Origin of the sequence: Asanoa sp. WMMD1127 (assembly GCF_029626225.1) — a bacterium.
GTDB lineage: Bacteria > Actinomycetota > Actinomycetes > Mycobacteriales > Micromonosporaceae > Asanoa.
In genome coordinates, this window is sequence record NZ_JARUBP010000001.1 from 1475012 (window position 1) to 1531347 (window position 56336).

At 71.4% G+C, this 56336-nt stretch carries 53 protein-coding genes and 2 pseudogenes (2 of these 55 running past the window's edge); 25 read left to right on the top strand and 30 right to left on the bottom strand.

Annotation, left to right across the window (positions count from 1 at the left end; translation table 11 throughout):
• The 3 genes in view from O7635_RS07215 to O7635_RS07225 are tightly spaced (at most 55 nt apart) and all read left to right on the top strand, a layout consistent with a single transcriptional unit that may run on beyond the window.
• A protein-coding gene (locus O7635_RS07215) for a hypothetical protein (protein ID WP_278079627.1) crosses the window boundary here: on the top strand, nt 1–23 show its 3' portion. 286 nt of this gene lie to the left of the window's left edge; 23 of the gene's 309 nt are visible here — the last part of the coding sequence; its start codon lies beyond the left edge, outside the window; the stop codon is at nt 21–23.
• Nucleotides 20–163 carry a hypothetical protein gene (locus O7635_RS07220; RefSeq protein WP_278079628.1) on the top strand — a complete coding sequence of 48 codons (144 nt, stop codon included), beginning with the start codon at nt 20–22 and terminating at the stop codon, nt 161–163. Before O7635_RS07215 ends, O7635_RS07220 begins: the two co-directional genes overlap by 4 nt.
• 55 nt (nt 164–218) lie before the next feature.
• Entirely contained in the window at nt 219–1571 is a 1353-nt protein-coding gene (locus O7635_RS07225; RefSeq protein WP_278079629.1) for a C39 family peptidase, read from the top strand.
• Here O7635_RS07225 and O7635_RS07230 read toward each other — a convergent pair whose 3' ends face one another.
• Nucleotides 1572–1841 carry a DUF4229 domain-containing protein gene (locus O7635_RS07230; RefSeq protein WP_278079630.1) on the bottom strand — a complete coding sequence of 90 codons (270 nt, stop codon included), beginning with the start codon at nt 1839–1841 and terminating at the stop codon, nt 1572–1574.
• Nucleotides 1838–3007 (bottom strand): aminofutalosine synthase MqnE, encoded by a 1170-nt coding sequence (gene mqnE, locus O7635_RS07235; protein ID WP_278079631.1) that lies wholly within the window; start codon nt 3005–3007, stop codon nt 1838–1840. Before mqnE ends, O7635_RS07230 begins: the two co-directional genes overlap by 4 nt.
• 219 nt (nt 3008–3226) lie before the next feature.
• On the opposite strand from mqnE, the gene O7635_RS07240 reads away from it, so the two are divergent.
• The 4 genes and pseudogenes from O7635_RS07240 (at nt 3227) to O7635_RS07255 (ending at nt 9341) form a co-directional block, all read left to right on the top strand.
• Nucleotides 3227–4786 carry a C40 family peptidase gene (locus tag O7635_RS07240; RefSeq protein WP_278079632.1) on the top strand — a complete coding sequence of 520 codons (1560 nt, stop codon included), beginning with the start codon at nt 3227–3229 and terminating at the stop codon, nt 4784–4786.
• A gap of 1932 nt (nt 4787–6718) precedes the next feature.
• Nucleotides 6719–7162, top strand: a complete 444-nt coding sequence (locus O7635_RS07245) for a hypothetical protein (RefSeq protein ID WP_278079633.1) — start codon at nt 6719–6721, stop codon at nt 7160–7162.
• Between the two features lie 225 nt (nt 7163–7387).
• Nucleotides 7388–8635: pseudogene (locus O7635_RS07250) on the top strand (DEAD/DEAH box helicase); the annotation flags it as partial.
• Nucleotides 8636–8720: 85 nt separating this feature from the next.
• On the top strand, nt 8721–9341 hold the full coding sequence (locus O7635_RS07255; protein ID WP_278079634.1) for a putative glycolipid-binding domain-containing protein: 621 nt from the start codon (nt 8721–8723) through the stop codon (nt 9339–9341).
• Here the strand turns inward: O7635_RS07255 and O7635_RS07260 are convergent.
• Both O7635_RS07260 and O7635_RS07265 read right to left on the bottom strand, forming a co-directional pair.
• Nucleotides 9338–10429 carry a PLP-dependent cysteine synthase family protein gene (locus tag O7635_RS07260; protein WP_278079635.1) on the bottom strand — a complete coding sequence of 364 codons (1092 nt, stop codon included), beginning with the start codon at nt 10427–10429 and terminating at the stop codon, nt 9338–9340. The genes O7635_RS07255 and O7635_RS07260 overlap by 4 nt on opposite strands.
• A 10-nt stretch (nt 10430–10439) precedes the next feature.
• Complete coding sequence (locus O7635_RS07265) at nt 10440–10898, bottom strand: Lrp/AsnC family transcriptional regulator (protein WP_278079636.1); 459 nt, start codon at nt 10896–10898, stop codon at nt 10440–10442.
• Nucleotides 10899–11142: 244 nt separating this feature from the next.
• Between O7635_RS07265 and O7635_RS07270 the strand changes: the two genes are divergently transcribed.
• Nucleotides 11143–11415, top strand: a complete 273-nt coding sequence (locus O7635_RS07270; protein WP_278079637.1) for a BldC family transcriptional regulator — start codon at nt 11143–11145, stop codon at nt 11413–11415.
• A 16-nt stretch (nt 11416–11431) separates the two neighbouring features.
• Here O7635_RS07270 and O7635_RS07275 read toward each other — a convergent pair whose 3' ends face one another.
• On the bottom strand, nt 11432–12082 hold the full coding sequence (locus tag O7635_RS07275; RefSeq protein ID WP_278079638.1) for a UbiX family flavin prenyltransferase: 651 nt from the start codon (nt 12080–12082) through the stop codon (nt 11432–11434).
• 12 nt (nt 12083–12094) lie between these two features.
• Between O7635_RS07275 and O7635_RS07280 the strand changes: the two genes are divergently transcribed.
• Nucleotides 12095–13114, top strand: coding sequence for a terpene synthase (locus O7635_RS07280; RefSeq protein ID WP_278079639.1), 1020 nt, complete (start codon nt 12095–12097; stop codon nt 13112–13114).
• A 150-nt stretch (nt 13115–13264) separates the two neighbouring features.
• Here O7635_RS07280 and O7635_RS07285 read toward each other — a convergent pair.
• Nucleotides 13265–14246: pseudogene (locus O7635_RS07285) on the bottom strand (IS481 family transposase).
• 166 nt (nt 14247–14412) lie between these two features.
• Here O7635_RS07285 and O7635_RS07290 point away from each other — a divergent pair.
• A protein-coding gene (locus O7635_RS07290) for an IS3 family transposase (RefSeq protein ID WP_278079640.1) occupies nt 14413–15581 on the top strand; the annotation gives its coding sequence in 2 pieces (ribosomal slippage) (nt 14413–14662 and nt 14662–15581; 1170 coding nt in all).
• A 374-nt stretch (nt 15582–15955) separates the two neighbouring features.
• On the opposite strand, the gene mqnP is transcribed toward O7635_RS07290, so the two are convergent.
• The 11 genes from mqnP to hemL form a co-directional block, all read right to left on the bottom strand.
• Nucleotides 15956–16855 (bottom strand): menaquinone biosynthesis prenyltransferase MqnP, encoded by a 900-nt coding sequence (gene mqnP, locus O7635_RS07295; RefSeq protein WP_278079641.1) that lies wholly within the window; start codon nt 16853–16855, stop codon nt 15956–15958.
• The gene (locus tag O7635_RS07300; RefSeq protein ID WP_278079642.1) at nt 16855–18312 is read right to left on the bottom strand and encodes a menaquinone biosynthesis decarboxylase; all 1458 of its coding nucleotides are present in this window, start codon (nt 18310–18312) and stop codon (nt 16855–16857) included. Before O7635_RS07300 ends, mqnP begins: the two co-directional genes overlap by 1 nt.
• Nucleotides 18313–18361: 49 nt before the next feature.
• Entirely contained in the window at nt 18362–19480 is a 1119-nt protein-coding gene (locus tag O7635_RS07305; RefSeq protein ID WP_278079643.1) for a hypothetical protein, read from the bottom strand.
• Complete coding sequence (locus tag O7635_RS07310) at nt 19477–19998, bottom strand: SigE family RNA polymerase sigma factor (protein ID WP_278079644.1); 522 nt, start codon at nt 19996–19998, stop codon at nt 19477–19479. Before O7635_RS07310 ends, O7635_RS07305 begins: the two co-directional genes overlap by 4 nt.
• A 54-nt stretch (nt 19999–20052) precedes the next feature.
• On the bottom strand, nt 20053–22620 hold the full coding sequence (locus tag O7635_RS07315; RefSeq protein WP_278079645.1) for a hypothetical protein: 2568 nt from the start codon (nt 22618–22620) through the stop codon (nt 20053–20055).
• 78 nt (nt 22621–22698) lie between these two features.
• Entirely contained in the window at nt 22699–23655 is a 957-nt protein-coding gene (ccsB, locus tag O7635_RS07320) for a c-type cytochrome biogenesis protein CcsB (RefSeq protein ID WP_278079646.1), read from the bottom strand.
• Nucleotides 23655–25226, bottom strand: a complete 1572-nt coding sequence (locus O7635_RS07325; protein WP_278079647.1) for a cytochrome c biogenesis protein ResB — start codon at nt 25224–25226, stop codon at nt 23655–23657. The genes ccsB and O7635_RS07325 overlap by 1 nt, the downstream gene beginning before the upstream one ends.
• Nucleotides 25227–26048 carry a cytochrome c biogenesis protein CcdA gene (locus tag O7635_RS07330; protein ID WP_278079648.1) on the bottom strand — a complete coding sequence of 274 codons (822 nt, stop codon included), beginning with the start codon at nt 26046–26048 and terminating at the stop codon, nt 25227–25229.
• Nucleotides 26048–26563, bottom strand: coding sequence for a TlpA disulfide reductase family protein (locus O7635_RS07335; protein ID WP_278085399.1), 516 nt, complete (start codon nt 26561–26563; stop codon nt 26048–26050). Before O7635_RS07335 ends, O7635_RS07330 begins: the two co-directional genes overlap by 1 nt.
• 58 nt (nt 26564–26621) lie before the next feature.
• Complete coding sequence (locus O7635_RS07340; protein ID WP_278079649.1) at nt 26622–27269, bottom strand: histidine phosphatase family protein; 648 nt, start codon at nt 27267–27269, stop codon at nt 26622–26624.
• Nucleotides 27266–28603 carry a glutamate-1-semialdehyde 2,1-aminomutase gene (gene hemL / locus O7635_RS07345; protein WP_278079650.1) on the bottom strand — a complete coding sequence of 446 codons (1338 nt, stop codon included), beginning with the start codon at nt 28601–28603 and terminating at the stop codon, nt 27266–27268. Before hemL ends, O7635_RS07340 begins: the two co-directional genes overlap by 4 nt.
• Nucleotides 28604–28702: 99 nt before the next feature.
• Between hemL and O7635_RS07350 the strand changes: the two genes are divergently transcribed.
• On the top strand, nt 28703–29038 hold the full coding sequence (locus O7635_RS07350; RefSeq protein ID WP_278079651.1) for an STAS domain-containing protein: 336 nt from the start codon (nt 28703–28705) through the stop codon (nt 29036–29038).
• Between the two features lie 12 nt (nt 29039–29050).
• Here O7635_RS07350 and O7635_RS07355 read toward each other — a convergent pair whose 3' ends face one another.
• Nucleotides 29051–29596 (bottom strand): response regulator, encoded by a 546-nt coding sequence (locus tag O7635_RS07355; RefSeq protein WP_278079652.1) that lies wholly within the window; start codon nt 29594–29596, stop codon nt 29051–29053.
• Nucleotides 29597–29612: 16 nt separating this feature from the next.
• The gene (locus O7635_RS07360; RefSeq protein WP_278079653.1) at nt 29613–34028 is read right to left on the bottom strand and encodes a HAMP domain-containing protein; all 4416 of its coding nucleotides are present in this window, start codon (nt 34026–34028) and stop codon (nt 29613–29615) included.
• A 228-nt stretch (nt 34029–34256) separates the two neighbouring features.
• Here O7635_RS07360 and O7635_RS07365 point away from each other — a divergent pair, with 228 nt between their 5' ends.
• From O7635_RS07365 to O7635_RS07390, 6 genes are all read left to right on the top strand, one after another.
• Entirely contained in the window at nt 34257–36356 is a 2100-nt protein-coding gene (locus tag O7635_RS07365; protein ID WP_278079654.1) for a SpoIIE family protein phosphatase, read from the top strand.
• Between the two features lie 19 nt (nt 36357–36375).
• Nucleotides 36376–36870 carry a class I SAM-dependent methyltransferase gene (locus tag O7635_RS07370; RefSeq protein WP_278079655.1) on the top strand — a complete coding sequence of 165 codons (495 nt, stop codon included), beginning with the start codon at nt 36376–36378 and terminating at the stop codon, nt 36868–36870.
• A gap of 243 nt (nt 36871–37113) precedes the next feature.
• Nucleotides 37114–37458 carry a hypothetical protein gene (locus O7635_RS07375; RefSeq protein ID WP_278079656.1) on the top strand — a complete coding sequence of 115 codons (345 nt, stop codon included), beginning with the start codon at nt 37114–37116 and terminating at the stop codon, nt 37456–37458.
• A complete protein-coding gene (locus O7635_RS07380; RefSeq protein ID WP_278079657.1) occupies nt 37458–39071 on the top strand; it encodes an MFS transporter in 1614 nt (537 codons plus the stop codon). Before O7635_RS07375 ends, O7635_RS07380 begins: the two co-directional genes overlap by 1 nt.
• A gap of 145 nt (nt 39072–39216) precedes the next feature.
• Nucleotides 39217–39846: an ATP-dependent Clp protease proteolytic subunit gene (locus O7635_RS07385; protein WP_278079658.1), complete on the top strand. Its 630-nt coding sequence runs from the start codon at nt 39217–39219 to the stop codon at nt 39844–39846.
• 64 nt (nt 39847–39910) lie between these two features.
• Nucleotides 39911–40540 (top strand): HAD-IA family hydrolase, encoded by a 630-nt coding sequence (locus tag O7635_RS07390; protein ID WP_278079659.1) that lies wholly within the window; start codon nt 39911–39913, stop codon nt 40538–40540.
• Here O7635_RS07390 and O7635_RS07395 read toward each other — a convergent pair.
• A complete protein-coding gene (locus O7635_RS07395) occupies nt 40537–41826 on the bottom strand; it encodes an FAD-binding oxidoreductase (RefSeq protein ID WP_278079660.1) in 1290 nt (429 codons plus the stop codon). The genes O7635_RS07390 and O7635_RS07395 overlap by 4 nt on opposite strands.
• An 80-nt stretch (nt 41827–41906) precedes the next feature.
• On the opposite strand from O7635_RS07395, the gene O7635_RS07400 reads away from it, so the two are divergent.
• Nucleotides 41907–44009: a S9 family peptidase gene (locus tag O7635_RS07400; protein ID WP_278079661.1), complete on the top strand. Its 2103-nt coding sequence runs from the start codon at nt 41907–41909 to the stop codon at nt 44007–44009.
• Nucleotides 44010–44112: 103 nt separating this feature from the next.
• Here the strand turns inward: O7635_RS07400 and O7635_RS07405 are convergent, their stop codons facing one another.
• Genes O7635_RS07405 through O7635_RS07415 form a run of 3 tightly spaced genes read right to left on the bottom strand, consistent with a single transcriptional unit; the run spans nt 44113 to nt 45597 of the window.
• Nucleotides 44113–44358, bottom strand: coding sequence for a hypothetical protein (locus tag O7635_RS07405; protein ID WP_278079662.1), 246 nt, complete (start codon nt 44356–44358; stop codon nt 44113–44115).
• A gap of 58 nt (nt 44359–44416) precedes the next feature.
• Nucleotides 44417–45367, bottom strand: coding sequence for a threonine/serine dehydratase (locus O7635_RS07410; RefSeq protein WP_278079663.1), 951 nt, complete (start codon nt 45365–45367; stop codon nt 44417–44419).
• Nucleotides 45364–45597, bottom strand: a complete 234-nt coding sequence (locus O7635_RS07415; protein WP_089252336.1) for a winged helix-turn-helix domain-containing protein — start codon at nt 45595–45597, stop codon at nt 45364–45366. Before O7635_RS07415 ends, O7635_RS07410 begins: the two co-directional genes overlap by 4 nt.
• A gap of 342 nt (nt 45598–45939) precedes the next feature.
• On the opposite strand from O7635_RS07415, the gene O7635_RS07420 reads away from it, so the two are divergent.
• On the top strand, nt 45940–46236 hold the full coding sequence (locus O7635_RS07420) for a hypothetical protein (RefSeq protein ID WP_278079664.1): 297 nt from the start codon (nt 45940–45942) through the stop codon (nt 46234–46236).
• An 11-nt stretch (nt 46237–46247) separates the two neighbouring features.
• On the opposite strand, the gene O7635_RS07425 is transcribed toward O7635_RS07420, so the two are convergent.
• Nucleotides 46248–47096, bottom strand: a complete 849-nt coding sequence (locus O7635_RS07425; protein WP_278079665.1) for a sigma-70 family RNA polymerase sigma factor — start codon at nt 47094–47096, stop codon at nt 46248–46250.
• A 78-nt stretch (nt 47097–47174) separates the two neighbouring features.
• On the opposite strand from O7635_RS07425, the gene O7635_RS07430 reads away from it, so the two are divergent.
• Genes O7635_RS07430 through O7635_RS07440 form a run of 3 tightly spaced genes read left to right on the top strand, consistent with a single transcriptional unit; the run spans nt 47175 to nt 49502 of the window.
• A complete protein-coding gene (locus O7635_RS07430) occupies nt 47175–47642 on the top strand; it encodes an SRPBCC family protein (RefSeq protein WP_278079666.1) in 468 nt (155 codons plus the stop codon).
• Between the two features lie 31 nt (nt 47643–47673).
• Entirely contained in the window at nt 47674–48336 is a 663-nt protein-coding gene (locus tag O7635_RS07435; protein ID WP_278079667.1) for a response regulator transcription factor, read from the top strand.
• Nucleotides 48333–49502: a sensor histidine kinase gene (locus tag O7635_RS07440; protein WP_278079668.1), complete on the top strand. Its 1170-nt coding sequence runs from the start codon at nt 48333–48335 to the stop codon at nt 49500–49502. The genes O7635_RS07435 and O7635_RS07440 overlap by 4 nt, the downstream gene beginning before the upstream one ends.
• Here O7635_RS07440 and O7635_RS07445 read toward each other — a convergent pair.
• Nucleotides 49480–51039, bottom strand: coding sequence for an OmpA family protein (locus tag O7635_RS07445; RefSeq protein ID WP_347405264.1), 1560 nt, complete (start codon nt 51037–51039; stop codon nt 49480–49482). The genes O7635_RS07440 and O7635_RS07445 overlap by 23 nt on opposite strands.
• A 64-nt stretch (nt 51040–51103) precedes the next feature.
• Between O7635_RS07445 and O7635_RS07450 the strand changes: the two genes are divergently transcribed.
• Nucleotides 51104–51547, top strand: coding sequence for a MarR family transcriptional regulator (locus O7635_RS07450; RefSeq protein WP_278079669.1), 444 nt, complete (start codon nt 51104–51106; stop codon nt 51545–51547).
• Here O7635_RS07450 and O7635_RS07455 read toward each other — a convergent pair.
• The 3 genes from O7635_RS07455 to O7635_RS07465 form a co-directional block, all read right to left on the bottom strand.
• Nucleotides 51544–51993: a DUF6069 family protein gene (locus tag O7635_RS07455; RefSeq protein ID WP_278079670.1), complete on the bottom strand. Its 450-nt coding sequence runs from the start codon at nt 51991–51993 to the stop codon at nt 51544–51546. The two genes, O7635_RS07450 and O7635_RS07455, sit on opposite strands and share 4 nt — an antisense overlap.
• An 80-nt stretch (nt 51994–52073) precedes the next feature.
• Nucleotides 52074–52874 (bottom strand): alpha/beta hydrolase, encoded by an 801-nt coding sequence (locus tag O7635_RS07460; protein WP_278079671.1) that lies wholly within the window; start codon nt 52872–52874, stop codon nt 52074–52076.
• Between the two features lie 375 nt (nt 52875–53249).
• Nucleotides 53250–53579, bottom strand: a complete 330-nt coding sequence (locus O7635_RS07465; protein ID WP_278079672.1) for an HPF/RaiA family ribosome-associated protein — start codon at nt 53577–53579, stop codon at nt 53250–53252.
• A gap of 116 nt (nt 53580–53695) precedes the next feature.
• On the opposite strand from O7635_RS07465, the gene O7635_RS07470 reads away from it, so the two are divergent.
• The gene (locus tag O7635_RS07470) at nt 53696–54178 is read left to right on the top strand and encodes an SRPBCC family protein (protein WP_278079673.1); all 483 of its coding nucleotides are present in this window, start codon (nt 53696–53698) and stop codon (nt 54176–54178) included.
• On the opposite strand, the gene O7635_RS07475 is transcribed toward O7635_RS07470, so the two are convergent.
• Nucleotides 54110–55282, bottom strand: coding sequence for an alkane 1-monooxygenase (locus O7635_RS07475; RefSeq protein WP_278079674.1), 1173 nt, complete (start codon nt 55280–55282; stop codon nt 54110–54112). The two genes, O7635_RS07470 and O7635_RS07475, sit on opposite strands and share 69 nt — an antisense overlap.
• Nucleotides 55283–55369: 87 nt before the next feature.
• Here O7635_RS07475 and O7635_RS07480 point away from each other — a divergent pair, with 87 nt between their 5' ends.
• Nucleotides 55370–55969, top strand: a complete 600-nt coding sequence (locus tag O7635_RS07480; protein ID WP_278079675.1) for a TetR family transcriptional regulator — start codon at nt 55370–55372, stop codon at nt 55967–55969.
• Between the two features lie 46 nt (nt 55970–56015).
• Here O7635_RS07480 and O7635_RS07485 read toward each other — a convergent pair whose 3' ends face one another.
• Nucleotides 56016–56336: the 3' portion of a fasciclin domain-containing protein gene (locus O7635_RS07485; protein ID WP_278079676.1), read on the bottom strand. 333 nt of this gene lie beyond the right edge of the window; only the last 321 of its 654 coding nucleotides appear in the window; its start codon lies off the right edge, out of view; it ends in the stop codon at nt 56016–56018.

Consider the following 56336-nt stretch of genomic DNA (forward strand, 5'->3'; position numbering starts at 1 on the left):
GTGACGACGCCGCCTTTCGGTGAGCGAGACCTTCCTGACCTGGTCTGTCCCGATCCATCCGGCGGATGCCGACCCGCTGCAGGTGCCCTACGTCTTCGACTCCGGCTCCGAGGACCAGCTCGTCGTGCACGCCGACACCGTCCGGGCAGCATGTCGGCAATGAACTTCAGCGAAATGAACGCTGGTGAAACTTCCTTTCAGCAGCGATAGTGACAGCCATGAACGCTTCAGCGCGGGCGGCCGTCGCGATCTGCGGGGCGGTTGCCTTAATTGCCGGGTTCGCGGCGCCAGCCAGCGCCGCGGTGACCCCGACGCCCGTCCATGACGAGCAGATCACTTATCAGGGCTGGTCGACCTACCGCGACTGGCGCACCGGCACACACCAGGGCACGGTGGCGTTGCCGGGCATTCCGGGCGTTCCCGGCCTGCAGGGCGGAGTGACCATTCTCCGTCCACAGGGGACGACCGACTACACGGACCCGCATACCGGCACGACGCGCAGTTGGAACTACGCCACCTGGACCTCGCCGAAGCGCGACGTCGGGTTCGACGCGAGCGAGCTGATCGCCTCCTGGAACGCCGAGACCCCGCGCGGCACCTGGATCCAGGTCGAGATGCAGGGCACCTACAACACCGGGAACCTGACCCCGTGGTACGTGATGGGCCGCTGGGCCTCCGGCGACGAGGACATCAAGCGCACCTCGGTGAACCGCCAGGGTGACCCGTACTCGACGATCTGGACCGACACGTTCTCGATCGACGACGTGGCCAACGGCGTGATGCTGCGGTCCTACCAGCTCCGGCTCACCCTCTATCGCGCGCCGGGCCAGCTCGCCGCGCCGCGGGTCTGGGCGCTGGGCGCGATGTCGTCCTACGTGCCCGACCGCTTCACCGTCGAGCCGAGCGCCGGGCACATCGCCTGGGGCAAGGAGCTCGCGGTGCCGCGTTATTCGCAGAACATCCACGAGGGCCACTACCCGGAGTACGACGGCGGTGGCGAAGCCTGGTGCTCGCCGACCTCGACCGAGATGGTGATCGAGTACTGGGGTCGCAAGCCGTCGGCCGAGGACACCGCGTGGGTCGACCCGACCTACCCGGACCCGTCGGTCAACCACGCGGCCCGGATGACCTACGACTACACCTACGACGGCGCCGGCAACTGGCCGTTCAACACGGCGTACGCGGCCTCGTACCCCGGGCTCGAAGCCAAGGTCACCCGCCTGCACTCGCTGGACGAGGCCGAGCGGTTCATCGCGGCCGGCATCCCGATCGTCACGTCGCAGTCGTTCCTGGCCAGCGAGCTGGATGGGGCCAACTACGGCACCTCCGGGCACCTGTTCGTGATCGTCGGCTTCACCAAGGACGGCGACGTCATCGTCAACGACCCGGCCAGCTCGTCCAACGACGTGGTCCGCAACGTCTACAAGCGCAGCCAGTTCGAGCAGATCTGGCTCCGCACCAAACGGATCAACGCGTCCGGCGGCACCTCGGGCGGCACGGGCGGCATCGCGTACCTGATCAAGCCGTGGTGGAAGCCCTGGCCGAAGGTGCCGGGCTCGACCAACTGGTAGTCAGCTCACGCTGGCCGGCGGCTGCTCCTCGTCGCCGGCCAGCGCGGAGCGCAGCTTGGCCTTGTCCTCACGGCGTCGGTCGACGCGGTCGGCCAGCTGCTGCGCCATCTGGTCGCGCCAGGTGCGCAGGAAGAAGAAGGACACCGCGGCCGAGAAGGCCAGGGCCAGGATCAGCTTGAGGAACAGGCCGATCGGCACCGGGAGCAGCGCGGCGAAGACGAGCGCGAACAGGCCGAACCGGGCCAGCGTGTATTTGACGGCGGGGCTCACGACATCACGTCCTGCGGGTCGGCGCGGCGCTCGGCCAGCGACGGCGGGCCGTCGTACTCGTGGACGACGTTGTAGCGGGTGTCGCGCTCCACCGGGCGGAAGCCCGCGTCCCAGATGAGGTGGAGCAGGTCCTCGCGGTGCATCGTGTTGGGCGTGCCGTAGGAGTCGGCGTCGTGCGTGATCTTGTATTCGACCACCGAGCCGTCGAGGTCGTCGACGCCGAAGTTGAGCGAGAGCTGGGCGACCGACAGGCCGTGCATGACCCAGAAGCACTTCACGTGCGGCACGTTGTCGAACATCAGCCGGGACACCGCGAACGTCTTGAGCGACTCGGCCGGCGACGCCATCGTCGTGCGCGCCTGCAGCTTGTTGCGGACCTTGCCGTCCTTGGAGTCGACGAAGTCGTGCTGGTAGCGCAGCGGGATGAAGACCGCGAAACCACCGGTCTCGTCCTGCAGCTCACGCAGGCGCATGACGTGGTCCACGCGGTGGCGGGGCTCCTCGATGTGCCCGTACAGCATGGTGGCCGGGGTCTTCATGCCCTTGGTGTGGGCCAGCTTGTGGATGCGCGACCAGTCCTCCCAGTGGGTGTCGTGGTCGACGATGTGCTGGCGGACCTCCCAGTCGAAGATCTCGGCGCCGCCGCCGGTCAGGGACTCGAGGCCGGCGTCCATCAGCTCGTCGAGGATCGCGTCGGCCGGCAGCCCGCTGATCTTCTCGAACCACTGCACCTCGGTCGCGGTGAAGCACTTGAGGTTGACGTTGGGCAGCGCCGCCTTGAGCTCGCGCAGCACCTTGGGGTAGTAGCGCCACGGCAGCGTCGGGTGCAGCCCGTTGACGATGTGCAGCTCCGTGAGCTGCTCGCTCTCCATCTCCTTGGCCTTGCGGACGGCCTCGTCGATGCGCATCGTGTAGGCGTCTTTTTCGCCCGGCTTGCGCTGGAACGAGCAGTAGGCGCAGCTGGCCGAGCAGACGTTGGTCAGGTTGAGGTGCCGGTTGATGTTGAACATCACCCGGTCGCCGTTGAGCTCCGTGCGCTTGTGATGGGCCAGCCGGCCGAGCCAGGCCAGATCGTCGCACTCGTAGAGGTCGACACCGTCCTGCCGGGAAAGTCGGATACCGGCGTAGACCTTTTCCTCGAGCTCGTGCTTACGTGCCTCGTCCATGCAGGCGAGCGTACGTCCCACCGGGTGATGATCACTCCTCGGCCACTGCCGTTCATCCGTTCTCAGCATCTCGTTACCGCTGCTGCCATCGACAGTCGCCACAGTTTTGCGGTAGTAACGAGTGTGACGCGATACACCAGAGGGTCGCTCACATCGCAGGGGATGCGTAATGTGCGCCGTCGGTGATCGGTCGTCACAACGCGACAACCGGGGAGGATCATGACGAGCCGGCAGCCCAAGCGTCCGGACGGCCCGCACTCGATGCGGGTGCTGAGACCGGTGGCCTGGGCCGCGTTGCTCACGGCGACCGCAGCCGCGGCGGCCGGCTTCGGCACGCCCGCGTTCGCCCTGCCCCGGGCCGATCCGCCACTGCCCAACACGGTGCCCGACTCCGGGTCGCGGCCCACGCCGATCGGCGGCATCCAGCTGCCCGGCCAGGCGCCCGTCACGAGCGTGCCGCAGGCCCCGCTGCCGTCGGCGAGCGGTCCGCTGGCCGCCCGGATCAACTCCAGCGCGATCGAGGTCGCCGCGCTCGGCGAGCAGGTGCTCCAGCTCCAGCAGCAACGCGACCAGGCCGAGAACGACCTGACGCTGGCCGACGCCAACCTGCGCCAGATGCGCGACCAGCTGCTCGCCGCGCAGCGCAACGCCGACAGCGCGGCCGGCGACGCGCTCAAGGCCGCCGCCGCACTCCCGCCGGGCGCCTACGACCGCGAGATGCAGGATCTCGACGCCCTGCAGCGGCTGCTGACCGGGCAGTCCGCCGGCCCCCACCCGGAGATCGCCGGTGACGAGGTCGAGCGGGCCCGGCAGGCCGAGCAGAACGCGGCCGCCTACTACGCGGCGATGCAGACCAAGCACAAGGCGTTGATCGACCAGGTCGGCGCGCTCGAGAAGAGCCGCAAGACCAAGGAAGACGCGCTGCGTACGCTCCGCGCCGACAACATCGAGGCGGTCGAGGCCTACGAGCGCGACCAGGAGCGCCGCGAGCAGAGCCTGGGCGCCCGTTATGTCTCGAGCGAGAGCGTCGCCGGGATGCGCGCCAACGACAAGGCGATGGTCGCGGTGCGCTACGCGCTCGCCCAGCTCGGCGACCCCTACGTGTGGGCGGCCGAGGGTCCCAACTCGTTCGACTGCTCCGGGCTGATGTGGGCGGCCTACCGGTCGGCCGGCTACCGCCAGCTGCCGCGGGTGGCCCGTGACCAGTACTACTACACCCGCGGCCAGAGCGTTTCCCAGTCCGCGTTGCTCCCCGGCGACCTGATCTTCTTCGCGTCCGGGTCGAGCTGGCAGTCCGTCCACCACGTCGGCATGTACATCGGCGGCGGCAAGATGGTGCACGCCCCGACCACCGGCGACGTGGTCAAGGTGTCCACGGTCTGGTGGTCCCGCTTCTACGCCGCGACCCGGGTGTTCCCGGCCCAGGGCGCCCCGGCGACGCCGTCCGCCCCGCCGACCACCAAGCCCCCGAAGCCGCCGGCGACGACCAAGCCGCCGAAGCCGGGTGGTGGCACGAAGCCGCCGGCCACGCCGCCGACGCCGCCCACGGAGCCCACCAAGCCGCCGACGGGAGAGCCGACCACGCCACCGCCGACCGAGCAGCCGACGGCGACGCCGAACGAGCCGGAGGAGCCGACCGACCCGCCGGCCCAGGAAGAGCCGACCGACCCGCCGGCCGAGGAGGAGGAGCCGACGACGCCACCGGCCGCGCCGGCGACCACCAACGAGGCGACGCCGACGGATTCGGCCGCCACGCCAACGGGCACGTCAGGCAGCTGACGCCGCTTCCCGACATACCGGGGTGTGGGGTTGTGCCACGATGTGACATTGGCACGCCGCGCCGGGCGAGCACGCGCGCGCCCGGCGGTGGGCAGGGAGGCAGCGATGGACGACAAGCCGCAGCGGTCCGACGACGCGCGACCCGACCCTGTGGTCGGCGAGTCGCCGCCGCCCGGAAACCTGGCCGCCGAGCTACCGCCGATGCCGCCACCGCCACCGGTGGGCACGGCGTTGCCCGAGCCAGCGGCTGAGGACCTGCCCGAGGCGTACGAGCCGCCCCCGCCACCCGCGGGTGACGGTGCCCTGTGGCCGGGTTCGCCGGGTTGGTCGCAGCCGACGCCGGCAGCCGAGATCTCGCACCTGCCGGCGGCGCCGGCGCCCATGACGCCGACGTCGGCGGTGGGCCGGGCCACGGTGCGGACCAGCGCCGTGCCCGACGCCGACCACGTCGCGGCGCCGGCGGTGCCTGAGACCTACCGGGCCGGGGAGAGCGCGGCGCCGCCTGCCCCGACACCGCCTGCCGCGGATGCGGGCTCGCCGGTGCCGATCGTTCCCGCGAAGGGGCCGGTGCCGCCGCTCGACCGGCGGGTGCCCAAGGTGCCGGTCGCCGAGGAGTCGCCGTGGTCCGGTTTCGCGGTGCCGTTCCACAAGCAGCAGCAGGACGCCGGATACGTGCGGCCCGAGCCGGCTGAGGCTTCGGGCGCTGATGCTCCGGCGTCGCCGCCCGCGGGCTATTCGCTGCCGGGTGTCGGCCCGGTAGCGGGCGAAGGCGAGGCGCCGGTGGCGTCCGCGATCCCGGCGCAGCGGTCCGGGTGGACGGCCAGCACGCCCGCGTCGGGGGCGCCGCTGGCTCAATCTTCCGAGGTCGAGCCGGCCGCGGGCGAGGGTCTTCCGCGGCGGGCCTCGGCGGCCGCCGAGCCCGAGCCGGCCGGCGAGGCCGGTGCGGTCGGGGTCGCGAAGGCGCGGGCGACCGTGCCGGGCGCCCGGCGGCCCTCGGCCGCCGAGATCGCCGTCGGGGTACCGGGGGTGAGCAGCGGAAGCGCCCGGGTCTACCGAGCAGGTGCGAATGACCTGGTCTCCGGACGCCGGGCGAGCGGGCCACGGCCGGCGACCGGCGGGTCCGGCGGCCCAGGCGGGACCGGCACCGACGACCGCGCATCGGAGCCCGATCCCGAGCCTGACCGACCAGCCACCGACGAACAGCGGTCCGACCGCCCCGGCCCGGTGGAGGCCGGTGTGGGCGAGGCCGAGCTGGGTCAACCTCGCCCTGGGCTGGGTGAACCCTCGCCCGGACCAGGACCCGGCGAGCCGACGCCAGGACCTGGCGAGCCCACGCCCGGACCCGGCGAGCCTCGACCTGGGCCGGGTGAGCCTGGACCGGGTGAGCCCCGGCCGGGCGAGCCCAAGCCGGGTGAGCCTCGACCGGGCGAGCCCGAGCCGGACCAGCCTGAGCCGAGCGAGCCGAAACCCAGTGAGCCGGAGCCCGAGCCCGGCGAGCCCGATCCCGGCCGACCGACGCCGGGCCGCCGGCCGACTCCGCCCGCGGAGCCGAAGCCTGAGCCGCCGCTGCGCCCGGAGCCGCCGTTCCCGGGCCCCGAGCCCACGCCGAGTCCGGGGCCCACACCGTTCCCGGCTCCGGAGCCGACGCCGTCGCCGTTCCCGCCGCCGAGCCCGGTGCCGGGTCGGCCGCCGACGCCTGGTCCCACGCCGCCGGGTCCGCCGCCGGTGCCGCCGTCGCCCGTGCCGCAGCCACCGCCGTCGCCGGTGCCGCCCGTGCCCGGACCGCAGCCGCCGGTCCCGCCGGGTCCGCCGGTGCCTCCGCCCGGACCACCGCCGGGGCCATCACCGGCCCCACCTTTCCCACCGCCACCGGCGGTCGCGACGGCACGCCCGACAGGAACGGCCAGCCCGCTCCCACCGCCCGGGGCGGCCATGGTCCCGCCGGCCGCCACGGCCGGCGCCTCGCCCGGGGCGGCCACGGTCCCGCCGCCCGCGGCACCAGCCGCGGAGCGGCCCGCGGTGCCGCCGGCGGCCGCCCTGCCGAGCTGGCCCGAGTCGATCAACCCGACGGCGCCGGGCTCGTCGCCGGCGGCGGCTGACTACCACCGGTGGGCGCAGGGCCAGCGGACCGGCCGGCTCTACGGCCAGGGCGAGGAGCCCGCGCAGATGACCACCGCCTACCCGGCCGCCACCCTGGAGAACTCGGGGTCGCTGACCGGCCACATCCTGGCCCAGGGGCACACCGACTCGATGCCGGTGAAGCGGGGCTACGCCAAGGTCGGGCTGTTCCTGGCCGTCGGGCTCGGGGTGCTCGTCGGCATCGGCGTGCTCGTGGTGCTCTTCGTCAGCAACTCGATCACCGGCTTCCTGGACTGAGCCGAACGAGCTAACCCCGGCGCGTGATGCCGCACACGGAAAACCTCCTCGATGCGACGCGAGGCGGCCACGCACCGTACACTCGTCAAGTTCATCGACCGGCGCGCTTCCGCGCCCCATGGGCGATCTTGCTGAGCGTGCTACCCCGATTGAAGACGCGCGAGATGGCCCGTTTACGAGAGGCCCTACTTGTCCGCGTTTGCTGATCCCAGCACGTTTCCGTCCATTTTCGACAGCGCCACCGAGGCCGACGAGCAAGGTTTCGCCGCGCTCGGGCTGCCGCGCAAGCTCGTCCGGGCGCTCGCCCGCGAGGGCATCGTCACCCCGTTCGAGATCCAGAAGGCCACCGTCCCGGACGCGCTGGCCGGCCGTGACGTGCTCGGCCGCGGCCAGACCGGCTCCGGCAAGACGCTCGCCTTCGGCCTGCCCGTGCTCGCCCGCGTCGCCCGCGGTGAGCGGGCCCGGTCGCGCCACCCGAAGGCGCTGGTCCTGGTGCCCACCCGTGAGCTGGCCATGCAGGTCAACGACGCGCTGCTGCCGCTCGGCAAGGCGCTCGGCGTGTTCCTCAAGACCGCCGTCGGCGGCGTCCCGTACGACCGGCAGATCGACGCCCTCGACCGCGGTGTCGAGATCATCGTGGCGACGCCGGGCCGGCTCGGCGACCTGATCGAGCGCGGTGTCTGCGTGCTCGACGACATCGAGGTCACGGTGCTCGACGAGGCCGACCAGATGGCCGACATGGGCTTCCTGCCCGAGGTCACCGAGCTGCTGGCCAAGACCCCGGCCGGCGCCCAGCGGCTGCTCTTCTCGGCGACGCTGGACAACGACGTCGACTCGCTGGTCAACAAGTTCATGACCGACCCGGTCACGCACTCCACCGAGCCCGCCGTCGCCACCGTCACGACGATGGACCACCACCTGCTGCTGATCCCGCCGCACGACAAGTTCCGCGTCGCCGCGTCGATCGCCGCCCGCGAGGGTCGCACGATGATGTTCGCGCGTACGCAGATGGGCGTCGACCGGCTCGTCGAGCAGCTCGCGGCGGTCGGCGTCCGCGCCGGCGGCCTGCACGGCGGCAAGACCCAGCGGGCCCGCACCCGTACGCTCGCGGAGTTCAAGGAAGGCCGGACCACCGTGCTGGTGGCCACCGACGTGGCGGCCCGCGGCATCCACGTCGACAACGTCTCGCTGGTCGTGCACATCGACCCGCCGCGCGACGCCAAGGACTACCTGCACCGCGCGGGGCGCACGGCCCGGGCCGGCGAGTCCGGCTCGGTGGCCACGCTGGTGCTGCCCAAGCAGCGCCGCAGCACGCTGGCGATGCTCGGCAAGGCGGGCGTCGAGCCGGCCGAGACCCGGGTCCGCGCCGGCGACGCCGCCCTGGCCGAGCTGACCGGAGCGCGCGAGCCCAGCGGTGTGCCCGTCAAGCCCGACGAGCCGCGCCCGCCGCGCCGCCCGCACCGGCCCGGCGGTGGCTCTGGGGAGCATCGGCCCCGCGGCCCCCGCAGCGGCCCGCGCCGTACCCACTAATGGACAGACCTTCGGTAACGTTGATCGCATGGCGACGTTGCCGAAGGTTCTGTTGTGGACCCGCACCGACGTGCCCGGCGCCGAGACCGTCGTCTTCGACGATCGGCGCGGGCTGGTCGCCCGGGGCACCCAGCTGGCGGTCGACCCGATCCCCTACCAGGCCCGCTACGAGCTGGTCGTCGACGAGAACTGGCAGACCTCGCGCCTCGACGTGAGCGTCGAGGGCGCCGGCTTCATGCGCACCGTCCGGATGCAGCGGGCCACCGGGCGCTGGCGGGCGACCACCGGCGAGCAGGGCGACCTCGACGCCGCGCTGGTCGCCGCGGGCCAGCGCCGGGTCGGCTTCCCCGGCATCGAAGACGCGTCCCGGCTCGAGCGGGCGCTCGACGTCGACCTCGGCGGCTCGCCGCTGACCAACACGCTCCCGATCCGCCGGCTCGGGCTGCTCAACGCCGCGGCGGACCGGCAGTTCACCGTGCTGACGGCGTGGGTGCTGCTGCCCAGCCTGGAGATCATCGCGGGCGAGCACGTCTACACGCGGGTGGGCGGCAACAAGATCCGCTACGAGAGCGACAACTTCCGCGCCGACATGACGGTCGACGACGCGGGCTTCGTGGTCGACTACCCGGGCCTCGCCAAGCGCGGCTAACCGCCCCAGCGACCGGTCGTCATGAAGCGGTCCAGCACCGCTAGGTGGGGCGCCAGGTCGAGGCCGGCGGCGGTCACCCAGGCGTCGCTGTAGTAGGTGTCGACGTAGCGTTCGCCGCCGTCGCAGAGCAGGGTCACCACCGAGCCGCCGACGCCGGCCGCGCGCATGTCCGCGATCAGGGCGAAAGCGCCCCACAGGTTCGTACCCGTGGAGCCTCCGACGCGGCGGCCGAGGACCGCGGAGGCCGCGCGCATCGCGGCGAGCGACGCGGCGTCCGGCACGGCGATCATGCGGTCCACCACCTGCGGCTGGAACGAGGCCTCGACCAGCGGCCGGCCGATCCCCTCGATGCGGGAGCCGAGGCCGGTGGCGAGCGTCCAGTCGCCGGCGGCGTACGCGGGATAGAAGGCGCTGTTCTCCGGGTCGACCACGCAGATCTTGGTGGCGTGCCGCTGGTAGCGGACGTAGCGCCCGATCGTCGCGCTGGTGCCGCCGGTGCCCGCGCCGACCACCACCCAGGCCGGCACCGGATGCCGCTCGCGGCCCATCTGCAGGAAGATCGACTCGGCGATGTTGTTGTTGCCACGCCAGTCGGTGGCCCGCTCGGCGTAGGTGAACTGGTCCATGAAGTGCCCGCCCAGGTCGGCGGCGAGCTGGCGGGCGGTGTCGACGGCGGTGGCCGGGTCGTCGACGAGGTGGCACTTGCCGCCCTGGAACTCGATCAGGGCGATCTTCTCGGCCGAGGTCGACGCGGGCATGACGGCGATGAACGGCAGGTCGAGCATCCGGGCGAAGTAGGCCTCGGAGACCGCCGTGGAGCCGGACGACGCTTCGACCACGGTCGTACGCGGGCCGATCCAGCCGTTGCAGAGCCCGTAGAGGAACAGCGAGCGGGCCAGCCGGTGCTTGAGCGAGCCGGTCGGGTGCACCGACTCGTCCTTGAGATAGAGGTCGACACCCCAGTCCCGGGGCAGCGGGAACGACAGCAGGTGGGTGTCGGCGGAGCGGTTCGCGTCGGCTTCGACCGCGGCGACCGCTTCGGTCACCCACGCCCGGTCGGCATCGCTACATCGGTCGAGCTGGTCCATGGGATGCAGGCTATGCCGCGGGCGGCGACAGTGGGCTCGGGCGGTTCTCCCACTTGGCGGACAGGGCGATCGCCGTACGCGTCGAAGCGACCCCGGGTGTCCGGTTCAGCCGCACGATGAGGCGCTCGAGCTCGGCGATCGTGCCGACCCGGACGGTCAGCAGGAACGACTCGACGCCGGCCATGAAGTAGCAGGACTCGATCTCGGGCATCTCGCGGAGCAGCGCCTGGAGGTCGTCGGCGTCGGTGGTCGACTCCTCGACGACGCCGATCATCGCGGTCACGCCGAGCCCGACGGCGGCCGGATCGACCTCGGCCCGGTAGCCACGGACCACACCGGACGATTCCAGCTTTCCGACCCGCTCGTGCACCGCCGGCGCCGACAACCCGACCTGTCGGGCGAGCTCGGCGAAGGACAGGCGGGCGTTGGTACGCAACAACTCCACGAGGCGCAGGTCGATGGCATCCACGTCCTGAGACCCTAACCGGGGCCGGGAGTGGACGATTCGCCGGTCCGCGTGAAACATGGGCAAAGGAGAGTACGGCTCGCAATTTTACCGGGGATCTGCCCACACAGTGCGTTTTCCCCGATTCCAGGACAGTGCACTCTCACGGTGCTCTAATGGCCGTACGTCCCTATGAAAGCCTCTCGCGCACTGCCGGGGCGCACATCTGACCAGTTCGAGAGGCTTTCGCTGACGCGAGGAGGGGACCGTGGACACTGGAGATCGTCTGCTGACGCCGGGCGAGGTGGCTGCGCTCTTCCGGGTGGACCCCAAGACCGTGACGCGATGGGCCGCGGCGGGCCGGATCGGGAGCATCCGGACACCTGGTGGGCACCGACGCTTCCGGGAGTCCGAGGTCCGGGCCCTGCTCGAGGGCGAAGGCGTGCTCGACGACCTGGACGACGGCGCCGACGGCCGTCCTCGCAACGCTGGGCCGACCCAGAGCGGCAACCACGGACCGACCAACGCCGGCCTGCACTGAGGCCTGAGGCGGCCCGTCAGGCGGGCTCGCCGGGCGGGCTCGCGGAGGCACCGCCGATCACTCCGGTCCAACGCCGGGAAAGGTCATGATCGACGCCGATCGCGTCGAGGATCTTGCCGGCCACGAAGTCGACCAACTGCGCGGCGGTCGCCGCGGCGCCGGCGCCGTAGAAGCCCGGACTGGCCGGCAGCACGACGGCACCGGCGGCGTCGAGTTCCAGCAGATGCAGCAGGTGACTGCGGGTCACCGGGGTTTCCCGTGGCACGAGCACCGTCGGCCGGCGCTCCTTGAGACTCACCTCGGCCGCGCGCTGCAGCAGATCCTTTGAGAGCCCCAGGGCGATGCCCGCACAGGCCGCCGTGCTGGCCGGCACCACGACCATCCCGCGGGCCGGGTAGGACCCGCTGCTCGGCCCCGCAGCCAGGTCGCCGGCGGGCCAGAAGTGCAGGTCGGCGCCGGCCAGGTCGCGGCCGAGCCAGCGGGCCAGGTCGTCCTTCCAGTGCCCGTCACGCAGCGGCGCCCCGGTCTCGTCGAGGATCGTCAGCCGCGCCGCGCGGGAGACGACGAGATCGACAGACTCCCCCGCATCGAGCAACCCCCGCAGCACCGAAGCCGCATATGGCGTACCAGATGCTCCCGAGACCCCTACCACCCACGGCGTTCGCATACGGTCAAGCCTATGAGCCGGGGTCGCCCCACCCGGCCCGCACACGGGAGGCCGCTGCCCATGGTGACGCCCGGTCTGTTCTGCCCCATCCCGCCGCGGATCTCTCCGCACGCCGATGACGTCCAGGACTGGTTGACCGGGTGGCTCGTCGATCGCGGCGTGCCCGTCGACACGGCGGAGCGACTGCGCGGGGCTGGGTTCGCCCGCTACGCCGGCCGGCTCTATCCCGACGCCAACGCCCCCGACCTGCGCCTGGTGACCGCGCTGTTCACGTGGTTCTTCCTGCTCGACGACACGGTCGACAGCAGCGCCGCGCCACCGCTGGAGCGGGTGCGGGCCACGGTCGACGGCGTCTACACCACGATCGACAGCGACGGCCGCACGCCGGCGCCCGGCCTGCCCGAACCCATGCGCGCGATGCTCCTCGACTCGTGGCGCGAGATCACCGCCGGCCTGTCCGAGATGTCCGTCGACCGGATCACCGACGCGCTGCGCCACCACCTCGACGGCATCCTCGTCGAGGCCAGCAACAAGTGGGTCGGCCGCCGCCCCGGCATCGTCGAATACATCCAGCTGCGCCGGGCCACGTCGGCGGCGTACGTGTCGTACGCGTTGATCGAGTTCGCCGCCGGGCTGCGGACCCGGATCCCGGAGGCCGTCTACCACCACCCGGTGCTGCGCGAGATCAGCGCGGCCGGCAACGACCTGCTCTCCTGGTTCAACGACCTGCTCTCGCTCGAGCGCGACGAGAACACGGCGGTCGGGCACAACCTGGTGCTGGCCACGGCCCGCGAGCGGGGCCTGTCCCGCGACGCCGCCATCACCGAGGTGATCGGCCGCTGGCAGGAACGGATGACCCGGTTCGTCGAACTCCGCGCGGCCGTGCCGGCGTTCGGCGCCCGCATCGACGTCGCGGTCCGCCGCTACGTCGAGGGCGTCGCCGACTCGGTCCGCGGCACGATCGACTGGTCGCTCGAGTCACCCCGGTATCCCCTGCCGACGATCGTCGAGGACTGGGTCAGCCCCATGTAGTGGTGTCTTGAGAATCGAGACACCTGCGGCATGCGATGTCTGGGTGACGGGGACAACACGACAGCTCCGTCCGTCGACTCGTCCGCCGACAACATCGCAAACCTAGCGGCGTTCATGGAGATCACGACATGCTTCGTGATTCGGCGATGTCTAGGTGTAGCTTCCAGGACCGTTGTTGACGCGGCTGATGGGTGGCTTGCCTGCGAGCGCGGTGTGTGCGGTGGTGATTGTAGGTGTGTAGCCATGTGGGAAGGGCGTCGGCGCGGTCCTGGTTGCTGGTGAAGGGCCGGGAGTAGATCCATTCGTCGGCCATGGTGCGGTTGAAGCGCTCGGCCTTGCCGTTGGTTTGGGGTCGGTAGGGCTTGGTGAAACGTGCGGTGGCGCCGAGGTCGGTCAGGGCGTCGCGCCAGGCGTGGCCGCGGCGGTAGACGGGCGCGTTGTCGGTCATCACGCGTTGGATGCCGGTGATGCCCAGGGCGGCGAAGTGGGCGGCGGCGTTTCGTAGGAACGCGGCGCAGGTGGTGCTTTTCTCGTCGGGGTGGATCTCGGCGTAGGCCAGGCGGGTGTGGTCGTCGATCGCGGCGTGGACGTATTCGTAGCCGACCCGGCCGCCGGCGTTGCGGTCGGCTTTGGCGCGTCGCTCCTGGCTGCTGCCGCGGCCGTGGACGCGCCAGCCGCCGCTGTCGCGGAGCCGGCCGATCTTCTTGACGTCGACGTGGATCAGCTCGCCCGGGTGGGCGCGTTCGTAGCGGCGGATCAGCTGGCCGGTCGGGCGGTCGAGCCAGGCCAGACGGTGCAGGCCGTGGCGGGTCAGGACCGCGTGCACGGTCGAGGTGGGCATGTTCAGCAGCGCGGCCAGCCGGTGTGGCCCGCGTTTGAGGGTGGTCCGCAGTTGGCAGACCCGTGCCTCCACTTCGGGAGGGGTCTTGGCGGGTATCCGATGGGCCACGCTGGGCCGGTCGAAGAGCCCGGCGTCGCCTTCCGCGCGCCATCGGGCCAGCCATTTGTAGCCGGTAGCGCGGGAGCACCCCAGTTCCTTGACCACGTGAGCGACGGGACGGCCCTCGACCACCACGCGATGAATCAGTGTCCGCCTGCCGTGCACGGTCAGCCGGGCATTACGGTGGGCCACGAAGACCTCCGGTTTCAGGTATGAGCGTCAGCACCTCACACCTCGCCGGAGGTCTTCTCACATCTCAAGCCACCACGCCGTCAACAACGCTCATGGTCACTTGAGCTTGACCCGCTTTCCCGGACACCTGATCTGAGGCGAGACTGTCGCCGAGGGAGGAGTTCGGATGCCTGCACCACACCCGCCGGAGTTCCGTGAGCGTGCGGTCGAGTTGGCCCGGTTGAGGGAGCAGCCGATCGCGCAGGTCGCGAAAGGCTTGGGGATCTCCGAGTCGTGCCTGCGTAACTGGTTGGCCCAGGCTGACCGGGACGCCGGCAGGCGTGAGGGGTTGACCAGCGAGGAACGCAAGGAGCTGGCCGCGCTGCGTAAGGAGAAGCGGCGTCTGGAGGTGGAGAACGAGATCCTGCGCCGGGCCGCGGCCTATTTCGCGCGGGAGAACGTCCTCCCAAAATGATCTACCCGGTCGTCGTAGAGCTCACCGCCGACGGCATACCGGTGGCGGTGTGCTGCCGGGTGCTGGGCGTGTCGAGGGCCGGGTTCCACCACTGGCGCCGGCGTGGGCCCAGCCGGCGGGCGATGGCCGATGAGGCGCTCACCCGCACGATCCGCGAGATCCATCAGATGTCCCGCGGTAGCTACGGCGCGCCGCGGGTCCATGCCGAGCTGCGCCTGGCGGCCGGGGTCCGATGCGGCCGTAAACGGGTCGCTCGGCTGATGCGCGCCGACGGCCTCGAAGGGGTGTATCGGCGGCGGCGAAGGGGTTGCACCGTCAGGGATCCGGCCGCCACACCCTCAGCGGATCTGGTCAACCGCCGGTTCGTCGCCAACCGTCCAGACGCGCTGTGGGTCACCGACATCACCCAACACCGCACCGGGCAGGGCTGGGTCTACTGCGCGGTCGTCCTGGACGTGTTCGCCCGCCGGGTCGTGGGCTGGTCGATCGCCGACCACCTACGCACGGAGCTGGTCGTCGACGCCCTGGACATGGCCCGCTGGCGCCGCCGACCGGTGGCCGGACAGACCGTGGTCCACTCCGACCACGGCACCCAATACACCAGTTGGGCGTTCGGGCACCGGCTACGCACGGCCGGGCTGCTCGGCTCGATGGGCTCGATCGGTGACTGCTACGACAACAGCCTGGTCGAATCGTTCTTCGGCTCCATGCAGCTCGAGCTCCTCGACCGCCAACCTTGGGGCAACCGTCAGGAGCTGGCCAACGCCATCTTCGAGTGGATCGAGGCCTGGTACAACCCACGCCGACGGCACTCGGCCCTTGGCAACCTGTCCCCGATCGACTACGAACGACACCACACCGATCTAGCCACCGCGGCGTGATCACCACACCAGAAGTGTCCGGGAAACCGGGTCAAGCTCACACTACACCTAGGGCCCGTTCGGGGGCCGTGTTCGCCGGATCGGATCGTCCCGACGCCGCCCCCGTTGATCGTGTGTACGGAGTCTGGTCCGGGAGTGGCGTGCCGCATGATCGTGTGAACGTCGTCTGGGAGACACGCCGTGAGCGGTCCAGGTGAGATGCACAGGATCATGGCCGGTCGCCGTCGGTCACCTGATGCGCCGCACTGGATCAAGTTGTCCCCGCTGTTTCGGCGGCTTGGCGAGCCGACCAGGAAATGGCCTGAGCCGCGCAACGGACGCCGACCAGATCCTCGACTCCATCTACGCACGGATCCACGACTCGCGATGAAGTGCTAGCCCCGCAGACCCTGCAGCGTGACGAGGTCGAGCAGGGCGAAGGCGAACAGGACGATGCCGATCACGCCGTTGGCGGTGAAGAAGGCGCGGTTGACCCGCGACAGGTCGGACGGCTTGACGATGGCGTGCTCGTAGACCAGCACCGCCGCGGTGATCGCTACGCCGGCCAGCCAGAGCCAGCCCAGGTCGGCGAGGAAGCCGAACCAGATGTAGAAGGCGACCGTCACCACGTGCGTGACCGCGGAGATGACCAGCGCGCCGCGTACGCCGTGGCGGACCGGCACCGAGCCGATGCCGATGCGGCGGTCGGCCTCGAGGTCCTGCACCGCGTAGATGCAGTCGAAGCCGCCGATCCAGGTGCCCACCGCGACGCCGAGCACGAACGCCGGCCAGGACCATTCGCCGGTCACGCCGATCCACGCGCCGACCGGGGCCACCGCCTGGGCCGCGGCCAGGAACAGCTGCGGGTAGTTGGTGAACCGCTTCGCGTAGGAGTAGATGACCAGCAGGAACAGCGCCACCGGCGAGAGCACCAGGCAGAGCGGGTTGAGCGCGGCCGCGGTGCCCTCGAAGACGGCCAGCGAGATCAACAGGCCGATCCAGGCGGTACGCAGGGAGACCGCGCCGGTGATGAGCTCGCGGTTCGCCGTGCGCGGGTTCTGCGCGTCGATTCGCCGGTCGATGATCCGGTTGGCGGCCATGGCGACCGTCCGAGCCGCCACCATCGCGATGGTGATCAGCGCCAGCGTGTCCCACTGGACGTGGCCGCCGTCGAGCCGCATCGCGGCCAGCGCGGCGACGTAGGCGAACGGCAAGGCGAAGATCGAGTGCTCGATCATCACCAGCCGCATGAAGGCCCGGACCCGGTTGGGGGCCGGCGCCGTCACGGCGACCATCAGATGCCGTACTCCTTCCACCGCTTGTCGACCAGGGCCGTGATCTCCGGCGACATGGTCATCTCGTCCGGCCAGCCGCGGGTGTAGCCCTCGGTCGGCAGCTTGCGGGTGGCGTCGACACCGGCCTTGCCACCCCAGAACTGCTGGTAGGACGCGTGGTCCAGGTGGTCGACCGGGCCCTGCGTGAGCAGCAGGTCGTGCGTGTAGTCGACGTTGCCGAACGCGCGGAACGCCACCTCGGCGTAGTCGTGCACGTCGCAGTCGTCGTCGACCACCACGATCAGCTTGGACAGCGACAGCAGGTGGGCGCCCCAGACCGCGCTCATCACCTTCTGGGCGTGCTTCGGGTAGCGCTTGCGGATCGAGACGATCACGCAGTTGTGGAACACGCCGGCCGAGGGCAGGTCGTAGTCGACGATGTCCGGGATCAGCAGCCGGAGCAGCGGCAGGAAGATCCGCTCGGTGGCCTTGCCGAGACCGTGGTCCTCCTGCGGCGGCTTGGACGTGATGATCGAGTGGTAGACGGGGTCGCGCTGGGTCGTGACGCACTCGACGTGCATGACCGGGAACGGCTCGACCGGGGTGTAGAAGCCGGTGTGGTCGCCGAACGGGCCCTCGGGCAGCCGCTCGCCGGGCTCGATGTAGCCCTCCAGCACGATCTGTGCCTGGGCGGGCACCTGCAACGGCACGGTCAGACAGTCGACCATCTCGACCCGCTCGCCGCGGAGGAAGCCCGCGAACAGGTATTCGTCGATGTCGCCGGGCAGCGGCGCGCTGGCCGCGTAGCTGACCACCGGGTCGGCGCCGATCGCGATCGCCACTGGGAGCCGCTCACCGCGCCGCTCGGCCACCGCGTGGTGCGCCGTGGAGTCCTTGTGGATCTGCCAGTGCATCCCCAGGGTGTTGTGCGAGTGCTGCTGGAGGCGATAGAGGCCGAGGTTGCGCTTGCCGGTTTCTGGGTGCTTGGTGTGGGTGAGCCCGAAGTTGTGGTAGATCCCGCCGTCCTCGGGCCAGACCTGCAGCCCCGGCAGCCGGTTGAGGTCGACGTCGTTGCCCTTGTAGACCACCTGCTGGCAGGGCGCGGTCCGGACCTTCTTCGGAGGCACGGACTTGAGCTGCATGACCTTGCCGAGCCCGTCGCGGATGCCCGACCAGCCGACGGGCAGCTCCGGCTTGACCATGGCGCCGATCCGGTCGCCGATCTCGTCGAGGCGCTCGACGCCGAGGGCCATCGCGGTGCGCCGCTCGGTGCCGAACAGGTTGATCGCCACCGGCATCTCGCCCCGGGTCGGCCGCTCGAACAGCAACGCGGGTCCACCGGCGCGGACGGTCCGGGTCACCACCTCGCTGATCTCCAGCGTCGGATCGACCGGCACTCCGACACGCCGCAGCTCACCGGCGCTCTCGAGGGCGGCGATGAAGTCCTTCAGGTCCGGGTACGGGAAGGCGCGGGCCATAAGTAGCAGTCTCGCCTATGGCCTGGGTCGCACCTTCCCGGCCCCCGGTTCAGAAGGTCAGGTCGGCGGCCGAGGCCGGCAGCCCGGCGGCGGAACCGACGTGGATCTCCTGGGCGAAGACGCCGTCGGGCGGGGTGAACCGCTTGGTCACGGCGCCGTGGAGGTCGACGACCTGGAGTGCGCCGGACCCGTCGTACGTGTGGATCAGCAGGTGTTCCTCGCCGACCCAACTGACGATCCGGCCGGCGCCGGGCACGGTGAACCGCGCGCGCTCCGCGCCCGACTCGGGGTCGACGACCACGACCGAGAACGGCGACTCACCGCCGCCCGGCCCACTCAGCGCCAGCTGCCCTCCGGCGGAGAAGGCGGGCGCTTCGCCGAGCGTGGCGTCGGGCACCGGAAGGCTGCGCCGCACTGTGCCGTCGAGGTTGTAGAAGCGCACCTCGGTCGCCTGGAACGGGCTGCCCTCGGTTTCATGGCCACCCAGGGTGATCGCGAAGCCGGCACTGTCGGGCGTCCACCGCGGCCGGATGTCACCTTGGCGGAAGTCGGGCAACGGCACGAAGGTGGCCTTGAGGGTCTCCGCGTCCACGACGACCAGCCCGACGTCGTCGTTGGGCAGCCGGAACGCGATCCGCCGGCCGTCCGGCGACCACACGCCGTCGCCGGCGTTACCGGGGAACCACGGGATCTGCTTGTCGTCGATCCACCTGACGTCGCCACCCGCCTGGTCCATGATGCCGACTCGGGTGGGATGCGCCGCGCTGTTGTCACCGACCCCGACCAGCAGCCGGTCGCCGTCCGGTGCGGGCGTGACGGACCGGTAGTCGACCCGCTCGTACCTGCCGGTCTCCCGGTCGAGCAGCAGCGAGTAGTCGAACGCCGGGCTGCCGTCTTCGACCGCGAGGTCGCGGATGCTGCTGTAGACGGTGACCACCGACCGGCCCGGCCCGCCGGCCACCGGCGTGCCACCGCCCTGTTGGCCGACGAGGGCGACCCCGCCGGCCAGTGCGGCGCACACGGCCAGACCGACCCCGCGAGCGAGCCGGGCCCGCCGTTGCCGCCGGGCGCGGGACAACGCGGTGCGGGCCAGCCCGGCCGGTGGCGGACCGTCGTCGGCGAGCTGCTCGAACGTCTGGCGCAGAGCGCCGGTGAGGCGATCGCTCATCGCGACGCGTCCTCCTTCGCATCGAACTGAAGTTCGGGGGCGAGCTGGCGCAACCGGGCGAGCGCGCGGGCAGCCTGGCTGCGCACGGTCGACTCGGCGCACCCGAGGATCCCGGCGATCTCGTCGTCCGGGCGGTCCTCGAAGTAGCGCAACACCAGCACCGCGCGGTGTTTGGGCGCCAACCGCGTCAGCGCGTGCCGCAGTGCGAGGTGGAGGTCGACGGTCGCCGTCGCGTCGCCGGTGACGGCGGTCTCCGGCACCGCGGCGGTGGACACCTCCGGTCGGCGGCGCAGGCTGCGCCACCAGCTGGTCCGCTGGCGGTAGAGCGCGGTGCGCAGATAGGCCTCGGGCGCGCCGGACCGGATCCGCGGCCAGTGCTTCGCGCCCCGGATCAGCACGATCTGCAACAGGTCCTCGGCCTGCTGCCGATGCCCGGTCAACGCGAGCGCGGTGCGAAACAACGCATGCGACCGCGCCGCCACGAAATCGCTGAACTCCGCCTCGAGATCAGCGTCCATGCTCGTCCCTCATACCCCTGACAACGCCGGGATCGCCCCGGCTGCTGCTTGGCGTCAGGTCACCGGTCCGAGATAGAAGCCGGCCTGGTCCACCCAGACCTGAACCGTCCCGGAGCTGCTGTTGTAGACCATGAACGAGTCTTCGCCGAGACCGACGGTGACCAGGGTCGCGAGGTTCTGACCCGCACCGAAGTTGAGCACGGACGCCGCGGGCCGGGCCTGCCCGTACGGATAGACCGACAGGTAACCGCCCGACTGCGGTGAGGTGACGGCCACGTTGACGACGACGGCGGCACGCGGCTCACACGGTGTCGAACCGCACTCGTTGTCGCTGACGAAGACCCGCACCGACTTGCCCGGGCCGACCGTGGCGCCGGCGTTGAAGCCCGGCTCGAGCAGGTGGCTCGGATAGGTCGGCAGGTACATGTCGCCGCCGCCGGGCGCGAACCAGCCCGACAGGTCGGCGATCAGGTGCACCGTGCCCGAGCCGCCGTGTGCGAACGCGATCTTCCCGTTCACGACCGGGGCGATGACCATGTTGTTCACCGTCTGGTTCGCCACGAAGTTGATGTTCGACGCCGCCGGCACCGCCGCGCCGGGCGGATAGGCCGTGAAGTGGCCGCTCTGGGTCGGCTTCGTGGCGGTCAGGCTGAGCACCACGGCGGCGGTCCCGGCCGGCACCCGCGACGACACGTCGACCGTCACCTTCCCTTGTGGACCGATCGGGGCGGTGCCGGGCACGCCGGTCGCGGTGCGGGTGTCGAGGACCCGGACCGGCGTCGCCGTGCGCAGACCGGTTGTCCCGTCGGCGTAGTAGCCGGCCAGGTCGGCGAGCACGTGCACCGTGCCGTAGCTCTTGTTGGCGAGGGCCACCCGGCCGTTGCGGACCCGCACGGTCACCAGGTTCGCGATGGTCTGGTTGGTGGCGAACATGATGCTGTTGCCGTTGGGCTCGGTGTCGCCGGCCTCGTAGACCTTCACGGCGCCGAACCCCGTCGGCTTCGTCACGGTGACGTTCAGCACGACCGCGCTGGCGTTCGCGGCCGGTGCCGGCAGCGCGAACTGGATCTCCTCGTTGGAGTTCACCGGGCGGGTGCCGGACACTCCGGTCGCGGTCCGGGTGTCGAGCACCCGTTGCGGAGCCACCGCGGTGTAGGAGCCACCGAGCATCATGCAGGGCGACTGGTACTGGGGTTCCTTGGCGGACCGGAAGCCGTCGGGGCTGAACTCGATCATCACGCACGCCCAGCCGGCCTTGGTGAAGGTGACTCGGGCGGTTCCGGTGCGGTTGACGATCGGCCGCCCCACGTTCCGGTTGAAGGTGAACACGCCGATCGGCCCGTCGGTGACCCAGGCATAGCTCGCTTTGGCGGTCGTCACGGTCTCGAACGCGCTGCCGCCGGGCACCCGGCTGATGGTGGAGGTCAGCGACGCGGCGGGCACCAACTCGACAGCGCCGCGGTCGACGAAGCCCCCACCGCTGTTAGGGCTGTCGGGCTTGTCGGCGCGGGCGTTGCCCACCAGGTCCGTGGCGGGTCGCGCCGGCGCGTCGGCCAACGCGGAGTCGATCGCCGGCGATTCGGGCGTCAGGCTCCACCCCGCGTCGTACGAGTCGGCGTTGACGAGCTTCGGGTCGGCGGCGATGTCGTGCGTTCCCTGGCCGGTGGCGTCCCGGAACGCCGTCAGGCTCGGATAGGCGGTGTCGCCCCACGAGTAGAGCGCACCACCGTGCCCGGGATCGATCACGTTGTAGTCGACGCGCCCGTCGGCGGTGGCCGCGCCGGCGACCGTCACCGGCAGCACACTCGCCGGATCGGGGCCCGACGCCGCGGCGCACCGGCCGGAGAGGCCGACGGCGACGGTGCGCACGATCGAGTTGTGGAGGGCGAACCCGGCCGACGCCCCGGAGACCGCGACACCGGTGCCGCAGTCCGTCACGATCGTGTTGTTGGTGATCGTCGTCGCGGGGGCGTCGGCCACTGTGACGGCTTGGTGCACCGCGGGGCCGACACTGCGGACGAGTCGCACGCTGTTGCCGGCGAGCACCGTGCCGGTGGCGCCCGCGCCGATCGCGAAGGCCGGAGCGCGAACGGCCCACACCGACATGCCGCTGACCGTCACCCGCTGCGAGCCGCCTCGGACGTCGACTCCGGGCACGTCGACGGTCGTGAGCCAGCCGTTGGAGACCGTGATGTCGCTCGAGTTCTCGACGAGCACGGGGGCCGCGGTGCCGTAGCCGAGTTCGAACCCGTCGATGACGACGTCGTGCACGCCCGAGGCGCGGAAAGCCGTCCCGGTCGGGCCCGGGTCAAGTTCGACGCGGCCACCAGGCCCGCGGTACGCGGCGAACGTGATCGGTTTGCCCGGTTGTCCGGAGGGCACCACGACGGTCTCGGCGTACCGGCCCTTGTCCACGGCGATCGTCTGGCCGGGCAGCGCCACCTCCGCGGCCTTCGAGATCGTGCAGTAGGGCCTGCTCTTACTGCCGTCCTGCGTGCTGCCGCAGGAGTTGGCGACGTGGATGGTCGCCGGCGGTTCGGCCGCCGCCGCTACGCCGACCGCCAGCCCGGCCGCCGTCAACACACCGATGCTCAGCAGCGCAAGGCCGCGACGTACCACCATCTCGCTCCCCCGTCAGAACTTGATCAAGGGAGAGCGTAGCGACAGGATCGGCCGCGATCCATGGCCGTTCGGGTGAGGTCAGAGGCCGCCGTACGAGTGGAGGCCCGTGAAGAAGATGTTGACGCCGAACAGGTTCATCAGCATCGTCAGGAAGCCCAGCACCGCGATCCAGGTCGCCGTCGTCTGCTTGACGCTCGGGGTCGCGCGCGCGTGCAGGTAGCCGGCGTAGACGATCCAGGAGATGAACGCCCACACCTCCTTGGGGTCCCAGCCCCAGTAGCGTCCCCAGGCCGACTCCGCCCAGATCGGGCCGGCGATCAGCGCGCCGAAGGTCCAGATCGGGAACGCGAACGCGTGCAGGCGGAACGACAGTCGCTCGAGGACGGCCGCGGCCGGCAGGCGCTCGCCCAGGCTGAACGGGAAGCTCATCCGGCCCTTGTCGTAGCCCGAGCGGATCAGGAACAGGGCCGCCGGCACGAAGCCGATGAGGAAGATGCCGGACGAGATCGCCACGGCGGTCACGTGGATCGCCAGCCAGTAGGAGTCCAGGGCCGGCACCAGCGGACCGACCGGCACGTAGAGGAACAGCGCGGCCACGCCGAGCAGGACCACCTGGGTCAGCGCGACGTAGAGCCCGAGGTGCCGCAGCGCCGGCCGCTGGACCATCACGACGACCCACGCCACCGCCGCGACCGAGGTGGCCGCCAGGACGTACTCGTACATGTTGCCCCAGGGCAGCCGGTCGGCCGCGACGCCACGGAAGACCAGCGAGCCGATCTGGGCCACGCCGGCCAGCACCAGCACCGCGGCGGCGACCCGGCCCGCCCAGGCGCCGCGGGTCGGTGGCTGCGCCGCCGGCTTCACCTCTTCGATCACCACCGGCGGTCCGCCGGCGCCGACGAGTTCGCGCTCCCGGGTCGCCACGCGGGCGACGGCACCGCGGTCGCCGAACGCGTACACGGCGGCGTAGCAGATCATCGCGACGAGGTAGCCGAGCATGGCCACCACCAGCAGCGTGTCCGACAAGGCGGCCATCAGGTCTTCTCTCTCACGGCGGCGACGGTGGAAGCGAACTCCTCGGCGAAGCCGGGGTAGTCGGTGCGCGGGAGGCCACCGGCCTCGAGCAATCTACTACTGGATGTCGGAGATGGGGAAGCCAGCCGGAAGAAGACGCGCCGGCGCTTGCCGAACAGCGAGCCCATCAGACCGGTGAGGGCGAGCACCGACGCCACCAGCGCGATGCCCTGGCCGGGGTCATGCCGCACCGACAGGACCGCGTAGGCCTTGGTGCCGACGAACTGCACGGTCGAGCCGTCGTCGAGCGTCCACGACTCGCCGGGCTTGAGCAGCTTGGCCTCGCCGACCTGCTTGAGCCGGCCCGCGTCGATCTGGGTCTGGTCGAGCCGGTAGACCGAGCTCGGGATGCCGGCGTCGAGGCCGAGGTTGCCGCGGTAGGCGGTCAGCAGCAGCGCGGGGTTGTTCTCCGCGGGAAACTGCGAGCGCAGGTACGGCGCCTGGTCGGGTGCCGTCGGCAGGTAGAGGCCGTCGAAGCCCATCTGCAGGTTCGGGTCCCGCAGGCCGGTGGCCGGGTCCACGTTGGCGTCCGGGAACGAGATGGCGCCCGAGCTGGTCTGCATCTCGTCTTCCGAGAGGAACGGGCCTTCCTTGGTCTGCGCCTTCCCGAACCGGTCGGTGTAGCGCAGGATCGGCGCGTAACCGTGGCCGAGCAGGTAGACCGAGGCACCGTCGAGCCGCAGCGGGTCGTTGACGGAGAAGCTGTCGGTGCGGGTCGGCCCGTCGCCCTCGACCGTGACCGTCGCGCGGAACTCCTTGGGCTGCCCCGTCGTCTGGAACGACGCCTTGAAGTCGTCCAGCGTCAGGCAGAACGGCTGCAGCTTGTCGTCGACCCGCGGGCCGAGCTTCGACTCGTCGTACTGCTGCAGGCTGTTGCAGAAGCCGGAGTCCTTGCCGGCGACGAGGATCCGGTTGCCGTGCCAGCCGTACCACGAGCCGAGCGCCACCGCGACGAGCACGGCGATCAGCGAGAAGTGGAAGAGCAGGTTGCCGGTCTCCTTGAGGTAGCCCTTCTCCGCCGACACGGTGTCGTCGCGCACGACGACCCGCCAGCGTTGCTTGCGCAGGGCCGCGGCGACCTGCGCCACGTCGCCGTCGAAGTCCGCGACCGTCTCGTGGTGGGGCAGCCGGTCGAGCCGGGCCGGCACGTTCGGCGGCCGGGAACGGATCGCCCGGTAGTGGTCGCGCAGCCGCGGCAGCACGCAGCCGATCAGCGACGTGAACAGCAGCAGGTAGATCGCGGCGAACCAGGCGGAGCCGAAGACGTCGAATCCACCGACCTTGGCGACCCAGGGTGCCAGCGTCGGGTGGTCGCGGTAGAAGTTCTGGACCTGCTCGACCGCCACGTTGCTCTGTGGCAGCACCGAGCCGGGGATCGACGCGACGGCCAGCAGGAAGAGCAGGACCAGCGCGGTGCGCATGCTCGTCAACTGCCGCCAGAAGCCGCGGGCCAGGCCGAGCAGCCAGCTGCCCCAGCCGGGTGGGCGGGGCGGCGGGGCCGGCGGCGCGGGTCGGGTCTCGGTGGCGGTCATTCAGATCCCGATGCTTCCCGCGCCGCTGGGCTGCAGCCAGATCAGGAAGGTGCTCCAAGCGCCGGTGATCAGGGCCACGCCGATCGCGATCAGCAACGCGGCCCCCACGCGGGTCACCCACTGGCTGTTGCGGCGGATCAGCTTGAACAGCCCGAGCAGCCGGGTGAAGAACAGGCCGAAGACCACGAACGGGATGCCCAACCCGAGGCAGTACGCGACGGCGAGCACGACGGCCCGGTCGACCTGCCCCGACGTGCTGGCCAGCAGCAGCACCGAGCCCATCGTCGGGCCCACGCACGGCACCCAGGAGAGCGCGAACACGGCGCCGAACACCGGGGCGGCGAGCAGGCCGGCCTTCGGCAGCGCCTGGATCCGCACCTCGCGCTGCAGGCCGGGGATGACGCCGAGGAAGGCCAGTGCCAGCACGATGATCAGTGAGCCGACGACGATCTCCAGCAACCGCCGGTGCTCGACCATCGCCCAGCCGACCCGGCTGACCAGCACCGCCACAAGCACGAACACGGTGGTGAACCCGACGATGAACAACATCGTGCCGGCGAACACCCGACTGCGCTCGCGCACCGCGGTCGCCAGAGCACCGCCTCCGGCGTTAGGAACGGTCCGTTGTTCTGCGGAAACCGTTAGTAACGGGCCGTTCCTTTCGAGCTCGGAGCCGGCGAGGCCGGTGACGTAGCTCAGGTAGCCGGGGACCAAGGGGAGGACGCAGGGTGAGAGGAAGCTGACCAGGCCGGCCAGCGCCGCGCCGCCGATGGCGAACAGCAGCGGGCCGCTGATCGCGAGGTCGCCGAACGTCTCGCCCATCAGGAAGCCTCGGCCGCGACCCGCTCGACGATCCGCTGGAGCTGGTCCGTGGTGACGGCGCGGCGGATCACGTACGCGATGTCACCGGACCGGTCGACGACGATCGTGGCGGGGATGGAGTTGGGCGGGATCTCGTAGCCGAGCGCCAGCTTGCTGGAGGGGTCGAACACGCTCGGGTAGGCCACGCGCTGGTTGTGGAACGCGAGGGCGGCGTCGCGGCTGTCGCGGATGTTGATGCCGAGGAAGTCGACGCCCTTGGCCTTGGTCGACTCGTAGACCGCTTCCAGGTCGTCGATCTCGGCCCGGCACGGCGGGCACCACGATCCCCAGAAGTTGACGACGACGACCTTGCCGGCGCTCGACGCCGAGTCGTAGGTGCCGCCCTCCAGCAGCTCGCCGGAAATGGCCGGCGCCACCGGACGCTTGCCGGCGGCGCACTCGATGACCTGTTCGGCCGACGCCGAGCACAGGTCCTGCCAACTGTCGCCGCCGCGGCCGGTGACCACGTAGACGATGGCGGCCACCGCGAAGGCGGCGACCGCTGTCCCGACGAGGAGCCCACGACGGCGCACGCTAGGCGCCCTTGGCGTTGCGGGCGTTGGGCGACAGCGCGACGAGGTGCGCGGCCGGCTCCGAGTAGCCGATGCCGACCACCTTGGCCCCGTCGAAGTGGAACGAGGTCAGGCTGCACAGTCCACATTGGCGTCGGCGCGGGTCGTGCCAGAGCCGCTTGTGCTCGACGTAGCGGCGCAGCGTCCAGATCGGCAGCTGGTGCGAGATGCAGACCGCCTCGTGGCCCTCGGCCGCGACCCGGGCGGCGTGCACGGCCGCGAACATCCGCTCGGCGATCGCCCGGTAGGCCTCGCCCCAGGACGGGGTCAGCGGGTCGCGCAGCACCCACCAGTTGCGCGGGTCGCGGAACGAGCCGTCGCCGGGTGAGACCCGCTTGCCCTCGAACCAGTTGGCGCTCTCGATGAGCCGCTCGTCGACGCCGACCGGCAGGCCGAACTGGGCCGCGATCGGCTCGGCCGTCTCCTGCGCGCGTTCCAGCGGGCTGGCCACGACGTGCGTGACGTCGCGGTCGGCCAGCGCCTGGGCGGCGGCCTTGGCCATCTGGCCACCGAGCTCGCTGAGCTTGAAGCCGGGCAGCCGCCCGTACAGGATCTTGTCCGGGTTGTGCACCTCGCCGTGCCGCAGCACGTGCACCACCGTTGTCGTCACGTCGCGCCCCCCGCGTCCGCCGCCGCCTGCGCCGCGCCCGGCAGGGCCGCGGCCAACACCTCGAGGGCGGCGTCGTCGATCGCCGCCGACACGAACCAGGCCTCGAACGCACTCGGCGGGAGGTAGACGCCGGCGTCGAGCATCGCGTGGAAGAACGCCTTGAAGGCGGGCACGTTCTGGGCGCGGGCGCCGTCGAAGTCGACCACGTCCGCGTCGGTGAAGAAGATCGAGAACATGTTTCCGGCGTACGACAACCGGTGCGGGACACCCGCGGCGGCCAGCGCCTCGGCGGCCAGCTTGCCCACTGTGGCCGACGTCTCGTCGAGGCGCCGGTAGACGGCGTCGTCGGCGAGCCGCAGCGAGGCCAGGCCGGCGGCGCAGGCGAGCGGGTTCCCGGAGAGCGTGCCGGCCTGGTAGACCGGGCCGGCCGGGGCGAGCTTCTCCATGATCTCGGCGCGACCGCCGAACGCCGCCGCCGGCAGACCGCCGCCCATCACCTTGCCGTAGGTGTAGAGATCGGCCTCGGTGTCCTCGACGCCGGCCCAGCCGGACCTGGAGACCCGGAAGCCGGTCATCACCTCGTCGACGATGAACAGGGCGCCGTGGGCGTGGGCGATGCGGGCGACGCCCGCGTTGAAGCCGTCGCGCGGCGCGATCACGCCCATGTTGCCGGGCGCGGCCTCGGTGATCACGGCCGCGATCTGCGCGCCGTCCTCGGCGAAGACCGCCTCGACCGCGGCGAGGTCGTTGTAGGGCAACACGATCGTGTCGGCCGCCGAGGCGCCGGTGACGCCGGGCGAGTCCGGCAGCGCGAACGTGACTACGCCGGAGCCGGCGGAGGCGAGCAGCGCGTCGACGTGACCGTGGTAACACCCGGCGAACTTGACGATCTTGGAGCGGCCGGTGAAGCCGCGGGCCAGCCGGATCGCCGACATCGTCGCCTCGGTGCCGGAGTTGACCAGGCGGACCTGGTCGATCGGGGTCCGCGCGACCATCTCGGCGGCTAGCTCGACCTCGCCCGGGGTGGGCGTGCCGAAGCTCGTGCCACGGGCGGCCGCCGCCTGGACCGCGTCGACCACGGCCGGGTGGGCGTGCCCGTGGATCAGCGGGCCCCAGGAGCAGACGAGGTCGACGTAGCGCCGGTCGTCGGCGTCGTAGAGCCAGGGTCCCTCGCCCCTGACCATGAACCGGGGGGTGCCACCGACCGCCCGGAACGCGCGGACGGGAGAGTTCACCCCGCCCGGGGTCAGCTCACGGGCGCGGCGGAACAGGGCCTCGGATGCCGGCGCGTCGGACGGGTACCGACCGGGGCCGGCCGAATTAGTTTCGGTCACGGTGCTGCCATTCTGACAGCGTGTAGGAGATGGCAGGCAGGGGGGCCTGGCGGACCGGCTCGACGGGCCGCTCCCGGTAGATCGCGATAGGCTGCTGGCGTGGAGCGTCCGGAGCTGTCGATCGCCGTGCGGCGCACGCCGGAAGAGGCCGTGCTGAGTCTCGCCGGCGAGATTGACATGCTCACCGGCAACCGGCTGGTCAACGCGATCACCGAGGTGCTGACCGAGCCCACGCCCAGGATCACCCTCGATCTCGGCGGCGTCACGTTCTGCGACTCCACCGGCCTCGGCACGCTCGTCGTGCTCAGCCGTAAGGCCCGTGACGCACAGAGCGTGCTGGTGCTGACCAACGTCGGTGACTTCCTGATGCGGGTGCTCGACATCACCGGCCTCCGCTCGGCGCTCATGGTCAAGAACAGCGAGCCCTCGAGCTAAGCCGCTGCGGCCTCAGCCCCAGCGGGCCTGCTCGAGGATGGCTATCGCCTGGTCCTTGGCGCCGTCGTCCGTGGAGCGCAGCAGGGTCGTCGCCGCGTCGACCGCCTCCGCCAGGCTCTTCCACCGCGCCTCGCGTTCGCGCACGTCCTCGTTGTGTGCGGCCAGCTGGCGACTCTTGTTCCAGAGGTCCACGAAGACCGACACCTTGGCGCGCAGCACCCACGGGTCGAACGGCTTCGTCAGGTAGTCGACCGCTCCCGCGGCGTAACCGCGCAGCGCGAGCTGGGCGTCCCGGTCGGCCGCCGTCAGGAAGATGATCGGGACATGCCGGGTCCGCTCGCGGCGCTTGATGTGGTTGGCCGTCTCGAAACCGTCCATGTCGGGCATCTGCGCGTCGAGCAGGATCACCGCGAAGTCGTCGACCAGCAGCTGTTTGAGCGCCGCCTCGCCGCTCTCGACGGCCACGGATTTCACCGGCAGCCCTTGCAGGATCGCCTCCAGCGCGAGGAGGTTTTCCTTACGGTCATCGACCAGCAGTGCCTTCGCGGTGCCACTCACCGTCCCACCCTAACGGTCAAACCGTGCCGCCTTCCTGGCTTGCCCGCCCCGCGGTGCCGTGCACCCAGCTCGCCATCAGGTCGATCAGCTCATCGAGATCCACCGGCTTGGTGATGTAGTCGGTGGCCCCGGCGGCGATCGCGGACTCCCGGTCGCCGGGCATCGCCTTGGCGGTCAGGAAGACCACGGGCAGGCCGGCGTTGTGGTGGTTGCGGCGGATCACCCGCGTGGTCTCGTAGCCGTCCTGGTCCGGCATCATCGCGTCCATCAGCACGATGTCGACCTCCGGGTGCTCGGCCAGCGTCCGCACGCCGTCGCCGCCGTTGTCGGCGTAGAGCACTGACATGCCGTGCAGCTCCAACGCGCTGGTCAACGCGAACACGTTGCGCACGTCGTCGTCGATGATCAGCACGGTGGCGCCGTCGAGCGCCCGGCTGGCCGCGCTCGGCTGGCGGGCCGGGTCTGTGGTGGGCCGCAGCAGCGGCGGCACGGTGACCTTCGGTTGCGCGGGCGCCGGCATCGGCGCGACGACGGCGTCGGGCGCGAGCACATCGGGCACCAGCAGCGTGAACGTCGACCCGATGCCCGGCTCGGAGACCACCGTGATCGTGCCGCCGATCAGCCGGGCCAGGTCGCGGCTGATCGACAGGCCCAGCCCCGTGCCGCCGTACCGCCGGCTGGTCGTGCCGTCGGCCTGCTGGAACGCCTCGAAGATCAGGCCCAGCTTGTCGTCGGGCACCCCGATGCCGGTGTCGGTGACGGAGAACGCGAACACGGTGCGGGCCGCCTGCAGCGCCGGCACGTCGAGGTCCGGGCTCGGCTCGGCCGCCTGGATCCGCAGCGTCACCTCACCCGAGTCGGTGAACTTGACCGCGTTGGACAGCAGGTTGCGCAGGATCTGCTGGAGCCGTTGGCCGTCGGTGATCAGCACCTCCGGCAGCTCCGGCGCGACGACCACCTCGAAGCTCAGGCCCTTGTCCTCGGCCTGCGGCGCGAACGCCTGCACGACGTAGCCCTGGATCTCGTCGAACCGCAGCTCGGTCGGCTCGACGTCCATCCGGCCTACCTCGATCTTGGACAGGTCGAGGATGTCGTCGATCAGCGAGAGCAGGTCGGACCCAGCACTGTGGATGGTGCGGGCGAACTCGATCTGCTTCGCGGTCAGGTTCGCGTCCGGGTTGTCGGCCAGCAGCCGGGCTAGTAGCAGGAGCGAGTTGAGCGGCGTACGCAGCTCGTGGCTCATGTTGGCTAGGAACTCGGTCTTGTAGGCGGAGGCGGCGGACAGCTGCCGGGCCTTCTCCTCCAGGCCGATCCGGGCCAGCTCGATCTCCCGGTTCTTCGTCTCGATGTTGATGTTCTGGTCGGAGAGCAGCTTGGCCTTCTCCTCCAGCTCGTTGTTGGTGCGCTGCAGCTCGGCCGACTGCTCCTGCAGCTCGTGGGCCAGCCGCTGCGACTGGGCCAGCAGCTCCTCGGTGCGCCGGTTGGCCTGGATCGTGTTGAGCGCGATGCCGATCGTGGCGACCAGCCGTTCCAGGAATGTCAAGTGCAGGTCGGAGAACGCGTCGATGCAGGCGAACTCGATGACGCCGAGCACCTCGCCCTCGAACAGCACCGGCAGCACGACCAGGTCGCGCGGCTTGGCGTCGAGCATCCCCGAGCGCAGCGTGAGCGTGCCGGTGGGCTCGGCGCCGACCCGGATCGGGCGCCGGGACAGCGCCGCCTGGCCGACCAGGCCCTCGCCGGGGCCGAACACGACGTGGTGGTCGCGGGCGACGTAGCCGTAGGAGGCGGTCAGCCGCAGCCGGACCACGCCCTCGTCGGTGTCGGCGAGGAAGAACGCGCCGAGCTGCGCGTCGACCAGCGGCGTGACCTCGGTCATGATCATGCGGCAGACCTCGCCGAGGTCTCGCTGGCCCTGCAGCAGGCCACCGATCCGGGCGACGTTGGAGTCCAGCCAGCCCTGCTCGGCGTTCTTCTTCGTCGTCTCGCGCAGGGTGACGATCATCTGGTTGATGTTGTCCTTGAGGTCGGCGACCTCGCCCTGGGCCTCGACCGTGATCCGCTGGGTCAGGTCGCCGCGGGTCACGGACGTGCTCACCTCCGCGATGGCGCGGAGCTGGGTGGTCAGCGTCGAGGCGAGCTGGTTGACGTTGTCGGTCAGGTCACGCCAGGTGCCGGAGACGCCCTTCACCTGGGCCTGGCCACCCAGCTTGCCCTCGATGCCGACCTCCCGGCCGACCCGGGTGACCTCGTCGGCGAAGCTGCTGAGCTGGTCGACCATCGTGTTGACGGTGTTCTTCAGCTCGAGGATCTCGCCCTGGGCGTCGACCGTGATCTTTTGACCGAGGTCGCCCTTCGCCACGGCGGTGGTGACGGAGGCGATGTTGCGGACCTGGCTGGTCAGGTTGGACGCCATCGAGTTGACGTTGTCGGTGAGGTCGCGCCACGTACCGCTGACGCCCTTGACCTGGGCCTGACCGCCGAGCTGGCCTTCGATGCCGACCTCGCGGGCCACGCGGGTGACCTCGTCGGCGAAACTCGACAGCTGGTCGACCATCGTGTTGACCGTCAGCTTGAGCTCGAGGATCTCGCCCTGGGCGTCCACCGTGATCTTCTGGCTCAGGTCGCCCCGGGCCACGGCCGTGGAGACCTGGGCGATGTTGCGGACCTGGCTCGTCAGGTTGGACGCCATGAAGTTGACGTTGTCGGTCAGGTCACGCCAGGTGCCGGCCACGCCCCGCACCTGCGCCTGGCCGCCGAGCTTGCCCTCGGTGCCCACCTCGCGGGCGACCCGGGTCACCTCGTCGGCGAAGCTGCTCAGCTGGTCGACCATCGTGTTGACGGTCGACTTGAGCTCGAGGATCTCGCCCCGGGCGTCGACCGTGATCTTCTGGCCGAGGTCGCCCTTCGCCACGGCCGTGGTGACGGAGGCGATGTTGCGGACCTGGCTGGTCAGGTTGGACGCCATCGAGTTGACGTTGTCGGTCAGGTCGCGCCACGTACCGCTGACGCCCTTGACCTGCGCCTGACCGCCCAGCTTGCCCTCGGTGCCGACCTCGCGGGCCACCCGGGTGACCTCGTCGGCGAAGCTGCTGAGCTGGTCGACCATCGTGTTGACGGTGTTCTTCAGCTCCAGCATCTCGCCGCGCGCGTCGACCGTGATCTTCTGGCTCAGGTCGCCCTTGGCGACGGCGGTGCTGACCTGGGAGATGTTGCGGACCTGGCTGGTCAGGTTGCCGGCGAGCTGGTTGACGTTCTCGGTCAGGTCGCGCCAGGTGCCCGAGACGCCGCGGACCTGGGCCTGACCGCCCAGCTTGCCCTCGGTCCCCACCTCGCGGGCGACCCGCGTCACCTCGTCGGCGAAGCTGCTGAGCTGGTCGACCATCGTGTTGACGGTGTCCTTCAGCTCCAGGATCTCGCCCTGCGCGGCCACCGTGATCTTCTGGCTCAGGTCGCCGTTGGCCACGGCCGTGGAGACCTGGGCGATGTTGCGGACCTGGGCGGTCAGGTTGCTCGCCATGGAGTTCACCGAGTCGGTGAGGTCCTTCCACGTGCCGGCGACGTTGGGCACCGCCGCCTGGCCGCCCAGCTTGCCCTCGGTGCCCACCTCGCGGGCCACCCGGGTCACCTGCTCGGCGAAGAGCCGCAGGGTGTCGGTGAGCGAGTTCATCGTGTCGGCCAGGGCCGCGACCTCGCCCCGGGCGCTAACGGTGATCTTCTGGCTCAGGTCGCCGCGGGCCACGGCGGTCGCCACGGCCGAGATCGACCGCACCTGGTGGGTCAGGTTGCTGGCCATCGTGTTGACCGAGTCGGTGAGGTCTTTCCAGGTGCCGGCGACGCCGCGTACGTCGGCCTGGCCGCCCAGCTCCCCCTCGGTGCCCACCTCGCGGGCCACGCGGGTGACCTCGTTGGAGAAGCTCGAGAGCTGGTCGACCATCGTGTTGACCGTGCGGCCGATGCGGAGGAACTCACCACGCAGCGGGCGGCCGTCCATCTCCAGCGCCATGTGCTGGCTGAGGTCGCCGTCGGCGACCGCCACGATGACCCGGGCGATCTCGGTGGTCGGCCGGCCCAGGTCGTCGATCAGCGAGTTGATCGCGCGCTGGCTCTCGGCCCACGAGCCGTCGTAGCCCTCCTCGTCGAGCCGCTCCGTCAGCCGGCCGTCGCGACCCACGATCCGGGCGATCCGCCGCACGTCGAGGTGCTGCCGCTCTTGCATGGCAACGACGTCGTTGAACGCGTCGGCCACCTCGCCGGCCAGGCCCTGCCGTCGGGGCAGGCGCGCCTTGAGGTCGCCGCGGGCGACGCGGCGCAGGGCCTCGGTCAGCTCCTCGAGCTGGCGCCGGCTCTCCTTGAGCTCCTTCTGTTGTTGCTTGACGGACTCGTCGGCGGCGGACTGCTCCGCGGCGGTGATCGATTTCGCCGTGGTCATCGTTCCTCGCTCGGTCTGCGTGCATGGGAGGGTGCCGACAGGGGGTTGCCGCCGACAGCCTTCCCATCATGGCCTTTGCCGCACGGCGGGCGCGAGGGCGCGGGTCGGTATTACCGCCCGGTCGTGCCCAAACCGCCGCCGAGTGCGCTGTCGCGTGCCCTGGACGGCGCGTCCGGATTACCACCACCAGACCGGGCGGCTTGGAACAATACGTAGCTTCGGGGCAGGATGCTAAGCGTGTCAGGGGAGGTCGGCGCGGGCCAGGTGGAGCACGTCCGTCATGTGCGCCTGCCCGCCGACCGGCGCACACCGGCGGCCGCGCGCGCTCTGGTGCGGGCCGTGCTGGCCGAGGCCGGGCTCGACGACCTGGCCAACGAGGCGCTGCTGCTGACCACCGAGCTGTCCACGAACGCGGTCGTGCACGCGGGCACGGAGCTCGACATCGAGGTCGCGGCGGACGGGGTCGGGCTGACCGTGACGGTCACGGACTTCGCCGGCGGGCCGATCGAGACGGTGCTGGTGCGGCCCCGACCCGACGTCTCCGAAATCTCCGAAATTTCGGAAAGAGGACGCGGGTTGCTGCTGGTCGACCACTTCGCGTCCCGCTGGGGCACGATCCACGAGGGGGCGCGCAAGGGGGTCTGGTTCCGGCTCGACCGACCGGGCGGGGCGTCCGCGCCGCACGCGGTGGTGCCTCGGCAGCTGGCCACCGGCGCCGCTCTGGGCGCCGCGCCGGTCGCGATCCCGACCAACCCCGGACCCTCGCCGACCGCGACCGAGATGGCCACGCTGAGCCAGACCGCGCCGGACGCGTACTCCGACGATCCGCTCCCCGACTTCGCCGGTGACCTGCTCACCAGGGTCGCCGACATGGTCGGCGCGGCCGGCGGCGTGGTGCGGCTCGACCGCGGTGACGGCGCCGGTTCGCGGGTGCTGGCCCGCTACGGTCGGCCGCCCCGCCCCGAGGACGAGCTGCTCCGCGTGCCGCTGGCGGTGAACCGGCCCTACAGCGGCGAGCTGGAGCTGGATGCGGCGCCGTCGGCCTATGCGCAGCCGCTGGCCGCGCTGGTCGCCGAGCGGCTCTCGCTCTATGTCGAGAACGACCGGCTGCGCCGGGCCGACCTGCGCCGGCAGAGCTGGCTGACGTTCCTGGCCGAGGCGAGCGAGTTGCTGGCACAGTCGCTCGACGTACACCTGACCATGGCCTTGATCCCGCAGCTCGTCGTGCCGCGGCTCGGGCAGTGGTGCGCGGTGCACACCACCGACGAGTGGGGTCGGCTGCACCTGGCCGCCGCCAGCCACGCCGACGAGTCGATGCTGCCGCGGCTGCACGCGGTGCTCGCCGAGACCGGTCCGGAGTCGATGGTGGCGCGGCTGCGCGAGGCGTCGCGGACGGCGTCGCAGGTGCCGCTCGGGCCGCCGATGGAGGGCTTCGCGGTGCCGCTCGTGGCGCGCGGGCAGCGGCTCGGCACGCTCGCGGTCGGGCGGCACCAGCGGCACCGGCACGACCCCGACGAGATCGCGGTGATCGAGGACGTGGCCCGCCGGGCCGGGCTCGCGATCGAGAACGCGCGGATCCACGAGGAGCGCCGCAAGGTCGCCCACACCCTCCAGCAGTCGCTGCTGCCGCCGGTGCTGCCGATCGTCAAGGGCATCGGCTTCGCCGCGGAGTACGTGCCGACCGGCGACGCGGCCGAGGTCGGCGGCGATTTCTACGATGTCGTGCCGCTCGCCGATGATCGCTGGCTGGTGGTAGTCGGCGACGTCTCCGGCAAGGGTGTGCCGGCCGCGGCGGTCACCGGCCTGGTCCGCGACGTGATCCGGGTGCTGGTGCACGACGCCCGCCCGCTGCCGGAGGCGCTGCACCGGCTCAACGAGACGCTGGTCGAGCGGGGCGGCGGGCGTTACTGCACGCTGGCGCTGGCCGCGGTCGGCCCGGCCGCCTCCGGCGAGGGCGATCTGGCGGTCTCGCTGCACCTGGCCGGCCACGACCGCCCGGTCGCGGTCCGCGCCGACGGCCGAGCCGGCTTCGTGGGTACGGGCGGCACGGCGCTCGGCCTCCTCGACGACGTCGCGACGCCGGTCGCCGAGCTGACGTTGCGCCCCGGCGACTCGCTGGTCTTCTACACGGACGGGGTGACGGAGCGCCGCCGCGGTCGGGACCTGTTCGGCCCGGAACGCCTGCGCGACGCGGCGGCGCCACTGGCGGGCTATTCGGCGGACGTGGTCGCGGCCCGGCTGAAGACCGCGGTGATCGGCTTCTCCGCCGACACCCCGCGCGACGACATCGCCATCCTGGTGCTCCGCAACGACTTCCTGCCGGGCTGACCCGCTCGCGATGGACCGGATGCGTTGGTCGGTGGACCAGGTGAACCCGGCCGCCACCGACCGCATCATGGAAATCGGCTGCGGCGGCGGCACGGCCGCTGCGCTTGTCTGTGCCCGGTTGGTTTCGGGCTCGCTGGTGGCTATCGACCGCTCGGCCACGGCGGTGAAGAAGACGCTGACCCGCAACGAGGAGTGCGTGGCCGCCGGTCGCCTGACGGTGATCCAGGCACCGTTCACCGCGGCCGGAGTCGGCGACCTGGGTCCGTTCGACAAGATCTTCTCGATCAACGTGAATCTCTTCTGGACGTCGCCGGCGGTCGAGGAGCTGGCGCTGCTGCGCCGGCTGCTCGTGCCGGGCGGCACGATGTTCGCCTGCTGGGGCCGCGGCCCGACACCGGGCCGCTCGGACGAGATCGCCCGCCGCACCGCGTCCCGGTTCGCCGAGTCAGGCTTCGAGACGACGGTGACGTCCGCCGACGGCTTGCAGTGCGTGGCCGCTAGTCCCGAACCCTGAGCCCGGACCGATGTGACGCTCCGCGTCGGAGTCAGCCCGGTGTAGCGGTCTGGGCGATCGCCCGCGCGGACGCCGCGTCGTCAGCGCGCAGGCGTTCCCCCGTGGCGCGTCGTCCTGGGGTCGCGTCGCGCCGCACACGCGAAAGCATGTATCGACGCGTTCTCGCATGTGCGCCCGCTGGCAGTCCCGCCTGAGCCGGCTCGCGACATCCCTTTACCTGGCGCCTGCTCGTTAGCATCGGCTGTGGTCGACGTCGAGCGGACCTTTCGGCGGCTGGAGCCGCTGCACGTGATGTTTGCCCTCTTCTGGGGCTTGGGGATGCTGGTTCCGGTCCTGGCCCACTGGTTCGCCGGGCTCAAGACCGCGGCGGTTGCCCTTCTCGCCGTTGACGCTGCCGTCCTCACCGCGATCTACCTGGCGGCGCCGGCGGCTTCGATCGTGGTCACGCCGAGGTCTGCTGACCGCGGTTGCGGTGGTCGTGTCGCTCGCAGCGGCCCGCTACCTGATATCCATCGACGGCCAGTAAGCCGAGGTCGCGCGCGGCGAGTTTCGCACATTGAGGGCTTTGTCCGTTTAGCGTGGGTTTGATGACGAGCACCGCCGAGGGTGGGACCGACAAGTACATCGCGCTGGCAGCGATGGTGTTCGCGGTCGCGATGACGTTCATCGACCAGACGATCGTGTCCATCGCTGTCCCGGACATCTCCGGCGAGCTCGGGGTGTCGGCGTCCGCGATCCAGTGGGTGATCAATGGGTACCTGCTGTCGCTGTCCGCCTTCTTCGCCTTCGGTGGGCGGCTGGCCGATCTGCTCGGACATCGGCGGATGGTCCTGATCGGAGTGACCATCTTCGCCGTCTCGTCGGCGCTGTGCGGTGCGACGCCGTCCGGGGACGCGGCCGAGCCGTGGCTGATCGTCTTCCGGGTCATCCAGGGGTTCGGCGCGGCGCTGCTGTTCCCGGCGGCCCTCGCGATCGTGGTCGCGGCGTTCCCTTTGCAGCAGCGCGGGCGGGCGCTGGCGATCTTCTTCGGGGTCACCGGCGGGCTGACCGCGATCGGGCCGATCCTGGGCGGGTGGCTCACGCAGTACACGTGGCGGGCGATCTTCTGGGTGAACGTACCCGTGGCGGTCATCGCGATCGTGTTGACCTTCCTCGCCAAGGTGAACCCGGCGCACCGGCGCGAGAAGCTCGACTGGCGCGGGGCCGCCTTGATCGTCGCCGGCATGGCGTTGAGCGTGCTCGGCCTGCAGCAGGCCAGCTCGTGGGGCTGGGACAGCTGGCGCACCTGGCTGTGCATCGCCGTCGGGTTCGCGATCCTGGTGATCTTCGTGCTGGTCGAGCTGCGTACCGAGACGCCGTTGATCAAAGTTCGGATCTTCCGCGACCGGGCGTTCACGATCGACAACGCGGTGCTGTTCTTCGGCCTGATGGCCTTCGTGCCGCTGTTCTTCTTCGCGAGCGTCTACTCGCAGATCTCGCTGGGCCAGTCCGCCAACGGCGCGGGGCTCTACCTGCTGATCTTCTTCGGCGGCTTCGTGGTCGCGGCGCAGATCGGCGGCCGCATGCTCGACCAGGGCGGCGCGCGGCGCCCGGTCATCCTCGGCTGCGTGCTCGGCACGATCGGTTTCGCGTTCTGGGCCCGCAGCCTGACCACACTCGACGAGGGCAGCCAGTGGTACTGGATCGTGCTGTCCGGCGCCGGCATCGGCTTCTTCCTGGGCCCGGCCAGCACGGACGCGGTCAACCGCGCGATCAACGCGTCGTACGGCGAGGTCACCGGCATCACCCAGACGCTGCGCAACTACGGGTCGAGCCTGAGCCTGGCCATCCTCGGCACCGTCCTGCTCCAGGTCGGGCGCGACAAAATCAACACCTCGCTGACCGGCCTCGGCGTGCCCAGCGCCGACGCGACCGCAGCGGCCAACTCCCTGATGTCGTCGACGGCCGGCGCGACGGCGACCAACGCCCTCCCACCGTCCATCCGCGAGGCGGCGATGGTGGCGATCCAACGCGACTACGCCGAAGCCAGCCGCGTGGTCTTCTTCGGCATGGCCGTCGCGCTGTTCGTCGCGCTCTGCTTCGCGCTGTTCCACCCGGGCGGCAAGGTCACGGCCGAGAACAAGTCCGAAGAGCCGGCCGCCACCCCCACCCGCACCTCAGGCGGCGACGGCCCGCTCGACCCACCCGTCGCGCCTGCCTGACCCGGCCGGGGGTGTTCGCCGGCTGCGAACGGCGTGTCCGTGGGCCGGGCGGCGGGTATAGCGTCGGCAGAGAGGCCGGTGACGGTCTTCGGTGGCTCCAGCACACCCGGCCCGCTCGCCGCGTGGTCCGACGGAAGGACTGACGATGCCGCTCGACGACCATCCGCGGCGGTGGAACGTGCCGCCGGGCATGCCGCAGCTTCCCGATCAGCCGGCCGAGCCGCCGTTGGCGCCGTGGTTGGAGGAGAAGCTCTTCGATCGCCGCATCGTGATCCTGCAGGGCACGGTCAACGGGGCCGCCGCCACGCGGACCGCCGCCGCGCTGTTGACGCTCGACGCGCAGGGTGAGGACCCGGTCGAGCTCCACCTGCGCAGCCCCGACGGTGACCTGGACGCCGTCTTCGCCGTCATCGACGCGCTCGACATCATGCACGCACCGGTGCACGCCCTCGCCTCGGCCGAGATCGGCGGGGCCGCGATCGGGCTCTACGCGGTCGCACCGCATCGCAAGGCCTTCCCGCACTCCCGCTTCCGCCTGCGCGAGCCGCGGGCGGCCGGCGTCTCCGGCACCGCCGAGGACGTCGCCCACGCCGCGGGCCACCACCTGCGGGCGCTCGACGACCTGATCGTGCGGATCGCCGAGGCGACCGGCCAACCGCGCAGCCGCGTCGAGGACGACCTGTCCCGCGGTCGCCAGCTCACGGCGGCGGAAGCCCGCGAGTACGGCCTCGTCCACGAGATCGTCAGCCCCGGCAAGAAGGGCGACCCGAGCTGACGACGACGAACCTCACAGATTCGCCGGGCCGGGAACCGCGACCGAGGTTCGTAGGCTCGGTCGGGTGAGCCTCGACGCCTTCCCGCCGATCCTGTTCGACATCGACGGCACCCTCGTCGACTCCACCGACGTGGTGGCGTCCGTCTGGCGCGCCGTCGCCGACCAGCACGGCGTCGACGCCGAGGCGATCCTCGCCGTCTGTCACGGCCGTCGCGACGCCGAGGTCGTGCCCGAGTTCTTCCCCGCACACGCGGCCGCCACGGTCTTCCGTCAGATCGCCGAGGCCGAGCCGCGCTACGCACACCTGCTGCGTCCCCTCCCGGGCGCCGCTGCCCTGCTGAACAGCCTCGACGACCAGGCCTGGGCCGCCGTCACCTCCGGACCGCGGGCGCTGATGACCAGCCGACTCCGCGCTGCCGGCCTGCCGGTCCCGGCCGTCCTCGTCACCGCTGATGACGTAGCCCACGGCAAGCCCGACCCTGAGGGCTACCTGCTGGCCGCGAAGCTGCTCGACCGGGACATCGCCAGCTGCGTGGTCGTCGAAGACGCCCCCGCCGGGATCAGAGCGGGCAGAGCCGCCGGCGCCCGGCAGGTCGTCGGCATCACGACCACTCATCCGGCCACCTCGCTCAAAGCCGCCGGCGCCGACACGGTCATCGACAACCTGGCCGCACTCCGGCAGGCGATCGGCTAAAGCCCGCCGATCCAGCGGCCCGGCGCCATGCGCCGGTGTGGGTCGAAGCGTTCCTTCACCTCCCGCAGCGTCGGCAGGGCCGCGACCGGCCCCCACAAGTCGATCGCCTGGCGGACGGCGGGCGGCGCCGAGGTCACCACACACGTCCCGCCGCGGAACAGCAGCACCCCACGGACCGCCGACAGGATCGCCGCGACCCGCTCCGCACCGAGGCTGGCTGGCAGCGAGGCCTGCACGACCCCGATGCCCGCGGCCCCGCGCACCGGGATCGGACCGCCCACCGCGTCGCGCAGCGCGTAGATCGCCGCGTGCAGGTCGCTGATCGGCACCGTCAACCGCAACGCGACCTCGCCCGGCTCGAACGGATAGCGATGCCACCAGCGCGGCGGGGTGTCGAGCGCCCGGGCGTCACCGCCCAGCACCCCCACCAGCTGCTCGGCTCGCTCGAGCACCTCGGCCTGGGCGCCCTCCAGCAGCAGCGCGACCGTGCCGGGGCCCTGCCGGCTCCGCTGGCGCGGGATCAGCAACGCCCGATGGGCCGGCAGGTCGACCTCGATCGCCGATGGCGCCACCGACGCCGCCAACGCCTGCCGCACCAGGTCGTGCACCTCCAGCGGCGTCCACACCGAGCGGCTCACCCAGACGCGGGCGGACGGTGCGGCCTGGGTCCGCAACGTCGCGGAGACCAGCAGCGCCAGCGCGCCCTGCGACCCGCACAGGACCTGGTTGAGCCCCGGCCCGGCGCCGCCGCGCATCGACCAGCCGTCGGCATGGTGCAGCCGCCCCTCGGCGTCGATGTAACTGACCCCGATCACCTGCTCGCACGGCGTGCCGAACCGGTGGCGCAGCGGCCCGGCCTCGTCGGCGGCCAGCACCCCGCCGATCGTCGCGCCGATCGACCGCGGGTCGCAGGCCAACCGGTGGCCGCGCTGCCCGAGCGCGGCCTGCACCGCTCGCACCGGCGTGCCGGCGCCGACCTCGACGCTCAGCTCACCAGGGTCGCGATGCCAGATGCCGGCCAGCCGCCCGGTGTCGACGATGAGGTCGAGCCGGGCCGGCGGCGCGCCCCAGTCGAGTTTGGTCGCCGCACCGCGGGGCACCACGGCCAGGTCGTGGTCGGCCGCCAGGGACAGGACCGCCGAAGCCGCCTCGACGGTGCCGGGCGCCGCGACCCACCGCGCGGGCACGCCGGCCACCTCGTCGGCGGCGCCGGCCTCGCGGGCGAACTGCTCGCCGCAGATGTCGGCCAGGCGTCGCCGCACGTCGAAGCCGCCCGGCGAAGTCATGGCGCAATCGTACACATGTTCGAACGGGCTGCAACGCCCGCCAACGAAGACCCAACGCCGCTACGGGTAGCGTGCACGGGGTGACCGACGAGCCGAAAGCCCCAGTCGCGAAGCAGGTTCCGCGCGAGCGCACCCACCACGGCGACACCGTGGTCGACGAGTACGCATGGCTCGCGGAAAAAGACGATCCCGACACGCTCGCCTACCTGAAGGCGGAGAACGCGTACACCGAGGCCCGCACCGAACACCTCGCCCACCTGCGGGAACGGCTGTTCGGCGAGATCCGCCAGCGCACCCAGGAGACCGACCTCTCGGTGCCCTACCGGATGGGCCGCTACTGGTACTACACGCGCACCGTCGAGGGCCAGCAGTACGGGATCTACTGCCGCGTCCCGCTCGACGACCCCACGCAGACCACCCCGCCCGCCACCGGCGACGGCACCCCGCTGCCGGGCGAGGAGATCCTGCTCGACGGCAACGCGCTCGCCGAGGGACACGAGTTCTTCTCCCTGGGCGCGTTCGACGTCAGCCCCGACGGCAACCGCCTCGCCTATTCGACGGACTTCACCGGCGACGAGCGCTTCACGCTGCGGATCAAGGACCTGCGTTCCGGCGAGACCCTGCCCGACGAGGTGCCCGACACCTTCTACGGCACCGCCTGGTCGTACGACGGTGGCACGCTCTTCTATCTGACCGTCGACGAGGCGTGGCGGCCCTATCGCGTCTGGCGGCACACCGTCGGCACGCCGACCAGCGACGACGTCATCGTCTACGAGGAGTTGGACGAGCGCTTCTGGGTCGGCGTCGGGCTGACCCGGTCACAGCGCTACGTGCTGGTCGAGGCGGGCAGCAAGATCACCAGTGAGATCCGGGTGATCCCCTCCGACGACCCGACGGCCGAGCCGGCGCTGATCGCACCCCGGCGCCAGGGCGTCGAATACTCGGTCGAGCACCACGGCCACCGCTTCCTGATCCTGCACAACGACGGCGCCGAGGACTTCGAGCTCGCGTACACCTCGGTCGACAACCCGACCGGCTGGACGACGATGGTGCCGCACCAGCCCGGCACGCGGCTGGAGTCGGTCGACGCGTTCGCCGAGCACCTGGTCATCTCGCTGCGCCGCGACGGCCTCAGCGGCCTGCGGATCCTGGCGCTGGGCGAAACCGACGGCTACGACATGCGGTTCCCGGAGCCGATCTACAGCGTCAACATCGATGCCAACCCCGAATACCAGACCGGCCTCGTACGCCTGCGCTACACCTCGCTGACGACGCCGGAGTCGGTCTACGACTACGACCTGGCCACCGGCGAGCTGATCCTGCGCAAGCGCAAGCCGGTCAAGCCGGGTCCGGACGGCCGCGAGTTCAACCCCGACGACTACGAGCAGCATCGCGAGTGGGCGCTGGCCGACGACGGCACGCGCGTACCGATCTCGCTGATCCGCCGCAAGGGCACCCCCCGCGACGGCTCGGCGCCATGCGTCCTCTATGGATACGGCTCCTACGAGTCGTCGATGGACCCCTGGTTCTCGGTGCCCCGCCTGTCGTTGCTCGACCGTGGCATGGTCTTCGCGGTCGCACACGTGCGGGGCGGGGGCGAGATGGGCCGCCACTGGTACGAGGACGGCAAGCTGCTGGCCAAGAAGAACACGTTCAGCGACTTTGTCGCGTGCGCCCAGCACCTCGCCAAGGCCGGCTGGACGGCGCCGGACCGGCTGGTGGCCCGCGGCGGCTCGGCCGGCGGCCTGCTGATGGGCGCGGTCGCCAACCTGGCGCCGCAGGCGTTCGCGGCCATCGTGGCCGAGGTGCCCTTTGTGGACCCGCTGACGTCCATCCTGGACCCGTCGCTGCCGCTGACGGTGATGGAGTGGGAGGAGTGGGGAAACCCGCTGGCCGACGCCGAGGTCTACCAATACATGAAGTCGTACTCGCCCTACGAGAACGTCTCCGATGTGGACTATCCGGCGATCCTCGCGGCCAGCAGCCTCAACGACACCCGGGTGCTCTATCACGAGCCGACCAAGTGGGTGGCCCGGCTGCGGGCCAGGGCGCCGCGCGGCCACTACCTGCTCAAGACCGAGATGGGCGCGGGCCACGGTGGGCCGAGCGGCCGCTACGACGCCTGGAAGGACGAGGCCTTCATCGCGGCCTGGATCCTGGACCGCGTCGGCTTGGCCGACTAGACACACACAGCGGCCTCGCCGGCTGATGACAGGAGCGGCGTCGCTGGCAGACGGCAGCCGGCCTGGCCCTCGTTGAGAGGGGCCAGGCCGGCGTCGTCCGCGGTCAGTTGTTCAGCAGCGCGGCGCTGATGATGATGCCGAGCACCGCACCGGCCACGCTCGCACCCGCGGCGTACCAGCCGAGGGGCTTGTCGCCGAGCACGGCTCCGACCACGCCCAGGATCAGGCCCAGGATGCCGAAGATCAGCGGTGAGATGAGCACCGCGAGCACAGCGAAGACGAACGCGATGATGGTGCAGATGCGGGCGGCCGAGCTACGCGGCCGTGCGGGGCTGGTCGGGTAGGACATGCCGTCACTCCTCGAATCGTCGGACGCGAGGGCATTACCCAAACAGGCCGGAGGATATTCAGGCTGTTGCGGCGGCCTTCAGCACGGTCGGATCCACATTGCCGCCGGAGATGACCGCAACCGTGCGTCCCTGCGGCATCCGATCACGCCGGAACAGGAACGCGGCCGTCGCCACGGCTCCGCTCGGCTCGACCACCAGGCGTGACCGCTGCACGAGGCGCGCGGTCGCGGCCGTGATCTGTGCTTCGGTGACGGTGATGATGCCGTCGAGGCGTGCGTGCAGGTGCTCGAAGGTGAGCTCGCTCAGCGGCACGCGCAGGCCGTCGGCGCTGGTGCGGATCAGGTCGGCCACGTCCCAGGTGATCAGCGTGCCCTTGGCCAGGGACTCGTTGGCGTCGCCGGCCAGGTCGGGCTCGACGCCGAACACCTTCGCCGAGGGTCGCCGGGCCTTGATCGCCGTGGCCACGCCGGAGGCCAGCCCGCCACCGCCGACCGGGACGAGCACCACGTCGACGTCTTGGCAGTCCTCGAGGATCTCCAGGCCGACGGTGCCCTGGCCGGCGATGATGTCGCGGTGGTCGTACGGCGGGATCAGGGTCAGGCCCCGCTCGTCGGCCACCCGCTGGGCCCGCTCGGCCCGCTGGCTCGGCGCGACCATGATGATCTCGGCGCCGATGTCGCGTACCGCTGCGATCTTGATGTCGGGCGCCGTCTCGGGGATCACGACGACGCACGGCGCGCCGAACGCCCGGGCCGCGTAGGCGAGCGCCGTGCCGTGGTTGCCGGACGAGTGCGTGACGACGCCGCGGGCGCGCTGCTCCGGGTCGAGCCGCGAGATCGCGTTGGTCGCGCCGCGCAGCTTGAACGAGCCCACAGGTTGCAGGCTTTCGGGCTTGAGCTGGAGGCCGGGGGCCCAGGCAGCCGGCAACAGAGGCGTACGCACCACCGCGCCGGCGATCGCCCGGGCCGCCGCTTCGACGTCGTCGACCGTGATCAGGTCGACGGTCACCCTTCGCTCTCCGGACGGGCGACGTAGACGCCCTTGCCCTGGCGCCCGTCGAGCAGGCCTTCGGTCTTGAGGACCAGCATGGCGGACTCGATGGTCTGGCTGCTCACGCCATATTGCGCGCACATCTCGCGCTTGGTCGGCAGCTTCGCGCCCGGCGCCAGTCGACCGTCCTTGATCTGCTCGCGGAGGTCGTCGGCGACGCGGCGGTAGTCCGGCTTGTAAGGGGACATCGGCTCACTTCCGAGTTGGCCTGTCCAGTAGATCACCCCTGTTGCAATCTTGCAACCACAAGACGACTAACCAAAGTTGCGAGGCAATGTAGACGTGCCAGAGTTGCCCTGGCAGCATGTGTTTCGAAGGCGTTCGCTTCCGAGTTGGCCCTTGCGAATCGGGCTCCTTCACCCCGGTTCGGGCACCCGCCCGTTCCGAGCCGGGGCGGGCCCGGGCCCGCCCCGGTGCTCCCAGATGGCTGGCGCTCCGGGTGTGCCCGGCAGCGCCGGCCGACGGCGGCAGCGGTCCGTGACGCAAGGCTCCGGGCCGCTGTCTGCCGGCGGACTTCATTGGAGGAAACGATGTTCTTCGGCAAGCGCCCTGACCCCGCCCAGATCGAAGTGTGGAACCGCGCCTACCTGACCCACGGCAGGGACGAACGCGACCCGCAAGCCTGCGCCGCCACCGGCTGCCCGGGCCGCTTCCCCTGCGCCGCCCGCCTGGAGGCGGCCGAACTCCTCATCGTGGCGGGCGTCGGCGTACCGACGGAGGTGCTCCTACCCACCCCCCGCCGCGACGCGGACACCCCCGGCTGGCACGACTGGGACACAGGCGAATGGGCCTGGATTCCCGCACAGCGCGCGGTGGCGGCGGCCTGATCGCGGACCGCTCAAAACCGGGTGGGGTCCGCGTAGATGTAGATCTCGGTGATCTGGCCCTGGGCGACAGTGAAACCCAGCGCGCCCGCGACCCGGCCGGCATGGCGCAGCCGGAGGCCGGCCCCGCCGTTGACCAACACGAGCTCAGCCGTCGCGGCCCGCTGCCGGAAGCTGAGCGCACGCTCGGCCACCTCCCGGGCACCGCGCACGACGACCGGCCCCGGGTCGCCGACATCGGCCCGCAGCATCACGTCGGGGTCGAGCAAGGCCACAAGCGCGCCCAGGTCACCGCCCTGGGCGGCGGCGAGGAAGGCGGCCACGACCGCCCGCTGGCGGCCGGGGTCCGAGTCGGCGCTGCCGGCGGGCGATCCACGGACCCGCCGGCGGGCGCGGCTCGCGAGTTGGCGTGCCGCCAGCCGGTTGCGCCCGACGATCCGGCCGATCTCCTCGAACGGCACCGCGAACAGGTCGTGCAGCACGAACGCCACCCGTTCCGCGGGCGACAGCCGGTCGAGCACGACCAGCAGCGCCAGGGCAATCGACTCCGCGCGCACCGCCTCGTCCTCCGGCGTAGGCGTCGTGGGCGTACGCGCGTCGCTGACCACCGGGTCCGGCAGCGGCAGCGACAGGGACAGCTCCGGATGGGCGCGGCGGGCCTTGAGCACGTCGAGGCAGACCCGACCCACGACCGTGGTCAACCAGGCCCGCAGGTCGCGCAGCTCATCGGCGTCCACTCGCTGGAGCCGCAGCCACGCCTCCTGCACCGCGTCGTCGGCCTCCGCGAACGAGCCCAGCATCCGGTAGGCCACCGCGCGCAGATGAGGCCGGTCGTCCTCGAATCGGCGGGCCAGCTCGTCCACGGTCACCTCCGTCGGTCGCCGGTCGTCTCGCTACACGACGACCCACCGCCCGCGAACGTGACCACCGAGGAGCCCGCCATGTCGCCCATCGTGACCCGAATCGAGATCGCCGTCCCGCCGTCGGAGGTTTTCGCCTACGTCGCCGATCCGCGCCGGTTCCCGGAGTGGCAGCGCGACATCGTCGCCGTGCGCCTGGCCGATCCGGCGCCGCCGCCCGGGCCGTTGGGGCGCAACGAGCGGTTCACCACCGTACGGCGGATCGGCGGCGCCGACCGTGCGATGACCCAGGAGGTGGTCACCGCCGACCCGTACCGTGAATGGGCCGTGCGTGGCACCGACGGCCCGATCCGCCCCAACGTCAGCGTGACGATCGAGCCCAGTGGAACGGGGTCGGTCGCCACGTTCACCTTCGACTTCGAGGCGCCCGCGATCGGTCGTCCCCTGCTTCCCCTGGTCCGCCGCATGACGGGGCGGATCGCCCCGCTCAGCGTCGACCGGTGCAGGCACCTGCTGGAAGCCGCCCATCGCGCGGCGCACCAACCGTGAGGCTGGTGTGTCGCGGGTAGACTCGGCCGCTGTGATCGGAGTGCTGGTCGTCGACGATCAGGTCCTGATCCGTGCCGGCCTGGTGGCCGTGCTCACCGCGGCGCCCGGCATGAGGGTGGTCGGCGAGGCGGCTGACGGCGAGGCGGCGCAGGAGCGGGCGTTGGCCCTGCGGCCCGACGTGATCCTGATGGACATCCGCATGCCGGGTCTCGACGGCATCGAGGCCACCCGACGCATCCTCGACGCCGCGCCGGCGCCGGCGCCGCGGGTGCTGATGCTGACGACCTTCGACCTCGACGAGTACGTCTACCACGCGCTGAAGGTGGGCGCGCAGGGCTTCCTGCTCAAGGACACGCCACCCGAGCGCATCATCGCGGCCGTGTCCACTGTGGCGGGCGGCGACATGCTGTTCGCGCCGACGGTGACCCGACGGCTGATCGAGGCGTACGCCCCGGCCATGCCCGACCGGCCGCTGCCCACCGAGCTGGACGGGCTGACGGCGCGGGAACGCGAGGTGGTCCGGCTCGTCGGCGCCGGCCTGTCCAACGCCGAGATCGCGAAGCGGCTGATCGTGTCCGAGGCGACGGCGAAGACCCACCTCAACCGGGCCATGACCAAGCTCGGGCTGGTCAACCGGGCGCAGGTGGTCGTCGTCGCCTACGAGACCCGCCTGGTCACCCCCGGCCGCCGATGAGCTCTGCCCGGCGGCCGCGCCCGACCCGCGTCGACGTCGGCCTCGCCGTCGGCCTGACCGTGGTCGCTGTCCTGCTCGGCCAGGAACAGGGCGGCGACTGGCGACCGCTGGACCTCCCCGGTGTGCTCCTCATCGCGGGCGGCACCCTGCCGGTCGCCTTCCGCCGCTCCGCTCCCGTCCTCGTCCTGGTTTGCTGTGCGAGCGCCTGGATCGGCTGGATCGCGGCCGGCTACTGGCCGGCGCTCAACGTCTACGGCACCTGGCTGGCGGTCTTCACGGTCGCGGCCCAGCGTCCCCTGTGGATGGCCGCGTCCGCCGCGGCCGGCGCGGCCGCCATCTGGGTCTACGCCGGCTTCCGGACCGACGGCTCGTCGATGGGCAGCGTCCTGGCGCAGGCAGCCGTGTTCAGCGCGGTGGCCTGGAAGCTCGGCGACACCGCGCAGACGTTGGAGCGCAACAACCACCGCCTGGCGGCGCTCACCGAACGCCTGCGGCACGAACAGGAGGACCGGGCCCGGCGGGCGGTCGTCGACGAGCGGGTCCGGATCGCCCAGGAGCTGCACGACATCGTCGCCCACCACATGGCGGTCGTGTCGGTGCAGGCCGGAATGGCCCGCTACGTCTTCGACACCGACCCGGAGGCGGCCCGCGCGGGCCTGGCCGTCGTGGCCGACAACAGCCGCGAGGCCCAGGAAGAGTTGCGGCGGATGCTGGGCCTGCTGCGGACGTCGGCTGACGACGCCAGCGGCGACCCGGACCGCTCGCCCGCCCCGGGCGTCGCCCGGCTCGACGAGCTGGCCGAGCGCGTCCGTGCGGCCGGCGTGCCGACCGAGCTGGTGGTCACCGGCCCGGCGCGGCCGCTGCCACCGGGGCTCGACGCCTGCCTCTATCGGGTGGTGCAGGAGTCACTGACCAATGTGCTCAAACATGCCGGGCCGGCGTCCGTCACCGTGGCCCTGGCCTACGGCGACCGCCACGTCACCGTGACGGTCACCGACAACGGCCGTGGCCCGGTGCCGGCCGCCGATCCGGGGCCCGGCCACGGCCTGATCGGCATGGCCGAACGCGCCCACCTCTACGGCGGCACGCTCACCGCCGGCCCGCATGCCGGCGGCGGCTTCGAAGTGGTGCTGCGGCTGCCCCTCAGCCGATCGACAGACCCGTGACGTGGGCGGCCTTGGCGTCGGACTTCCACGGGACCTGGATCTCGACCGTACGAGTCTCCGGTGTCGTCTTGTAGAGCTCCCACAGCACGACGCTCTCCCCCGGCTCCAGCGTGTCGTTGGCCCCGTTGGCACTCGTGGCGCTGCACAGGCACGCGCCGCTGGCCACGTACATCGGCTCGTATCTGATGTGCGCCGCGGGGTCGACGAGCATGACGCCGCCCGCCGCCCAACCGCGGCGGGGCCGCCAGCTGCCGTGGGTGAAGTACTCCTTCTCGAGCTCGGCACCGAACGCGATGCGGGTCTGGCCGTCGTTGCGCAGCGTCCACACCAGCGACGTCAGGCCGGTCGAGTCGCGGTGCAGTCCGTTGACCTCGGCCCGCAGGCCCTTGACGTCCGCCGGCGTGAAGTCGGCGCCCGCCTGCGCGCCCGCGCCGAAGCGGTACGGCGTCCCCGCGACCGTCGTCTGCGCGGGCTTCGGCTTGGCCCGGCTGAACGTCACCGTGACCCGGCGGTTCTTACGGCGTCCCTCGGCGGTGTCGTTGGAGAAGATCGGACTGCGCGAACCATGCCCCTTGACCTGGTACGTCACCCCGGGTCGAGTGACCAGGGCGGTGAGCCGGTCGGCGACCGTCTGGGCCCGCCGTTGGGACAGCGGATCGTTGATGGCGTCGGTGCCCGTGCTGTCGGCGTGCCCGTCGACCGCCACGGTGCTGTCGTCGGAGGCGTCGATCTGCCCCGCGACCTGCTGGAGCAGGGCGTCGGCGCGCGGGCTCAGGTCGGCGCGGTCGATCGCGAACAGCACGTCGGAGGCCAGCCGCACGGTGCGGTCGCCGCCCTCGTCGTTCACGGAGGTGTCGACACCCTCGGCGACGCTGGTCGCGTTGAGAATCCGGGGCGGCGCCAGCGACGTGGCGGCGGGGTCGCGTTGGTCGGGCAACGCCGCGAGCGGCCCTGAGCCGATCGGCACGTCGGCGACGGGCGGCGCCGTGGGCATGACGACGGTGACCCGGTCGACTTCGGGCGGTGGGGCCGGGTAGTGCGCGTACAGGTCCAGCGTCTGCCCGGCCTCGACGACCACGCGCACGGTCGTGGAGCACAGGCAGATCTCGGCCGGTATCCCCTCGGCCTTGTGCAGCGGCAGGTAGAGCGCGTTGCCGCCGCCGTCGAGCAGCCCGATGCCACTGACCGCCAAGGAGTCGCCGATCCCGGGATGGGTGACGTCGCCAGGCTCGCTCAGCCCGAGGTCGATGGCCTTGATCGGGCTCTGGCCCGTGTTCGCCACGCGGAACTGCGCGGTCACCACCGCGTCGGTCGTGCGGCTCAGCGCCCGCACCTCGATCGTCGCCTGCCCACTGGCGACGGCCAGCGGGACCACGCCGAGGGAGGTCTCCGGTGGGGTGGCCGTGGCGGTGGCCGTGGCCGTCGACTCGCTCCGGCCCAGCCCGTCCTTGGCCGGCTCGCTCTGGCAACCGCTCACGGCGAGGGCGACGGCGAGCGCGGCCCCGCAGAGCATTGTCCGTACGGTGTACTGGCTCATCGGTTTCCCCGTCGATCGGGCCTACCATTAGCTAGGCAGGCTAGATAAATGGATGTTGAGGTAAATGGCGCGCAATCTGGTCGACGAGGTCATCGCCCGGCTCGGGCAGTCGAGCGAGCGCGGGATGCGCATGAGCCAGGCCGCTGCCGCGCGGGCCGGCGTCAACCCGACCGACATGCAGTGCCTGCAGCTGTTGCAGCGGGGTCCGATGCCGGCGGGTGAGCTGGCGCGGCTCGCCGGGCTCACCACCGCGTCGACGACCGCTTTGCTGGACCGCCTCGAGCGGGCCGGATACGTCACCCGCACCCGGGACGCCGGTGACCGCCGCCGGGTCATCGTGGCGCTGGATCCGCAGACCACCCGGGCCGAGATCGCGCCGCTCTACGCCCCGTTGATCCGCAGTTGGCGGCGGACCCTGGCCGGCTACTCGGACCGCGATTTGGCGGTCATCGTCCGCTTCCTCGACGAGGTCGTGGAGGCGTTCGACCAGCAGATCGAGCGGCCCTAGGGTCGGCGCTCGCCGGGCAGGCCGCTCGCGACCAGCGGAATGATCACCAGCGCCGCGACCACGTGGGCCAGCGCCAGCACGACCTTGGTGGCCGGCTCGGCGTTGGCGAGCACCGGCGCGGCCAGCGACAGCACCGCGAGCCCCACGGTCACGCGGACGAACGCGCGCCGTGGGCGCCGGGCCCAGCGGCGCAGCGCAAACGCCAGCACCGTGCCCCAGAACGTGCAGATCGCTGTGCCCATCAGGAACGAGGCCGCGGTCACGTCCGCCCGGTCCGCCGCGCCGACGCTGCCCGCGGCCATCGGCACCCCGGCCCACGCCGCGACCGCGCCGACGGCCGCTGTCAGAGCCGCCGCCGCCAACGCGGCGCAGACCGCCCGCACCAGCAGGCCGGCGGACGTCACAGCGGGAACCGAGGCGGGGACGGCGATTCCGGTGTCAGTCATCTCGTTCTCCTCCATCTAGGACGGCCGCCCGGTGCGGCCGTACTGAGGTCGGAGCCGCCCGCCTGGTTTCGACATCGCCCTCATGCGAAAAACTCCGTCAGGGCGGGCCGCAGCGCGTCGGGCTGGTAGAGCACGCCGTGGTCCTGGCCGGCCACCACGCGGCGCACGGCACCGGGGATCGCCGCCGCCACCGCCCGGCTCGCCTCGCTCAGCCAGGCCTCGGTGTTACCGCCGGCGAGCACCAGCGTGGGCGCCAGGATGCGGCGCAGGCGGTCGACCGGCATCGCCTGGCCCGACCCGCACACCGCGATGTCGTAGGGCAGCGAGTCGGCCAGCCCCACGAACCACGGCCACATGGGACTGCCGGTCATCTGTTCGACCTGCGCCGGCGGCACATTGGCGGACTGGGTGAGGAAGAGGGCGGCCGCGCCGTCGCGGTCACCGGCCGCGAGCAGCGCCTCGACCCGAGCCAGCAGGTCACCGGCCGGCTGCGGGCGGGCGTCGGCGACCACGTAGGGCGGCTCGTAGATCGCCAGGCGGGCGATCGGCACGCCCCTGGCGGCGGCCTCCAGCGCCAGGATCGCCCCGGACGAGTGCCCGAACACACACCCGGGCTCGCCGGCGTACGCGATGACGGCTGCGAGGTCGTCGACCTCCGCGGCGACCCGGTCGCCATCGTCGGGCCGCAGGTCGGTGCTCTTGCCGCGGCCGCGGCGGTCGTACACCACCGGTTGCAATGACGGCGCCAGCGTCGCCGCCAGTCCCGCGACGGTGGTGGCGTCGTTGAACGCGCCCCCGACCAGGATCACCGGCCGACCGGCGCCGAGCGACTCGACGGCGATCGTACTCCCGTCGGCGGACCGGACCGTGGCTGTGCTCATGATGTCTCCTCGGAAAGGACGGGGCGATCTGCGGCGCCAGTGCACCGCCCCCGATGCCGGACACGGCGATGTTGCGCGAGCACGAAACGCCTCACAGGCAAGCCCTTCGAGCGCTAACTAGGTAATCGTATTACTAGTTTATCTAGCTAATACGAGACGAGCCGAGATGTCAACGAAGGGCGCCTTCGTTGACACTGCGCTCGAACCTAGGCGCGCCGAGGGCGGCCGGGCGTCATCCAGCCGTGGGGCGCTCCTACCACCGGCGTGGTACTCCGGACGCGGCAGGACGTGCCGGGCACCCCATGGAAGAGCTGCCCAGATGCGCCACCAGGGTGGCCCGAAGCCGGGCCACCCTGGTGCTGCGTCGATCCGGGGTCAGCGCGGGCTGCGGCGACCCTTGGCGTCGGTCAGGCGGCGGCGCAGGTCGTCGCGTACGTCCATGATCGCGGCGTGCAGGTCGTCCTCGGTCGACGTCGTGACGATCTTGTCGAGGTCGCCGGTCCAGCACTCCAGGGTCACCTTCTGGCCGGCGGCCTGGCGGTCCTTCACCGAGATCTCGAGCTCGGTCGCATCGGCGTCGAACGACGCGAGGCGGGCGTCCAGCGGGCCGAACTGCTCGGCGATCCAGGCCCGGTCGCCCTGGGTGAAACCGGCGCCCACGCGCAGGCACTGCTCGACCGTGGCCGGGTTGGCGACGCCACTCATCTGAACTCCTCGGTTCGGCAACAGACGATCAACCGTCGTGTACCCCGGACCGCGCCGGGGCAAAACCCGTTGCCGAAGACCTGACAGAATGCGGCGTGCGCACCCGCCTCCGCTTGATGAGAGTGACGACCGAGCCCGTCCAGGTCCGCGAGACCGCCACCGTCGACCTGCCGCGCAGCGCGGATGCGGTCTTCTCGTTCATGTGGGACCCGGCCTCGTCACTCGAGCTCTTCGACGCGGTCGAGGTGGCCGCGACCCTCCCCGGTCGCACGGGCGTGGGCGAGTTCCAGGCCTTCGTGGAGCGGACCCCGGCCGGCCGGTTCGGCGTCCTGCACGAGGTTGTCGAGTTCGACCCCGGCCGCCGCGCCGTCATTCGCAGCGTGGTCGGCGTGTGTCCCACCTGGGGAGCGCTCACCGTCGAGCCGATCGGGACCGAGTCGTGCCGGCTCACCCAGGAGTTCTGGGCGGACATCCCGGCCGGGGTGCCGGTCGGCACCGACACGCACCTGCGCGACGGGTTCCAGCAGCGGCTACGTGCGCTGGCCGTCGGGTTGAGCGAGTGGGCCGCCCGCCGCAGCGACTGGGGCTGGCCGGCCTGACTGGCGGGCCGCACGGGGATCCACATTGGCCAGCGTAACGTCGCCGCCGTAGTGCGCGAGGACCCGGTGGTCCATCACCCTCCTCCACAGTGGAGGCGTCAGCGCCACGAGAATCATCGTCGCGTAGCCGGCCGGCAGTTGCGGCGAGGTCTCGAACGTGCGCAACGTCTGGTAGCGACGGATCGGGTTGGCGTGGTGGTCGCTGTGGCGTTGCAGCTGGAAGAGGAAGACGTTGGTGGTGATGCGGTCGCTGTTCCAGCTGTGGCGCGGATCGACAGGTTCGTAGCGGCCGGCGGGACCGCGCTGCCGGCGCAGGCCGTAGTGCTCCAGGTAGTTCACCACCTCGAGGAGGCTGAAGCCGACCACAGCCTGGCACAGCAGGAACGGCAGGACCGCCGGTCCGTACGCCGCGGTGAGGATGCCGACCAGCGCGACCGTCATCGCCCACGCGTTGAGGACCTCGTTGCGGTGGCTCAGCACCCGGCGGCGGCGCAGCCGCAGTCGCGCCGACTCGAGCCGCCATGCCGAGCGCAGGCTGCCCAGCACCGTCCGGGGCCAGAACCGCCAGAACGTCTCCCCCAGGCGCGCGCTCGCCGGGTCCTCGGGCGTGGCCACGCGTACGTGATGACCGCGGTTGTGTTCGACGAAGAAGTGCCCGTATCCGGCCGGCGCTAGCGCGATCTTGGACAGCCACCGTTCGACCGACTCCCGCTTGTGGCCGAGCTCGTGGGCGGTGTTGATGGCGATGCCGTTGACGATGCCGGCGGTGAGCACCAGGCCGACCATGCCCAGCGGCCCCGGCCGGCCGCTGACCCAGACGGCGCAGCACACCGCCAGCGCCGCGTACTGCGCCGGCAGGTAGAGGAAGGTCAGCCAGCGGTAGTAGCGGTCGTTCTGGAGGGCGGCGTACGCCTCGTCGGGTGGGTTGCGTCGGTCGAGGCCGGCGAGCACGTCGACCAGCGGGATGAACCCGAACACCGCGACGGGGGTCAGCCACCACCCCGCGTCACCGACGATCCGCGACAGGCCATAGCCCCCGAACGGCAGCATTGGTACGACCAGCGCCAGTGGCCAGAGGTGCCGGCGCGGATCAGCCCAGTTCATCAGCCCGCCTCCTTTACACGACGACCGTCGATGTAAAGAGTGTGGACTCGCTGGCCGGCGCTGTCCAGGGCCCGTACGATGTGGACCATGCCCGACCCGGTCCGCCACCGCACCGCCGTGCGGGCCCGCCTCCGGGCCACCCTGGTGGCGGCGGCGCGCGAGCTCGCGGTCGCCCGAGGCTGGCGGGAGGTGCGGATGGCCGACGTCGCCGCGGCGGCCGGGGTGAGCCGCCAGACCGTCTACAACGAGTTCGGTGACAAGAGCGGCCTGGCCGACGCGCTGGCCGCCGCGGAGATCGACCGGTTCCTCGACGCGGTGCGCGCGGCGCTGCGCGGCCACGGCACCGATATCCGGGCCGCCGCGCGGGCCGCCATCGGCGTGACCCTCGACGACGCCGCCGACAACCTGCTGATCAAGAGCATCGTGCGCGGCGGCGAGGACCAGCCCGACCCCCTGCTGCCCTATCTGACGACGCGGCCGCAGCTGATCCTCGAGGCGACGGTCGCCGTGCTGCACGAGTGGGCGTCGACGCTGCCCGGCTATCGCGCGGACCAGCTCGAGATCGTCTTCGACTCGATCGTGCGCCTGGTGATCAGCCACCTGACGTACCCGACGGCCTCGCCCCAGCAGAGCGCCAACGACCTCGCCGACCTCCTGGCCAGGATGGTCAGCGCGGCGGGGCGGTGAGACCCGGGGCGGCGGGCGCGGTCCCGGCCGCGCCCGCCGCCGTCGGTCACGGCAGGTCGATCGGGCGCAGCACGCGATCGATGCCGTGGGCGATCTGCCGGTTGCCCTTGTTGATGTCGAACCGGTTGACGCGCGGGTCCCGGTCGCTGCGGTCGGCGTCGACCAGCTTGACCCGCTTCCACCAGTAGCCGTACACGTCGACCTTGATGGGGGCGCCCGCCGCCGTCGTCAACGTCGCGCCGTCCGCCTTCAGCGCCGCCCTGCGGTCGATCGTGGCGCCCGGCACCACGTGGTAGAGCAGCACCGACTCCACGGTGTCGATGCCGAGTCCGGCCACCGCGGTGAACGACGCCCGCTCGCTGGGCAA

What these genes read in the sequence shown, in the direction of transcription:
- O7635_RS07225 (WP_278079629.1), top strand. Translation starts at nt 219, where the DNA reads ATGAACGCTTCAGCGCGGGCGGCCGTCGCGATCTGCGGGGCGGTTGCC.
- mqnE (WP_278079631.1), bottom strand. Translation starts at nt 3,007, where the DNA reads ATGGACGAGGCACGTAAGCACGAGCTCGAGGAAAAGGTCTACGCCGGT.
- O7635_RS07240 (WP_278079632.1), top strand. Translation starts at nt 3,227, where the DNA reads ATGACGAGCCGGCAGCCCAAGCGTCCGGACGGCCCGCACTCGATGCGG.
- O7635_RS07245 (WP_278079633.1), top strand. Translation starts at nt 6,719, where the DNA reads ATGGTCCCGCCGGCCGCCACGGCCGGCGCCTCGCCCGGGGCGGCCACG.
- O7635_RS07255 (WP_278079634.1), top strand. Translation starts at nt 8,721, where the DNA reads ATGGCGACGTTGCCGAAGGTTCTGTTGTGGACCCGCACCGACGTGCCC.
- O7635_RS07260 (WP_278079635.1), bottom strand. Translation starts at nt 10,429, where the DNA reads ATGGACCAGCTCGACCGATGTAGCGATGCCGACCGGGCGTGGGTGACC.
- O7635_RS07275 (WP_278079638.1), bottom strand. Translation starts at nt 12,082, where the DNA reads ATGCGAACGCCGTGGGTGGTAGGGGTCTCGGGAGCATCTGGTACGCCA.
- O7635_RS07280 (WP_278079639.1), top strand. Translation starts at nt 12,095, where the DNA reads ATGAGCCGGGGTCGCCCCACCCGGCCCGCACACGGGAGGCCGCTGCCC.
- mqnP (WP_278079641.1), bottom strand. Translation starts at nt 16,855, where the DNA reads ATGGTCGCCGTGACGGCGCCGGCCCCCAACCGGGTCCGGGCCTTCATG.
- O7635_RS07300 (WP_278079642.1), bottom strand. Translation starts at nt 18,312, where the DNA reads ATGGCCCGCGCCTTCCCGTACCCGGACCTGAAGGACTTCATCGCCGCC.
- O7635_RS07305 (WP_278079643.1), bottom strand. Translation starts at nt 19,480, where the DNA reads ATGAGCGATCGCCTCACCGGCGCTCTGCGCCAGACGTTCGAGCAGCTC.
- O7635_RS07310 (WP_278079644.1), bottom strand. Translation starts at nt 19,998, where the DNA reads ATGGACGCTGATCTCGAGGCGGAGTTCAGCGATTTCGTGGCGGCGCGG.
- O7635_RS07315 (WP_278079645.1), bottom strand. Translation starts at nt 22,620, where the DNA reads ATGGTGGTACGTCGCGGCCTTGCGCTGCTGAGCATCGGTGTGTTGACG.
- ccsB (WP_278079646.1), bottom strand. Translation starts at nt 23,655, where the DNA reads ATGGCCGCCTTGTCGGACACGCTGCTGGTGGTGGCCATGCTCGGCTAC.
- O7635_RS07325 (WP_278079647.1), bottom strand. Translation starts at nt 25,226, where the DNA reads ATGACCGCCACCGAGACCCGACCCGCGCCGCCGGCCCCGCCGCCCCGC.
- O7635_RS07330 (WP_278079648.1), bottom strand. Translation starts at nt 26,048, where the DNA reads ATGGGCGAGACGTTCGGCGACCTCGCGATCAGCGGCCCGCTGCTGTTC.
- O7635_RS07360 (WP_278079653.1), bottom strand. Translation starts at nt 34,028, where the DNA reads ATGACCACGGCGAAATCGATCACCGCCGCGGAGCAGTCCGCCGCCGAC.
- O7635_RS07365 (WP_278079654.1), top strand. Translation starts at nt 34,257, where the DNA reads ATGCTAAGCGTGTCAGGGGAGGTCGGCGCGGGCCAGGTGGAGCACGTC.
- O7635_RS07370 (WP_278079655.1), top strand. Translation starts at nt 36,376, where the DNA reads ATGCGTTGGTCGGTGGACCAGGTGAACCCGGCCGCCACCGACCGCATC.
- O7635_RS07380 (WP_278079657.1), top strand. Translation starts at nt 37,458, where the DNA reads ATGACGAGCACCGCCGAGGGTGGGACCGACAAGTACATCGCGCTGGCA.
- O7635_RS07385 (WP_278079658.1), top strand. Translation starts at nt 39,217, where the DNA reads ATGCCGCTCGACGACCATCCGCGGCGGTGGAACGTGCCGCCGGGCATG.
- O7635_RS07395 (WP_278079660.1), bottom strand. Translation starts at nt 41,826, where the DNA reads ATGACTTCGCCGGGCGGCTTCGACGTGCGGCGACGCCTGGCCGACATC.
- O7635_RS07405 (WP_278079662.1), bottom strand. Translation starts at nt 44,358, where the DNA reads ATGTCCTACCCGACCAGCCCCGCACGGCCGCGTAGCTCGGCCGCCCGC.
- O7635_RS07415 (WP_089252336.1), bottom strand. Translation starts at nt 45,597, where the DNA reads ATGTCCCCTTACAAGCCGGACTACCGCCGCGTCGCCGACGACCTCCGC.
- O7635_RS07420 (WP_278079664.1), top strand. Translation starts at nt 45,940, where the DNA reads ATGTTCTTCGGCAAGCGCCCTGACCCCGCCCAGATCGAAGTGTGGAAC.
- O7635_RS07430 (WP_278079666.1), top strand. Translation starts at nt 47,175, where the DNA reads ATGTCGCCCATCGTGACCCGAATCGAGATCGCCGTCCCGCCGTCGGAG.
- O7635_RS07440 (WP_278079668.1), top strand. Translation starts at nt 48,333, where the DNA reads ATGAGCTCTGCCCGGCGGCCGCGCCCGACCCGCGTCGACGTCGGCCTC.
- O7635_RS07445 (WP_347405264.1), bottom strand. Translation starts at nt 51,039, where the DNA reads ATGAGCCAGTACACCGTACGGACAATGCTCTGCGGGGCCGCGCTCGCC.
- O7635_RS07450 (WP_278079669.1), top strand. Translation starts at nt 51,104, where the DNA reads ATGGCGCGCAATCTGGTCGACGAGGTCATCGCCCGGCTCGGGCAGTCG.
- O7635_RS07455 (WP_278079670.1), bottom strand. Translation starts at nt 51,993, where the DNA reads ATGACTGACACCGGAATCGCCGTCCCCGCCTCGGTTCCCGCTGTGACG.
- O7635_RS07460 (WP_278079671.1), bottom strand. Translation starts at nt 52,874, where the DNA reads ATGAGCACAGCCACGGTCCGGTCCGCCGACGGGAGTACGATCGCCGTC.
- O7635_RS07465 (WP_278079672.1), bottom strand. Translation starts at nt 53,579, where the DNA reads ATGAGTGGCGTCGCCAACCCGGCCACGGTCGAGCAGTGCCTGCGCGTG.
- O7635_RS07470 (WP_278079673.1), top strand. Translation starts at nt 53,696, where the DNA reads ATGAGAGTGACGACCGAGCCCGTCCAGGTCCGCGAGACCGCCACCGTC.
- O7635_RS07475 (WP_278079674.1), bottom strand. Translation starts at nt 55,282, where the DNA reads ATGAACTGGGCTGATCCGCGCCGGCACCTCTGGCCACTGGCGCTGGTC.
- O7635_RS07480 (WP_278079675.1), top strand. Translation starts at nt 55,370, where the DNA reads ATGCCCGACCCGGTCCGCCACCGCACCGCCGTGCGGGCCCGCCTCCGG.